Source organism: Exiguobacterium sp. s35 (genome assembly GCF_018617535.1).
GTDB classification, from domain to species: domain Bacteria; phylum Bacillota; class Bacilli; order Exiguobacteriales; family Exiguobacteriaceae; genus Exiguobacterium; species Exiguobacterium aestuarii.
The window spans coordinates 57672-115342 of record NZ_JACSKI010000002.1; the positions used below are offsets into that span (position 1 = coordinate 57672).

General features: G+C 47.4%; 52 protein-coding genes (2 of these 52 cut by a window edge). 26 read left to right on the plus strand and 26 right to left on the minus strand.

Annotated features, from left to right (window positions below; translation table 11 throughout):
- The 3 genes from KNO75_RS10725 to KNO75_RS10735 all read left to right on the plus strand — a co-directional run.
- Positions 1 to 303, plus strand: the 3' portion of a protein-coding gene (locus KNO75_RS10725) for an LURP-one-related/scramblase family protein (protein WP_214790009.1). 192 nt of this gene lie to the left of the window's left edge; only the last 303 of its 495 coding nucleotides appear in the window; its start codon lies off the left edge, out of view; its stop codon occupies positions 301 to 303.
- 13 nt (positions 304 to 316) lie between these two features.
- Entirely contained in the window at positions 317 to 859 is a 543-nt protein-coding gene (locus tag KNO75_RS10730) for an NUDIX hydrolase (RefSeq protein ID WP_214821909.1), read from the plus strand.
- A gap of 182 nt (positions 860 to 1041) precedes the next feature.
- Positions 1042 to 3432 (plus strand): carbohydrate binding domain-containing protein, encoded by a 2391-nt coding sequence (locus KNO75_RS10735; RefSeq protein WP_214821912.1) that lies wholly within the window; start codon positions 1042 to 1044, stop codon positions 3430 to 3432.
- Between the two features lie 47 nt (positions 3433 to 3479).
- On the opposite strand, the gene mprF is transcribed toward KNO75_RS10735, so the two are convergent.
- On the minus strand, positions 3480 to 5972 hold the full coding sequence (gene mprF / locus KNO75_RS10740; RefSeq protein WP_214821915.1) for a bifunctional lysylphosphatidylglycerol flippase/synthetase MprF: 2493 nt from the start codon (positions 5970 to 5972) through the stop codon (positions 3480 to 3482).
- A 171-nt stretch (positions 5973 to 6143) separates the two neighbouring features.
- On the opposite strand from mprF, the gene KNO75_RS10745 reads away from it, so the two are divergent.
- The 4 genes from KNO75_RS10745 to KNO75_RS10760 all read left to right on the plus strand — a co-directional run bounded on the left by KNO75_RS10745 (position 6144) and on the right by KNO75_RS10760 (position 9030).
- Positions 6144 to 6692, plus strand: a complete 549-nt coding sequence (locus KNO75_RS10745; RefSeq protein WP_214790016.1) for a bifunctional transcriptional activator/DNA repair enzyme AdaA — start codon at positions 6144 to 6146, stop codon at positions 6690 to 6692.
- Positions 6689 to 7582 (plus strand): DNA-3-methyladenine glycosylase family protein, encoded by an 894-nt coding sequence (locus KNO75_RS10750; protein WP_214821918.1) that lies wholly within the window; start codon positions 6689 to 6691, stop codon positions 7580 to 7582. Before KNO75_RS10745 ends, KNO75_RS10750 begins: the two co-directional genes overlap by 4 nt.
- The gene (locus KNO75_RS10755) at positions 7569 to 8051 is read left to right on the plus strand and encodes a methylated-DNA--[protein]-cysteine S-methyltransferase (protein WP_214821921.1); all 483 of its coding nucleotides are present in this window, start codon (positions 7569 to 7571) and stop codon (positions 8049 to 8051) included. Before KNO75_RS10750 ends, KNO75_RS10755 begins: the two co-directional genes overlap by 14 nt.
- A gap of 115 nt (positions 8052 to 8166) precedes the next feature.
- Positions 8167 to 9030, plus strand: coding sequence for a DegV family protein (locus tag KNO75_RS10760; protein WP_214818122.1), 864 nt, complete (start codon positions 8167 to 8169; stop codon positions 9028 to 9030).
- Between the two features lie 26 nt (positions 9031 to 9056).
- Here the strand turns inward: KNO75_RS10760 and KNO75_RS10765 are convergent, their stop codons facing one another.
- Complete coding sequence (locus tag KNO75_RS10765) at positions 9057 to 9599, minus strand: histidine phosphatase family protein (RefSeq protein WP_214821924.1); 543 nt, start codon at positions 9597 to 9599, stop codon at positions 9057 to 9059.
- Between the two features lie 112 nt (positions 9600 to 9711).
- Between KNO75_RS10765 and KNO75_RS10770 the strand changes: the two genes are divergently transcribed.
- A complete protein-coding gene (locus KNO75_RS10770) occupies positions 9712 to 12591 on the plus strand; it encodes a DEAD/DEAH box helicase (protein ID WP_214821927.1) in 2880 nt (959 codons plus the stop codon).
- Between the two features lie 18 nt (positions 12592 to 12609).
- Here KNO75_RS10770 and KNO75_RS10775 read toward each other — a convergent pair whose 3' ends face one another.
- Positions 12610 to 13023 carry a (deoxy)nucleoside triphosphate pyrophosphohydrolase gene (locus tag KNO75_RS10775; RefSeq protein WP_214821930.1) on the minus strand — a complete coding sequence of 138 codons (414 nt, stop codon included), beginning with the start codon at positions 13021 to 13023 and terminating at the stop codon, positions 12610 to 12612.
- A 218-nt stretch (positions 13024 to 13241) separates the two neighbouring features.
- Between KNO75_RS10775 and KNO75_RS10780 the strand changes: the two genes are divergently transcribed.
- From KNO75_RS10780 to KNO75_RS10790, 3 genes are all read left to right on the plus strand, one after another.
- The gene (locus KNO75_RS10780) at positions 13242 to 14741 is read left to right on the plus strand and encodes a malate:quinone oxidoreductase (RefSeq protein WP_214821932.1); all 1500 of its coding nucleotides are present in this window, start codon (positions 13242 to 13244) and stop codon (positions 14739 to 14741) included.
- 240 nt (positions 14742 to 14981) lie between these two features.
- Positions 14982 to 15344 carry a hypothetical protein gene (locus KNO75_RS10785; protein WP_214821947.1) on the plus strand — a complete coding sequence of 121 codons (363 nt, stop codon included), beginning with the start codon at positions 14982 to 14984 and terminating at the stop codon, positions 15342 to 15344.
- 13 nt (positions 15345 to 15357) lie between these two features.
- Positions 15358 to 16056, plus strand: coding sequence for a hypothetical protein (locus tag KNO75_RS10790; RefSeq protein WP_214821949.1), 699 nt, complete (start codon positions 15358 to 15360; stop codon positions 16054 to 16056).
- Positions 16057 to 16117: 61 nt separating this feature from the next.
- Here the strand turns inward: KNO75_RS10790 and KNO75_RS10795 are convergent, their stop codons facing one another.
- From KNO75_RS10795 to adhP, 4 genes are all read right to left on the minus strand, one after another.
- Entirely contained in the window at positions 16118 to 17032 is a 915-nt protein-coding gene (locus KNO75_RS10795) for a methyl-accepting chemotaxis protein (protein ID WP_214818115.1), read from the minus strand.
- A gap of 113 nt (positions 17033 to 17145) precedes the next feature.
- A complete protein-coding gene (locus tag KNO75_RS10800) occupies positions 17146 to 17673 on the minus strand; it encodes a CarD family transcriptional regulator (RefSeq protein WP_260569981.1) in 528 nt (175 codons plus the stop codon).
- 108 nt (positions 17674 to 17781) lie between these two features.
- Complete coding sequence (locus KNO75_RS10805; RefSeq protein WP_214821950.1) at positions 17782 to 18207, minus strand: MarR family winged helix-turn-helix transcriptional regulator; 426 nt, start codon at positions 18205 to 18207, stop codon at positions 17782 to 17784.
- 112 nt (positions 18208 to 18319) lie between these two features.
- Positions 18320 to 19351, minus strand: a complete 1032-nt coding sequence (gene adhP, locus KNO75_RS10810) for an alcohol dehydrogenase AdhP (protein ID WP_214818111.1) — start codon at positions 19349 to 19351, stop codon at positions 18320 to 18322.
- 194 nt (positions 19352 to 19545) lie between these two features.
- On the opposite strand from adhP, the gene KNO75_RS10815 reads away from it, so the two are divergent.
- The 4 genes from KNO75_RS10815 to KNO75_RS10830 all read left to right on the plus strand — a co-directional run bounded on the left by KNO75_RS10815 (position 19546) and on the right by KNO75_RS10830 (position 22633).
- Positions 19546 to 20286: a hypothetical protein gene (locus tag KNO75_RS10815; RefSeq protein ID WP_214821951.1), complete on the plus strand. Its 741-nt coding sequence runs from the start codon at positions 19546 to 19548 to the stop codon at positions 20284 to 20286.
- A gap of 109 nt (positions 20287 to 20395) precedes the next feature.
- Positions 20396 to 21142, plus strand: coding sequence for a methionine ABC transporter ATP-binding protein (locus KNO75_RS10820; RefSeq protein WP_214818105.1), 747 nt, complete (start codon positions 20396 to 20398; stop codon positions 21140 to 21142).
- Positions 21135 to 21797 (plus strand): methionine ABC transporter permease, encoded by a 663-nt coding sequence (locus KNO75_RS10825; RefSeq protein WP_214790040.1) that lies wholly within the window; start codon positions 21135 to 21137, stop codon positions 21795 to 21797. The genes KNO75_RS10820 and KNO75_RS10825 overlap by 8 nt, the downstream gene beginning before the upstream one ends.
- A gap of 20 nt (positions 21798 to 21817) precedes the next feature.
- Complete coding sequence (locus KNO75_RS10830) at positions 21818 to 22633, plus strand: MetQ/NlpA family ABC transporter substrate-binding protein (RefSeq protein ID WP_214795866.1); 816 nt, start codon at positions 21818 to 21820, stop codon at positions 22631 to 22633.
- Between the two features lie 31 nt (positions 22634 to 22664).
- On the opposite strand, the gene KNO75_RS10835 is transcribed toward KNO75_RS10830, so the two are convergent.
- The 3 genes from KNO75_RS10835 to KNO75_RS10845 form a co-directional block, all read right to left on the minus strand.
- Positions 22665 to 23501 carry an aldo/keto reductase gene (locus tag KNO75_RS10835; RefSeq protein ID WP_214821952.1) on the minus strand — a complete coding sequence of 279 codons (837 nt, stop codon included), beginning with the start codon at positions 23499 to 23501 and terminating at the stop codon, positions 22665 to 22667.
- 78 nt (positions 23502 to 23579) lie between these two features.
- Positions 23580 to 24542 (minus strand): HAAS signaling domain-containing protein, encoded by a 963-nt coding sequence (locus tag KNO75_RS10840; protein ID WP_214821953.1) that lies wholly within the window; start codon positions 24540 to 24542, stop codon positions 23580 to 23582.
- The gene (locus tag KNO75_RS10845; RefSeq protein ID WP_214790047.1) at positions 24529 to 24876 is read right to left on the minus strand and encodes a PadR family transcriptional regulator; all 348 of its coding nucleotides are present in this window, start codon (positions 24874 to 24876) and stop codon (positions 24529 to 24531) included. Before KNO75_RS10845 ends, KNO75_RS10840 begins: the two co-directional genes overlap by 14 nt.
- Positions 24877 to 25004: 128 nt before the next feature.
- On the opposite strand from KNO75_RS10845, the gene KNO75_RS10850 reads away from it, so the two are divergent.
- The gene (locus tag KNO75_RS10850) at positions 25005 to 25406 is read left to right on the plus strand and encodes a hypothetical protein (RefSeq protein WP_214795872.1); all 402 of its coding nucleotides are present in this window, start codon (positions 25005 to 25007) and stop codon (positions 25404 to 25406) included.
- A gap of 38 nt (positions 25407 to 25444) precedes the next feature.
- On the opposite strand, the gene ahpF is transcribed toward KNO75_RS10850, so the two are convergent.
- The 5 genes from ahpF to KNO75_RS10875 all read right to left on the minus strand — a co-directional run bounded on the left by ahpF (position 25445) and on the right by KNO75_RS10875 (position 31568).
- Positions 25445 to 26968: an alkyl hydroperoxide reductase subunit F gene (gene ahpF / locus KNO75_RS10855; protein WP_214795874.1), complete on the minus strand. Its 1524-nt coding sequence runs from the start codon at positions 26966 to 26968 to the stop codon at positions 25445 to 25447.
- A gap of 11 nt (positions 26969 to 26979) precedes the next feature.
- On the minus strand, positions 26980 to 27543 hold the full coding sequence (ahpC, locus tag KNO75_RS10860; RefSeq protein ID WP_015880295.1) for an alkyl hydroperoxide reductase subunit C: 564 nt from the start codon (positions 27541 to 27543) through the stop codon (positions 26980 to 26982).
- Positions 27544 to 27876: 333 nt separating this feature from the next.
- Entirely contained in the window at positions 27877 to 28674 is a 798-nt protein-coding gene (locus KNO75_RS10865; RefSeq protein WP_214821964.1) for an SRA domain-containing endonuclease, read from the minus strand.
- Between the two features lie 96 nt (positions 28675 to 28770).
- Positions 28771 to 30639, minus strand: coding sequence for a molecular chaperone HtpG (gene htpG / locus KNO75_RS10870; protein WP_214821966.1), 1869 nt, complete (start codon positions 30637 to 30639; stop codon positions 28771 to 28773).
- A gap of 302 nt (positions 30640 to 30941) precedes the next feature.
- A complete protein-coding gene (locus KNO75_RS10875; protein WP_214821968.1) occupies positions 30942 to 31568 on the minus strand; it encodes a TetR/AcrR family transcriptional regulator in 627 nt (208 codons plus the stop codon).
- Between the two features lie 123 nt (positions 31569 to 31691).
- On the opposite strand from KNO75_RS10875, the gene KNO75_RS10880 reads away from it, so the two are divergent.
- Together KNO75_RS10880 and KNO75_RS10885 are read left to right on the plus strand one after the other, a co-directional pair.
- Complete coding sequence (locus tag KNO75_RS10880) at positions 31692 to 32441, plus strand: SDR family NAD(P)-dependent oxidoreductase (RefSeq protein WP_214821971.1); 750 nt, start codon at positions 31692 to 31694, stop codon at positions 32439 to 32441.
- Positions 32442 to 32501: 60 nt separating this feature from the next.
- Entirely contained in the window at positions 32502 to 32939 is a 438-nt protein-coding gene (locus KNO75_RS10885; RefSeq protein WP_214821974.1) for a hypothetical protein, read from the plus strand.
- Positions 32940 to 32967: 28 nt separating this feature from the next.
- Here the strand turns inward: KNO75_RS10885 and rluF are convergent, their stop codons facing one another.
- Positions 32968 to 33678 carry a 23S rRNA pseudouridine(2604) synthase RluF gene (rluF, locus tag KNO75_RS10890; RefSeq protein WP_015880301.1) on the minus strand — a complete coding sequence of 237 codons (711 nt, stop codon included), beginning with the start codon at positions 33676 to 33678 and terminating at the stop codon, positions 32968 to 32970.
- 92 nt (positions 33679 to 33770) lie between these two features.
- Between rluF and KNO75_RS10895 the strand changes: the two genes are divergently transcribed.
- A complete protein-coding gene (locus tag KNO75_RS10895; RefSeq protein ID WP_214821977.1) occupies positions 33771 to 34595 on the plus strand; it encodes a hypothetical protein in 825 nt (274 codons plus the stop codon).
- Here the strand turns inward: KNO75_RS10895 and KNO75_RS10900 are convergent.
- Both KNO75_RS10900 and KNO75_RS10905 read right to left on the minus strand, forming a co-directional pair.
- On the minus strand, positions 34561 to 35211 hold the full coding sequence (locus KNO75_RS10900; RefSeq protein WP_214795890.1) for a C39 family peptidase: 651 nt from the start codon (positions 35209 to 35211) through the stop codon (positions 34561 to 34563). The two genes, KNO75_RS10895 and KNO75_RS10900, sit on opposite strands and share 35 nt — an antisense overlap.
- 72 nt (positions 35212 to 35283) lie before the next feature.
- Positions 35284 to 36657: a YjiH family protein gene (locus KNO75_RS10905; RefSeq protein ID WP_214821979.1), complete on the minus strand. Its 1374-nt coding sequence runs from the start codon at positions 36655 to 36657 to the stop codon at positions 35284 to 35286.
- Between the two features lie 260 nt (positions 36658 to 36917).
- Here KNO75_RS10905 and KNO75_RS10910 point away from each other — a divergent pair, with 260 nt between their 5' ends.
- The 5 genes from KNO75_RS10910 to KNO75_RS10930 all read left to right on the plus strand — a co-directional run bounded on the left by KNO75_RS10910 (position 36918) and on the right by KNO75_RS10930 (position 43254).
- Positions 36918 to 37910 carry an LLM class flavin-dependent oxidoreductase gene (locus KNO75_RS10910; RefSeq protein ID WP_214821982.1) on the plus strand — a complete coding sequence of 331 codons (993 nt, stop codon included), beginning with the start codon at positions 36918 to 36920 and terminating at the stop codon, positions 37908 to 37910.
- Between the two features lie 139 nt (positions 37911 to 38049).
- Complete coding sequence (locus KNO75_RS10915; RefSeq protein WP_214821985.1) at positions 38050 to 41220, plus strand: EAL domain-containing protein; 3171 nt, start codon at positions 38050 to 38052, stop codon at positions 41218 to 41220.
- Between the two features lie 2 nt (positions 41221 to 41222).
- Positions 41223 to 41978 (plus strand): P-loop NTPase family protein, encoded by a 756-nt coding sequence (locus KNO75_RS10920; RefSeq protein ID WP_214821987.1) that lies wholly within the window; start codon positions 41223 to 41225, stop codon positions 41976 to 41978.
- On the plus strand, positions 41966 to 42817 hold the full coding sequence (locus tag KNO75_RS10925) for an MBL fold metallo-hydrolase (protein WP_214821984.1): 852 nt from the start codon (positions 41966 to 41968) through the stop codon (positions 42815 to 42817). Before KNO75_RS10920 ends, KNO75_RS10925 begins: the two co-directional genes overlap by 13 nt.
- A gap of 5 nt (positions 42818 to 42822) precedes the next feature.
- Positions 42823 to 43254: a GNAT family N-acetyltransferase gene (locus KNO75_RS10930; protein WP_214790081.1), complete on the plus strand. Its 432-nt coding sequence runs from the start codon at positions 42823 to 42825 to the stop codon at positions 43252 to 43254.
- 25 nt (positions 43255 to 43279) lie between these two features.
- Here the strand turns inward: KNO75_RS10930 and guaC are convergent, their stop codons facing one another.
- From guaC to KNO75_RS10965, 8 genes are all read right to left on the minus strand, one after another.
- Positions 43280 to 44263, minus strand: coding sequence for a GMP reductase (gene guaC, locus KNO75_RS10935; RefSeq protein ID WP_214821981.1), 984 nt, complete (start codon positions 44261 to 44263; stop codon positions 43280 to 43282).
- A gap of 201 nt (positions 44264 to 44464) precedes the next feature.
- On the minus strand, positions 44465 to 46525 hold the full coding sequence (locus tag KNO75_RS10940; protein ID WP_214818060.1) for a PAS domain S-box protein: 2061 nt from the start codon (positions 46523 to 46525) through the stop codon (positions 44465 to 44467).
- 112 nt (positions 46526 to 46637) lie between these two features.
- Positions 46638 to 47822, minus strand: a complete 1185-nt coding sequence (locus tag KNO75_RS10945) for an MFS transporter (protein ID WP_214821978.1) — start codon at positions 47820 to 47822, stop codon at positions 46638 to 46640.
- Positions 47823 to 47976: 154 nt separating this feature from the next.
- Positions 47977 to 49986, minus strand: a complete 2010-nt coding sequence (locus tag KNO75_RS10950) for a catalase (protein ID WP_214790089.1) — start codon at positions 49984 to 49986, stop codon at positions 47977 to 47979.
- A gap of 132 nt (positions 49987 to 50118) precedes the next feature.
- Positions 50119 to 50772, minus strand: coding sequence for a hypothetical protein (locus KNO75_RS10955; RefSeq protein WP_214818058.1), 654 nt, complete (start codon positions 50770 to 50772; stop codon positions 50119 to 50121).
- Between the two features lie 45 nt (positions 50773 to 50817).
- Positions 50818 to 51564, minus strand: coding sequence for an NAD(P)/FAD-dependent oxidoreductase (locus KNO75_RS15055; RefSeq protein ID WP_353047570.1), 747 nt, complete (start codon positions 51562 to 51564; stop codon positions 50818 to 50820).
- On the minus strand, positions 51501 to 52007 hold the full coding sequence (locus tag KNO75_RS15060) for an NAD(P)/FAD-dependent oxidoreductase (RefSeq protein WP_251126169.1): 507 nt from the start codon (positions 52005 to 52007) through the stop codon (positions 51501 to 51503). Before KNO75_RS15060 ends, KNO75_RS15055 begins: the two co-directional genes overlap by 64 nt.
- Before the next feature lie 99 nt (positions 52008 to 52106).
- A complete protein-coding gene (locus KNO75_RS10965) occupies positions 52107 to 55613 on the minus strand; it encodes a lamin tail domain-containing protein (RefSeq protein WP_214821976.1) in 3507 nt (1168 codons plus the stop codon).
- Positions 55614 to 55987: 374 nt separating this feature from the next.
- Between KNO75_RS10965 and KNO75_RS10970 the strand changes: the two genes are divergently transcribed.
- Both KNO75_RS10970 and KNO75_RS10975 read left to right on the plus strand, forming a co-directional pair.
- Entirely contained in the window at positions 55988 to 56749 is a 762-nt protein-coding gene (locus KNO75_RS10970) for an alpha/beta hydrolase (RefSeq protein WP_214795924.1), read from the plus strand.
- Between the two features lie 130 nt (positions 56750 to 56879).
- Positions 56880 to 57671: the 5' end (the start) of a glycoside hydrolase family 13 protein gene (locus tag KNO75_RS10975; RefSeq protein ID WP_214822026.1), read on the plus strand. 864 nt of this gene lie beyond the right edge of the window; 792 of the gene's 1656 nt are visible here — the first part of the coding sequence; it begins with the start codon at positions 56880 to 56882; its stop codon lies off the right edge, out of view.

Below are 57671 nucleotides of genomic sequence, written 5' to 3' on the forward strand. Positions count from 1 at the left end.
TTTTTTGTGGAAGTGGACGGCACAGATATGATGACCATCTCGAAAGAATTTTCATTCTTCAAACCGAAATATTCCATCGATGCGGCTGGAATCGATGTCCAAGGGGATTGGTGGGACATGGATTTTGACGTGACGAAGAACGGACAATCCATCGGAAGTGTGCAGAAGAAATGGTTCTCATGGGGAGACAGTTACGAGATTCGTGTCGAAGAACCGGAGATGGAACATTTGCTCATCTCCATCGTCGTAGCCATCGATTGTGCGAAAGCCGATCAAGCAGCGGCATCAAGTGCAGCAACATAAGGGAGAGTATCTAATGGAATTTTGGGATGTTTATACGGTCGACCGTGAAAAGACGGGCTGCACATGGCAACGAGGAAGTCGATTGCCAGAAAACGAGTATCATCTTGTCATCCACGTATGTATCTTTAACCAGAAGGGCGAAATGCTGATTCAACAGCGCCAACCGTTCAAGGATGGTTGGGCCAACATGTGGGATATCACGGTCGGAGGAAGTGCAACTGTAGGGGATACAAGCCAGCAAGCCGCGATGCGTGAGCTCGAAGAAGAGATTGGGCTCAAGCTTGATCTATCTCAGACACGACCGCATCTGACGGTCAATTTTGACGAAGGGTTTGATGATATTTACCTCGTTGAAGCAGAAGTGGATTTGAACGAGTTGACGCTACAAGAATCTGAGGTGCAGGCTGTGAAATGGGCTGATGAAGCGACAATTCTGCAGATGATTCAACAGCATGAATTCATACCGTATCACACGCCGATGATACCGTTACTTTTTGCGATGCGAGGGCAATGGGGAGGAATCAATCACAAGGCCGCAGTAAAAGTGGATTCTTAAATGTAGGAAGCATCGACGTGAGTCGGTGCTTTTTTTTATGTCATTTTGATTTCACTTCCGAAAAGTGGTTGAAGTTGGAATGGATAAAATTTTATAATGATATTAACGAAAGCGCTTTCGGAAATCGCTTTCAAAAGAACGGCTGATATATAACCATCACTTATCCTGAAGGAGGACACATGATGAAGAAATGGGTTGCACTCGCACTCGGGACAGGTCTTGTCCTGTCATTGCCACAAGAGGTGCCGGCTGAAAAGAGCTCAAAAGCCGATGACGCCAAGTGGAAACTTGTCTGGTCAGATGAGTTTAGTAAGGCGGAAATCGATCATTCGAAATGGAACTTTGAAACGGGGAACTGGATTGTCGACAAAGACGGAAATCCAGTCGCTGCCGGTTGGGGTAACAATGAGAAGCAATTTTATACGGACAAAAACGAAAACGCTTTCGTAAAAGACGGGAAGCTTGTCATTCGTGCGAAAAAAGAGCAAGCATCGGATCAATTCGGCACATATGATTACACATCGGCGAAGTTGACGACAAAGGGGACGTTCAGTAAGACGTATGGTCGTTATGAGATGAGAGCCAAACTTCCGACAGGAAAAGGGCTTTGGCCTGCATTTTGGATGCTTCCAGAAGAAGACCGCTACGGTGGTTGGGCCGCATCTGGTGAAATCGACATCATGGAGTCATGGGGCAGTCAGCCAGATAAAGTCGCTGGCACGATTCACTACGGGGAAACATGGCCAAACAACAAATACACGGGGAAAGACTATCACTTCGCAGAGGGTGACGGCATCGACAAATGGCATACATATGCGGTCGAGTGGGAGCCTGGTGAGATTCGTTGGTATGTAGACGGACAATTGTATCAGACGCAAAACGATTGGTATGCGAAAGAAGCAAACAAGGCTTCAAAATATAGTTATCCTGCGCCATTCGACCAAGATTTCTATTTGATTATGAACTTGGCAGTCGGTGGATGGTTCGATGGGGACGTTGACGAGACGACACCATTCCCGGCAGAGATGGAAGTCGATTACGTCCGCGTCTTTGACTTGAAGAACGGAAAGTATCGCGATGCTGTCGAACCGACATACTCGGATGAGGAAGTCGTGTTACCAGAAGGTGCGAAACAACCTTTAGAAGACGGGAACCTTGTCTATGATGAAGACTATACAGAACCGATTACGACGGTGACAAACGGTGCACAGACGCTCAACCCGACGTATTGGAACTATGTGGCGCTTCCTGACTTTGGTGGGGTCGGCTCAGTCGATGTGATTGATTTGGCAGGGTCGCGCTTCGCCGACATTTCGATTGATCAGGCGGGAAGCCAGCCGTACTCGCATCAATTGATTCAAAACGTATCGCTCGGACAAGGCGGACACTATAAAGTGACGTTTGACGCCAAGGCGGACGCGGCGCGTTCGATCGCCGTTAAAGTTGGCGGTGGACCGGACCGAGGCTATGCAAAATATTCAGATGAAGGGTCATTCGATTTGACGACAGACGTTCAAACGTACTCGATGACATTTGATATGACCGAAGAGACTGACCTTGCGGCACGTCTTGAGTTCAACGTTGGACTCAGCACGTCTGGTGTCCAAATCGGGAACGTCCGTGTCGAGCAGACACCTCGTGAGGCGTTCGACCCGAATGCGACAAAACCGAAGCTTGGAGACGGGAACCATGTATATAACGGTACGTTCGACCAAGGTGCGATGGATCGCATGACGTATTGGACGTTCGACCCAGGTGTCACGAAAGGGACAGGAACAGTGGATCCAGTAGAGCGTCTCTTCCGTTTCGAAACGAACAAGAAAAAAGGAGCACCGGCAACATTGGTGCAACAAGGAATTCAATTGCAAGAAGGACATGAATACGTTCTTCGCTTCAAAGCACGTGCAGAGCGGGTAGACGGTCTTCAAGTCGGGTTGAACGGTGCGAATGGGGATGCCTACCTTCCGCTTCAGCGTGTCGCTCTATCAGAAGCGTTCGATACGTATGAAATTCCGTTCACGATGGAAGCCGGAACGGACCTCATGAGCCAGCTTCAGTTCATTCTCGGTTCTGAAAAAGGTGTGATTGAGATCGATGATGTCGAATTGCGCGATGTCACGCCGATTTATATCGACCCATCTCCACTTAAAAATGGATCATTCACAGAAGGTCTCACAAACTGGGGCTCCTATGTACACTTTGACGCACAGGCTGCTGTCGAAGCGGTGAATGAGGCGGCACGTATCTCGATTACGCAAGAAGGGAACGAAGCATGGAGTGTCCTTATGGAACAAGGTGGTCTTGAGTTACAACAAGACCAAACGTACGTCGTTCAATTCGATGCATCTTCTACAGTCGCTCGTTCGTTCGAAGTGACGTTAGAGAATGCCGGGTACTATCGCTACTTGAGCGAAGTCGTTTCGGTCATACCGGAAACGAACACGTACACGTTTGAAGTGACGATGCCCGTGACGGATATGACAGGATTGAAGTTCTTGATGGGACGCACAGAAGGGTCACCACTTGGTGCGCATGATATCACGATTGATAACGTGAGTGTGACGTTGAAATAAGATGATACGCAAAACAGGAATTTCTCATCGTGAGAAATTCCTGTTTTTTAGCGTTTCCGACTAATTAATCGCGCCGTTCGTAAAATCGACGGCAACAATTTACGTCGTTGTCGGAATGCGAGATAACGTCCTTCCCAGGACGGTTTGAACTTTTGTTTAAACTGTCTCAGGCCGCTGAACGGATAGATGTAACTGATGTTTTCAAAAATATCGGCGGCGACGCGCTCTGGCCAATGGGAGAATGTCTGCTCACCGACGGCGGCAAGTGGTGCCACACCGAGTCCGACATGTTCATAGCCTTCCGCACGTGCCCATTCGATGATGTGAAGAATCAGCACTTCGATTGCTCCGGACGGCGCATCATTTTTCGAACGCATCAAATCGATTGAAATGGCTCCATTCCCTCTGAGCAACGAAATGAAGGCGACGACGACACCATCCGCATCTCGTAACAGAGCGATTGGATAACGTGTCAACGTTTCGTAGTCGAAGAAACCGAGAGAGAATCCTTTCTCGTTCCGATTTCCAATCCACTCGTCTGAAATCTCTTTTAACTCCTCTAATAACAGGAGGCTCGGCTCACAGACGATCTCGAACGTGATTCCCTTCTTTTCGAATTGATTGTAAAGGGAGCGCATATTCGCACGCTTCTTACCCGACAACGAGAAGGTCGACACGTCAACCGTCGCCTCTTCCCCTAGCTTGAAGAACGTGAAGCCGGCATCATGAAGGCGTGGCATCCAATTCGGTGTGATTTGATAAAATAAAGGAATATATCCAATTCGGTCCGCATCCTCGATGAAACGTGTCAATAACGCAGTCGCGGCCTGTCGTTCCCCTTGAATATCACCAAGGACGATCGCATGGTTCCGCGCTGTCGCAAACAAGAGACATGCGTTTCCAGCTTCATTCATATAGAAACGTTTATCTGCCATGTGGGCCAAGTCAAAGCTGCTCGATGTGTGCTGTGTTGCTTGGAACTGTCTGATTCGATCTTCATCGTATGCCTCTCCGAGCGCCGGGCGTTTCCAACGGTCGAACAGAAGTAGGAGTGCACTGGCCACGAGCGACGTGAAGAGGAGAAGTAACACCGTCAACCAGCCAGCCTGATGCGATGTGAAGAATAAGTCATCGGTGCCGGCGAACGACTGTAGCAACAGGGCGTGAGAGCCGACATATAGCAGGACATAGAACAGATTTCGAATGAGACGACCAGTCGTTAAAATGGAGCGATATCGGACGTGTCGTTTACGCGTCAACCAGACGAACGTCGCAAAACCGATGACGACAAATGTTTCAAATAAGTTCAAACCACGAGCGATGACGCCGATTGAAGCCCAGATGAATGCCGTGTTGAGTAACCAGAGCGTTCGCTTCGTCCGCACATACATGCCATAAACGGAAAGGAACATGAAAAGTCCGGCGCTCAATAAGAACAGCGTCCCGATCCATTCGAACCAACGATTCACTTCATAGAGTGGTGTCACACTCGGGAGAAGTGTCTGGAACCAAATCAACAAACTGCTCATCAAGGCAATGAGGCTACCTGTTAAGCGCCCGATCTTTGCGAGCGTCCGTGAAACGATGCGCCAGACGACGGTCCCGATTTCATAAGAGGACCCAATGATTGGCCGATATTCGATTTGTTTGACGACCTGGTCTCCGAACGCGATGGCAGCCAAAAAGAGACCAATCAAAAAAGGAACGACGAAATAGACGAACCGATAGATGATTAAAGATGAGAGAACGATGTCTTGATGAATCCCGAGCTGTGTCATCCCGACAAGATACAGTAAATCAAACGTACCGGCACCCCCCGGGACGAGTGAGACGACACCGACGACCGTGGCGACGATAAAGACTCCAAAGAGTTGCGTGAACGAAGCTGACCCGTCGAGTAACGATAGCGCATAGACGGCGACGAGTCCTGCCGTGACCCATTCCGCAAGTGAAGTCATCGTGTAACCGATCAAGGTGGACCAACCCACGTTTGATCGTCGTGACGTGACGAATAGATAGAATGGGAGCATCGCACTCACCGCGAGTAATACCGGCCAAATCCACGGTTTTGTCCCGACGAGCCCGCCTGCTGGGAAGATACCGAAGAGCACACCGACGGAAAGGATGGAAAGACCACTGATGAGTGTCGGAGTCATCCAACCGATCGCACGGAGCAAGCGTTTTGTGTCCGTATAAGGACGGTACAGGGAAGTACGAAGGGCGATCCCAATCACCCCGCCGAATCCGAGCATCCCGTTCATCGAGTTCGTGATCCATGCCGTTTGGACGACTTTTCGCTTCGGTAATTGAATGTGTAACGAGCGGAGCAAGAAGTAATCGTATCCGGTCATCGTCAAGACGGCGAATCCACCGAGTAGGATGAGTGTGAACTGTTCCCAACCGGTCAATTGTTTCAATGTCGTGAAGGCGGTCGCGAGCGAGAGGTCTTTCAACTCTTGCCCGCTCTGGAATAAAATCAATCCGATTAACGCTATAGGGATGAGCCATTTTAATTGTTTCCATGAAAAACGAGTGCGCATGAGGTTTTCTCCTTATCTGTCATATGACTGACAGCGTCTTCTAACTAAATCGTACTATAGGATACGATTGAAATCTGTAAAACGTTTCAAATGAGGGGATTGTAAGCGCAAGAAAAAGGACGAAATATTGTTTTTATCTTTGCTACAGTGAAAGAAGAAAGGGGTGTGGAGATGCTGACATTTGAAGAAAAATGGACGAAAGTGCTCGCTTGTGACGCGACGTATGATGGACTATTTTATACAGCCGTGAAGACGACGGGAATTTATTGTCGACCATCGTGTCGTTCCCGCAAACCGAAAAAAGAGAATGTCGATTTTTATATGACAAGACAAGAGGTGGAAGCGAAAGGGTTTCGACCGTGCAAGCGATGCCAGCCAGAAGTCGAGCATGCCCCACACCGCGCGCTCGTCAAACAGGTGACGGTATATCTGATGGAACATTACAAGCAACCGATTCGTCTTGAACAGATTGCTGAGCATGTCCAGCTGAGTCCGTTCCATTTGGAGCGAACGTTCACCCAAGCGACAGGAGAAACACCAAGGCAGCTGTTGGAACGACTACGCATCGACAAGGCGGCTTATTTATTGCGAACGACTTCCATGAGCAATTTGACGGTCTGCTATGAGGTCGGGTTTCAAACGCCGTCGAACTTTTACCGAGTCTTTCGCCGAGTGAAAGGTTGTACACCGAATATGTATCGAAAAGGAGGGGACGTATGAACGATTTGTTACTAGACGTTCCGCAACCGTTTGATTTTAATGAATGTCTCGTCTTTTTAAGTCGGTCCGAGCAAGAGGTGCTACATGTCACGACGGACGAGGCGATTCAAAAGTTGATGTTGATTGGGGAGCGTCCCATCCTCGTCGAACTTTTAGAAGAGCAAGACCACATTCGTGTGGTGTTCCCGGTCGATGACGTTTCAGATACAGAAAAAGAATGCGTGGAACGTGAGGTACGTGACTGGTTAGACCTTGATCGTGATTTAACACCCTTTGAGGCGATGGGTGCAAAGGATGAATTGTTGGCACCATTGATCGAAGCGCATCGCGGGTTGCGGATGATTGGATTTCCAGATTTGTTCGAGGCACTCACATGGGCCATCATCGGGCAACAAATCACGTTATCCTTCGCTTATACAATCAAACGTCGATTCGTCGAACGATATGGAGATCAGCGAGTCGTCGGAGATCAGGTGTATTGGACATTCCCACGTGCAGAGCGAATCGCTTTGCTTGAGCCGGAAGAGTTGCGCGAGCTTCAGTTTAGTCGAAGAAAATCCGAGTATGTCATTGATATTGCACGGGAAATAACTAACGGAACGCTATCGAAAGCGTTGCTACAATCACAATCTTCAGCTGACATTCGTCAACGGTTACTTTCCATACGTGGCGTCGGAGCCTGGACGGCAGACTATGTATTGATGAAGTGTTTTCAGGACGCATCAGCCTTTCCCATCGCGGATGTCGGATTGCAACAAGCGATTCAACATCAATTAGGTACGCCTGAAAAGCCGACGATTGAAGACGTGAAAAGATACGGGGGGCGCTGGCAAGGTTGGGAAGGATACGCGACATTCTATCTGTGGAGGTCATTATATGGAGACGTATAAATTAGACATGAAGACACCGATTGGCGTGATCGAAATCGTTGGGACAGAAACGGTCATTCAATCGATTCTATTCGTCGAACGAGAAGAGGCGCAATCGCCTGAATCAGGTATCCCAAATGTATTGCGACAGTGTAAGGAGGAACTCGATTCTTATTTTCAAGGGGAGAGGATGACGTTCTCCTTTCCGACTGAACAAACCGGTACAACGTTTCAGCATGACGTATGGAAAGCGTTACAAACAATCCCTTATGCGGAGACGGCTTCCTATCGCGAACTCGCCGAACGCGTAGAACGACCTGCGGCTGTCCGGGCGGTCGGGGCGACGAACGGTCGCAACAAGCTGAGCATTGTTGTTCCATGTCATCGTGTCATCGGGTCGAACGGGAAATTAACGGGGTATGCCGGCGGATTATGGCGAAAAGAATGGCTTTTGCACCACGAGAAACAAGTCGTACATCAAACCCAGTAAAAAAACATTTCCCCCTCCAAATCTGCTACACTAAAGGAGGTCCTATCGTGACGTCGGAATCGACGAAGTTATAGGATGATTCCCGTCACTTATGGAGAAGGTTTTGGAGGAATGTATGATTAAATTACTAGCAGATTCAACGTGTGACTTATCGGATGCAGTGCTTGAACAGTACAACATCGGGGTCGCGCCGTTGATTATTACGATGAACAATATGTCTTATCAGGACCGGGTGGATATCCAGCCGGATGATTTTTACGGAATGTTGGAAGCGCTCCCGGAATTCCCGACGACGGCGATGCCGAGCCCGGCGACGTTCTTGAAGTTGATGGAAGATGCGGTCGCTTCTGGTCACGAAGAGATTTTATGCATCTGTATGTCGAGCGGCACGAGCGGCTCGTATCAGTCAGCCGTGATTGGAAAAGAGTACTTTGAAGAAGCGCATCCTGAATCGACTGTAAAGATTCATGTCGTCGATTCTCGTTCGATGAGTCACGGTAGTGGCTGGTTGTTGCTGAAGAGTGCGCAGATGCGTGAAACGGGTGCGACGTTCGAACAGCTCGTCGATTTCAATGAGACGTATAAGACGAAAGTGAAACACTTCTTGTCCGTGGATGACTTAGACCACTTGATCAAGAGCGGACGTATCTCGAACACGAGTGCTATCATCGGAAAGCTACTCATGGTGAAGCCGATTATGAGCATGAAGGACGGCAAAGGTGCGATTGTTGCGAAGGAACGCGGCACACGTAAAGTGTTGAAGCATTATACGGACGAGTTCGTGAAGCGCGTGAATCCAGACATCACGAATTTCGTGATCATCGGATACACATCAGATCAACGAATTGCCGAAAACTTAAAAGCGAAGATTGAAGCAGAAACAGATTTCACAGGCGAGATTTACCTCATGCAGATGGGGGTTTCGGTCGGGACGCACGTTGGTCTCGGTGCCATATCGATGTTCTTCGTGGAGAAATAACAAAAGCCGTCTCATTGTGAGACGGCTTATTTGTTGATCCAAATATGTTCGAGGAATGGATTTTCATCACTGAAATCCAAGCGATAAACGTCTGGGTTACGCATCTTGCGCCATGTATCAAAGTCATATTGTGGGTCGAGATGTTGTAAGAGGAGCGCAAGTAAGTTGCCGTGTGTCACGAGTAATGTCGAACCATGTGGAGATTGAGCACGCTCCACGACTTGTAGGATACGATTCGTCGCCTCCATACCAGATTCAGCATCAGATAATTTGAACGTCGGGTCGATGAACGACTGACGCAACGGCGTCAGCCAGTCTTCGAGTGGTTCGTGAGACAGAATGCGCTCTCTCAGTAATGGTTCACGTTCGATTGAGAGCTGATGCGCATCGGCGAGTGGCGTTACCGAAGCAAGCGCTCGGGTGTAATCACTGGAGATGATTCGGTCAATTGGAATCTTACGAAAGAAGTCACGGAGCAGGAGTGCTTGCTCGTGTCCCGCTTCCGTCAGAGGTGCATCGGGTTCTTGACCGGTTGCGGAGCAGTGGCGAATCAGATAGAGCGTAGGCATGGTGGATTCTCCTTGATCATTTTTTGTGAAAAGCCAATAATGAAATATATGTAAAACTATTTCACATCATAGAATATATTTCAATTTACTTAGTGATAAGTAGGAGGAACCAATGAGTCATTTTAAAAGACAATTAGAAAGCTCTCTTTATACTGGTTTTGTAGATAAAGATCACCATCACTCTAGTCCATTCAAACCAGAACTTTTAGTAAACGAACGAGTTAAAAGACAGGATGTATTGACTGTGTTACTCGATGAATTGAAAATTTGTAAAAAGTTTCAATTTGCCGTTGCGTTCATTACAGAATCGGGTTTGGCAACACTTAAATCAACATTATACGACTTGAATCAAAAAGATATCCGAGGCGAGATCATTACTTCTACATACCAATTGTTTAATCAGCCAAAAGTGTTTAAAGAACTTTTGAAAATTTCGAACGTTGACGTAAGAATTGCAGATGTGAATGCGTTTCACTCAAAAGGATATATTTTCCAACACGAAGAGTACTATTCATTGATAGTTGGTAGTTCAAACTTAACTGCAGGAGCATTAAAAACAAACTATGAATGGAATATTAAACTTACTTCTCATGAGAACGGTGAAATTGTTCAACACTTTTTCAATCGTTTTGAAACGATGTGGAATGAATCGATTCCGTTAACCTTAGAATGGATTAAGGCTTATGAAAATGTATATCGTCCAATGGTTAGAGATCGAGTTGCTGAGTTTCCAAGTATGCACGATTTTAATCAAGTCAAGCGGGACCTTGAAATTAAGCCGAATGCTATGCAGCGATCTGCTTTAGATGGTATTGAAACAGTCCGACAGCAAGGTCATCAACGCGCACTTGTTGTATCAGCTACGGGGACTGGGAAAACATATTTAGCTGCATTTGATGTTCGTCGATATGAACCGAAGCGAATGTTGTTTGTAGTCCATCGTGAACAAATTCTGAAGAAAGCTATAAGTGATTTTCATAAAGTGATTGGTGGGAACATTGAAGATTTTGGTATTTTGTCAGGAACAAGTCGAGCAATTGATTCTAAATATGTTTTTGCAACGATTCAAACCATTTCAAAAGATGAAACTTTATATCAATTTGCACGAGAAACTTTTGATTATATCTTGATTGATGAAAGTCATCGAGCCGGAGCAAATACATATCAAAAGTTATTAGAATATTTTACCCCGAAGTTCTTACTTGGAATGACTGCTACTCCTGAACGATCAGATGGATATGATTTATTCAGACTATTTGATTACAATATTGCATATGAAATTCGTTTACAAGAAGCACTTGAAGAAAATATGCTATGTCCGTTCCATTATTTTGGGGTAACAGATCTTGAAATTGATGGGGAACAAAAAGAAATTGAAGTGTTTCAAAAACTTGTATCAACTGAAAGAATTGACCGAATTATTGAAAAGATTAAATACTACGGTTATTCGGGGGAAACATTGCGAGGACTAATGTTCTGCAGCTCTAAAAAAGAAGCAATGTATTTATCTGAGCAACTTAATGCTCGAGGTTTTAGAACGTGTGCTTTAACCGGGGATGATACTCAAGCAAAACGAAAGCAAGAAGTAAATAATTTAGAACAAGGATTACTAGACTATATTCTCACTGTGGATATATTTAACGAAGGGATCGATATACCGAGCATTAATCAAGTTGTAATGCTTCGACAAACTGAATCAAGTATTATTTTTATTCAGCAATTAGGAAGAGGTTTGCGAAAGCATAAATCTAAGCGTTACGTAACAGTAATTGATTTTATCGCAAACTATAAAAATAATTACTTAATTCCAATTGCTCTCTCAGATGATCGCTCTCAAAATAAAGACTCTATTCGTCGTAAAGTAATCGATCGGAGCTATATTTCTGGTACATCAACTATTAATTTTGAAGCAGTTGCTAAAGAACGAATTTATGAATCAATCAACCAAGCAAGATTAACAGATTTAAAAACTCTAAAAGAAGCATATCAGAACTTAAAAAATAGATTAGGTAGACAACCAATGTTGACTGACTTTATAGAAAATCATTCAATGGATCCAGTTGTTATAGCAACTAAAAATGGACATTATGGTGCTTTTTTAAGAGTTGTTGAAAGTGAAGTTCCTTCTCTTTCGAAAGAGGAGGAGCAAATTTTACTTATGGCAACCCAAGAACTTTTATCAGGTAAACGAATACATGAGATTTATTTGTTAAAACTTTTGGCATCTGATCGCTCTATAAGCAAACTCAATTTTATGAACTACCTAAATGACCATCATGTTCGAGTAGATGAAACAACGCTTAAATCAGTAGAGAATGTATTATCATTAAGCTTTTTTAATGATGCAGATCGAAAGAAATATGGTAATAAGTCGTATGTTGAATTAGATCGTGACATGTATCGATTACCTTCACACATACAATCTATGTTACAAAACGAATGGTTTGCTAAGTTATTAAACGACTTACTAGAGGCATCAATTCTAAGAAGTAAACGATATGATCAAACACAACCTTTAACGAGATTGGAAAAATACACGAGAAAAGATGTATGTCGATTATTAAATTGGGAAAAAGAAGAGCAATCTACGATGTATGGCTATAAAGTTAAGCATCATACATGTCCTATATTTGTAACGTATCATAAAAGTGAAGATGTGGAAGCAAGTGTTAATTATGGTGATTCCTTTATTAGTCCAGAGGTATTTCATTGGTATACTCGAAGTCGAAGAACTACAAAATCTGAAGAAGTACGTAAAATTATTGATTCAGAGAAAGAAAACATTGATATTCACCTATTTGTGAAAAAAGATGACGATGAAGGCGGAGATTTTTACTATTTAGGTGAAGTGAAACCAGATCAACAATCTATAAAAGATACCACGATGCTAAATAAAGATGGTCAAGAACTTCCTGTAGTCACGATGAATTTAATAATGAGAGAGAGTGTCGATCAACAAATCTATGATTACTTACACGAGCAAACTCATTAATAAAAGCCGAGGCGTAATTTATACGTTCTCGGCTTTAGTTATTTGATTGATCACATCATTTACTGCAGGTATGTCGGCTGGAGCCCAAACAAGGGAACGTAAATTCTCACGCTTTAACCAGATTAATGCATCATGTTCCGTAGCTATAGGAGTTCCTGATTTTAATTCTGCACGTAATGAAACTAATTGAATAATGAAGGTTTCGTATTCGTGTATATGCTCATTAATAATTTCATGAGCAGTAATTTCACATTGCAGCTCTTCAAAAATTTCACGTTCGAGTGCTTCTTGTAAGTTTTCTCCATCCTCGACTTTTCCTCCGGGAAATTCCCACATGTTTGGAATGAGCATAGTTGTTGAACGAAGTGCACAAAGAATTTCCTGATTTTCGTTTTCGATAACTGCTGCTACTACTTTTATTGTTTTTTTCATTGGTACTCCCTCATTTTTGAAATTTGACTATATCTATCATAACATTCGTATTTCATTATGAATTCAAGCTTCACTTAAAGAATTTTTTCGCTCTAAACCCCTTATCATTCATCACAAAAGAGTTATAATCGGTATAACGATTATAAAATATACGATTGAAGAATGGGGATTCTCCGGTTGTATAACAAAAAAATTCAGGGGATAAGGATGGGGTTTTCATGAGCAGTACGCAAACGAGAACAGACGTCATTTTGATTGGGGCAGGCATCATGAGCGCGACGCTCGGTTCACTCTTTAAAGAGCTCGTACCAGAGTGGAACATCAAAGTGTTCGAAAAACTCGATGCAGCAGGGGAAGAAAGTTCAAACGAATGGAACAACGCAGGTACGGGTCATGCCGCACTGTGCGAATTAAACTATACAACGGAGAACGCGGATGGGACAATCGACATTTCCAAAGCGGTCAACGTCAACGAACAGTTCCAAATCTCGCGTCAATTTTGGGCGCATCTCGTTAAACAAGGATTGATTGAAAATCCAGGTGCCTTCATTCGCTCGATTCCACATATGAGTATGGTCCAAGGGGAGAAGAATGTCGACTTCTTGAAACGCCGTTTGGAAGCGCTCACAACGAATCCGCTGTTTGAAGGCATGATCTTGTCGGACGATCCGAGTCAGTTACGGGAATGGTTCCCGCTCATCATGGACGGACGGACATCGGACGAACCGATTGCCGCGACGAAGATTGATTCGGGGACGGATGTGAACTTTGGTGCGTTGACACGTATGTTGTTTGACCATCTCACATCGAACGGGGTCGAGGTCAACTACGGCCATAGCGTCGAGGACGTCAAGCGTCTCGACAACGGTCTTTGGGAAGTGAAAGTGAAAGACTTGTCTGCGAACAAAATTGAGACGCATACGGCACCATTCCTCTTCATCGGAGGAGGAGGAGGAAGTTTGCCACTCTTACAGAAAACAGGAATCCCGGAGTCGAAACAAATCGGTGGGTTCCCGGTCAGTGGGCTCTTCCTCGTCTGTAAAAATCGTGAGGTCATCGAGCAACATCATGCGAAAGTCTACGGGAAGGCGAAAGTTGGGGCACCACCGATGTCGGTACCGCACCTCGATACGCGCTTTATCGATGGACGAAAAGAGTTGTTGTTTGGACCGTTCGCCGGCTTTACACCGAAATTCTTGAAAACAGGTTCGAATTTAGATTTGATTCGTTCAGTCAAACCGAACAACGTCATCACGATGCTTGCGGCAGGGGCAAAAGAGATGCCACTCACGAAATACTTGATCGAGCAGGTACTCTTGTCACACGACAAGCGCATGGATGAACTTCGTGAATTCATTCCGAATGCTAAGAATGAAGATTGGGAGATTGTCGTGGCCGGACAACGGGTTCAGGTCATTAAAGATACACCGCAAGGCAAAGGGACGCTTCAATTCGGTACAGAAGTCGTCAGCGCGGAAGATGGATCGGTCGCGGCACTTCTCGGTGCTTCTCCAGGTGCATCGACTGCCGTTCACGTCATGTTGAAAGTACTCGAACAGTGCTTCCCGCAACAGTTACCGGAATGGGAAGAGAAAATCAAAGAGATGGTTCCGTCTTATGGCTTGAAGCTTTCGGAACATCCTGACCTATTCAAGACGATTCATGAATCGACAGCGGTCACGCTCGGTTTAGAAGAAAAGGATATGGTCCACAACTGAAGAGGATGAGGCGAGTATACAATCGTATGCTCGCTTTTTCTTTTGGGACTGTAAAAGGAGACGAAAAAAAATGGGTATTTACAAAAATAGGAATATGAAAAGGAGGGATACGTCATCGATCCGATTAAACTGAGTAAGTGGGAGCAGAAAAAATATGCACATTACTTAAAGCATCTGCGAACATACGATGATCACTTTGAGTATTGTATCATTCCAAACTATGAGGAGTATGCAACGGAATTGAAGACAGAGTCGATTCAACTCGCTGATTGTTTTGCTGTGCTGATGCGTCAGGACGATCACTATATCCTCGTCTCCATAGCGTTAGATGGAGAATGGGATCTCAAACGTGTGTTGAAATGGCTCGACCTTCACGAAGTGAGGTTGTTTCATCCTACACAGGATACATTGATTCTGTCGAAAGTTCAGGATGTAATAGATGCGGTCACATTTAAAGGGTATCCGCTCGTATTGGTCGAGAAGGGAACAAATGTGTTGTTCGTCGGTCCTGAATATCTAGAAGAAGTGACAGATGAATTTGAGCAGTATCATAAAATCACGAATACGGCGTCGGCAGAATCGCTACAGATTGAAGATAAATAAGGAGCGATGTCTCTTGAATCAAAACGAGTTGAAAGAGTTTGTGGAGGGCGTCACTACGAAAGAATATTTGCGACCGTTTGTCAGTAAATACAAATGGTCGAAACCGAATGTCTTTGTAGTTGGAATCAACCCAGCTACTTCGATTTTGAAAACAGATGTAAATTGTGATGTCAATCGATACATCGATTTAATAACGGACAGAAAATCGTTTTTAACGTTCATTCAGCAGAAAAACGTACAAAAAGGAAAGAAACCCTTTTCAAAAACGAGAATCGGACTAAATCATCTGGTGGAACATTTAGAAACGAAGTCGAATGGGAAGATTGAAGTGCTGGAGACGAATATCAATGCATATCCGACGAGCAATGCGAAACAACTAAAGACGATGCCGCCTCAAATTAGAGAAGCTGGTCAGGAATGGTTTCGCAAACTGATGCTTGAGCATACCCCGCCTGTCGTCGTCGTGCATAGTCTGGATGCGACACGTGATTTGATGAAATGGTTAGAATCTGAAGAGATCCTTTTTCCGTTCGAGTACAATCGCTCGTATCGCCTTCAAGATTGGATTGACCTTGGTCCCATTCCGATTACCTATCCTTGTGGTGCGACAGGTGTCGTATTTTGCACCAAACACTTGAAATACTATGGACGGAAGGGAAACGCGTTTCAAAAGTTAAGAGATGATGTATTGAACCAGTTTAAAGAAAGATGACAAAAACCGTTCAATTGAAGCAAGACGTGTTGTCTCTGCTTCAATTGAACGGTTTTTAGCGTTACACCATTTTAAGAAACGTCTTCGCCTGTTGCTCGAGCGTGGCGGCTGAATCGGCTAATTTTTCGAACTCCCGCACCGTCTGCTCGAGTTGTCCGGAGCTGTCTTGGACTTTATGAGAGATGCGCCCAATGCTCGTCGACACGTCATCGATGCGTTTGACAATCCCTTCGATGTTGGTATTCACTTCCGTAATGGAGAGGGATACTTTATTCGACAGGTTGCGTACTTCCGTTGCGACGACATTGAACCCCCGTCCATGTTCACCTGCGCGTGCCGCCTCGATGGCTGCATTGAGAGCGAGCAGGTTGGTTTGAGCAGCAATTTCGCGAATCGTCCGGACGATGTCTGTAATCGTCTTTGCCTCTTGTTGGAGTGCAAGCAAGTGCTCCCGATTTTGAATCGATTCGGCTTCGATTTGTTTAACGTTCTCTAGCACATGTTCCCCGTCCTGCTTTCCTAGCTTAGACTGAGCGGATAAATACTCCGATGTTTCTTGAAGGTCATTTGCCATGTGGAGAACATCCTGTTGACGAGACGTGATGTCGGCTGCAATCTTAGAGACACCGATAACACGCTGGTTCGTGTCATCGAAAATCGGCATATAAGTCGCCTCTAGCCAAATACTATGGCCATCGGCGGCACGTCGTTCGATTTTGTCGTGATAGCTTAACCCTTGCATCAGTTTCCGCCAAAACAGTTCGTACTGGGGACTGTTCGCAAACTCAGGCAAGCAAAGATCGCGATGGGGGCGTCCTATCAGTTCATTGACTTCGTAGCCCATCGTTCTTGCGAAAATCTCATTGACGTAGGCGACGCGGCGATTTTCATCAAAACGAATGATGGCTAAATTATTTTCGATGGCCCGGACAACATGCGTATCGGTGACATGGGTCGTACTAGAGTGCAGTTGCATCCTAACATCCTCCCTATATCATTTGAGTTATTTTTATTAGGATACCCCATAATTGTAAAAATAAGTATATTATTGTGACAGAACAAAAAAAGACCGCTTCCGCGGGGAAGGGGTCAAGGTGTGAGTGTCGCCATGCTTTCATGTAAGTATTCAGATATGTTGCGCTCAATGTCGCTTTCTGAACGATTGAGAGCAAGTGAGATTTCTTTCACCAAAATGGTTTTGGCGTTCTCTAGAATCTTACGATCTTGTTCGTATAGCTTCTTGTTGGCGTGGAGCGCTTCGATGTGTCGACGGCTCAGTGTATTGACGACTTGAGCGATGTCGTGACGATTTCCTGAATGGACGACATTTAAAAATTCCCGATTCCGGTTGTTCGAATGTGGATTCCATTCAACGCCAGGCGAACGGAACGACTCTAAAATTTCTAATGCTTCGTCTGCTTCGAGCAACGTCAACATCATCACATTGTCATTATCGACCGGAATACTGATCTGTAATTTCTGTGAGTTGTTGATCGGGTGAAGCGTATAGTACGATTTCGTTTCTCCTGCGACCGTTTTGTCCGAAATGTCGTCGATCCGACATACGCCATGGGTCGAGTAGATGATTAAGTCTCCAGCTTTAAACAAGTCGATCACCTCTTCCTTATCTATAAGCATAGTCATTCAGAAGGTGAAATGTCAACTAGGTTGACGTTTAGTGAAATGTATGCATATAAAAATCGCGGCGAGTTTAACCCGACGCGATTATAGTTTCCAGTCCATCCGTAGAATGGTTTTCAGTTGATCGAACGCCTCTTGTCCGATGCCTTCTTGAATCCGTTGCTCGAGTTGCGCTTTGAGCGTCTCGTTCTGTTCATAACAAGTATGACCGAGTGTTGTCAGCTCGATACATTTGTCCTTTCGATTTTGTGGATGGTCCGTCACGAGAACGAGTGCTTTTCCTTCCAAGTTCTTAATCAGTTTATGAATCGCTTGCCGAGAGATGTGGACACTTCGTGTGACCTCGGCGATGGTCGTTTTTGATTGATAAAGTGTAGCGAGAATGTACCATTCCGAGTTTGAGATGTGGATGTCACTCTGCTCATTCCAGGATTGTTCACTCATGCGTCGAACTTGATCGTTTCGTTCTGTGAGTAAATCAAGTAGACGGGTTGACGTTGATGGAGTCAAATCAAGTCACTCCTCTTTCGTTTCCAGGTTTTTAGACGTTCCTAACTATACAAAAGCAACTATACCCCGTCAACGTCAATCTAGAACAAAACGAGGCACGTGGCCTCGTTTTTTACTGACAGTCTTTATTTTTGAAATCGATGACCATCCGCCCTTGAATTTTCCCTTGCTCCATTTCTTCGAACACGTCTTGAACCTCGTGAAGGCAGCGTTTATGGACGACTGGGACGACGAGTCCCTCGGCCCCGAATTGGAAAGCCTCCTCTAAATCTTTTCGTGTCCCGACGAGCGAGCCGACGACTTCGATTCCATCAAGCACGAGACGAGGGATGTTCAAGTCCATCGTTTCGGAAGGAAGACCAACCGCGACCACTTTCCCGCAAGCACGTACCGCGTTGACGGCTGAGTTGAAGGCGACTTTTGAGACAGCAGTGACGACCGCGGCGTGTGCTCCACCAAACTTCTCTTGAACGATGTCGGACGCATCTCCCTCGGTCGATGGATTGATGGTTAGATCGGCACCACTCTCTTTGGCGAGTTCAAGCTTATCATCGTTCAAATCGACGGCGATGACGTGCGCGTTGAAGACATGTTTCGCATATTGGATGGCCAAGTTCCCGAGACCACCACATCCGTAGATGACGACTGTCTCTCCAGGCTTCACGTCTGCCACTTTGATCGCCTTATACGTCGTGACACCGGCACACGTGATGCTCGATGCTTGTGCAGGATCCAAGCCCTCCGGCACTTTGACGGCATAATCGGCTACGACGATACTTTGTTCGGCCATGCCTCCGTCCACACTATAGCCGGCATTTTGAACGTTTCGGCAGAACGTCTCGCGTCCCGTCGTGCAATATTCACAGCGACCACATGCATGATACATCCAGGCGATGCTGACACGGTCCCCGACTTTTAGGCTCGTGACATCGTCCGCGATTTGAGACACAATCCCGATCCCTTCATGACCGAGCACGCGTCCTTGCACATCGCCGAAGTCACCAGCCGCGACGTGAAGGTCCGTGTGACACACGCCACAGTACTCGACATCGACAAGCGCCTCACCCGCCTGTAATGGACGAATTTCTTTTTCGACGACTTCGATGTTGGCTTTGCTTGTTGAATTGACAACGACTGCTTTCATGTTTGAACACACTCCTTGTGAGAATTTAGCGACTCTGCCGAAACAGCACTCTGAATCACACCGTCAGAATATCACAAAAAATGGAATGAAAGCGATTTATTTTTGTATAGCATGTGTCTACGAGATGAACTTTTGTCACATGAAGATTTAGGGAAATAGAAATGGAAGAAGCAAATGAAAGGAGTCACATTTATATGACGCGAACAGAGTTATTCCACACATATAAATCGAAAATTTTGCAGTTATCGAATTTGGAGGAAGAGACGTTAAAAAGTGAACCGTTTTTGTTAGACCGTGATGAAAAGAAACAACTCGACATCTATTACGCGCCGTTCGAATACATCAACCCGGATGCGAAAGTCGTCATCGCGGGTATCACGCCAGGCTTGTATCAGATGCGTCAGTCGTTCGAGGCGATTCGCGACTTGAAGGATGCGACAGACGAAGAGGCGCTTCGAGCCGTCAAACAACGTGGCAGTTTTTCCGGTCCAATTCGAAAGAACTTGGTGACGATGCTGGATGATTTAGATTTGCATCGTCATTTAGGAATCGGGTCCTCCCTTGATTTGTTCGGATCAGCGAACCATCTCGTACAAAATACGGCGGTACTTCCTTATCCGGTCTTTTATAAAGGGAAGAACTATAACGGGTCGAGCCCGGATATGATTCGAACGGACCTGTTTCGACCGTATGTGGAAGGAACCTTCGCTGAAGAGATGGCACATCTTCAAGACGCACTTATTTTACCGATGGGCGTAAATGTGAGGCGAGCCGTGGAATTGTTGGTGGAGCGCGGTCTCTTGAATCAGGATCGCGTTGTGAGCGGGTTCCCACACCCCTCTGGTGGAAATGGTCATCGTCATCGCATCTTCGCCGAAAATCGAGATGCCATGAAACGACACATCGCCGAACATTTCAAGCGACATCCACTCTGAACCGCAGTGCGGTTCTTTTCATGTGAGCACATGACCTGACAGCGACTCTTTACTTCGCTAAAATGGTAAACGGTTGACTCACTCACGAGATGTAGAAAGGATGTCCGCCATGATCACATTGTCGTCCGTCCATAAGCGTTATGGACAAGAGATGGCCGTTCGCGATGTATCGCTTCACATTCGAAAAGGTGAGATTTATGGCATCATCGGCGCAAGTGGTGCCGGCAAGTCAACGCTTCTTCGATTGATGAATGTATTAGAACGACCCGATAGTGGAAGTGTCACAGTCGATGGCGACCAATTGACCGAACTCTCCAATCGGGAACTACGCAAGAAGCGACATCGGATCGGTATGATTTTTCAACAATTTAATCTTGTCGCCAACAAGACCGTTTTTGATAACGTCCTCGACTCATTGAAGCTCGCGAAACGACCGAAGGCGTCATGGGAGGCACGTGTGATGGAATGTCTCCGGTTTGTCGGACTTGAAGCGTATCGAGATAAATATCCTGCGCAATTAAGTGGGGGACAGAAGCAACGTGTCGCCATCGCTCGGGCACTCGCAAGTGAGCCGAATGTCCTTCTCTGCGATGAACCGACGTCCTCCCTCGACCCGAATACGACGGCAGAAGTACTTCGTGTCTTGCAATCGGTCAACGAACAACTCGGTGTCACCATCGTCCTAGTCACGCACGAGATGGATGTCATTCGTCAAATCTGTCATCGTGTCACCGTCATGGCAGACGGAGCCGTTCATGAGACGATTGAACAGGAACCGACAGGCGTAGTTGCCATCGATCAGAATCCAAGTTGGTTCGTCGAACAGCTACGGAAGGAGGGCGAACCGGATGCCTGAGATCTTGTTACGCTATCAGTCTGAAATTTGGCAGTCCATCGCTGAGACGTTCATTATGGTCGGGGTATCCATCCTCGCCGCCATCTTGGTCGGACTGCCATTAGGTACGTGGCTTTACCTCTCACGTAAAGGACAGCTGTTAGAGAACCAAATCGTCTTCTCCGTCCTCAACTTGGTCGTGAACATCGTCCGGTCATTCCCGTTCTTGTTACTCGTCGTGTTTTTGATTCCATTTACACGGCTGATCATCGGGACGGCCATCGGTACAGCGGCAGCGACCGTACCGCTCTCCATCATTGCCATCGCGCATTATGCGCGCCTCGTCGAACAGTCATTGATTGATGTTCCGCGCGGTGTCGTTGAAGCGGCGCTCTCGATGGGGGCATCGGTGAAAGACATCATCTTCAAGTTTCTTTACGTCGAAGCCAGATCCGGTCTCGTCCTCGGATTGACGACATCCATCATCAGCTTTATCTCGTACTCGACAATCATGGGGGTCGTCGGGGGCGGTGGCATCGGTGACTTTGCCATCCGTTACGGGTATCAGCAATTTCAGACAGAACTCATGCTCTATATGATTCTCATCATGCTCGTCTTCGTGCAGCTGATCCAATTCACGGGCACGACCGTGGCACGAATCATCGACAAACGCTAAACAGAAAGTAGGAAATGAACATGAAAAAATTGATGGCACTTTTTGCCTCACTCACACTCGTCCTCGCAGCATGCGGGAACGATACAGAAACACAAACGGAGCAATCGAACGAACCACAGACATTGAAAGTCGCATCACTCATCCCACCGATGACAGATATGCTTGAAATCGCAAAAGAACAGCTCGCAGAAGAAAACATCGAACTCGAAATCGTTGTCCTCGGAGACAATGTCCAACCGAACTCGGCACTTGCGGCGAAAGAAGTCGATGCGAACTTCTTCCAACACGTTCCGTACATGGAAGAGTTCAATCGTAGCAACGATGCGAATCTCGTTCCGATCGAACCAATTTACTTCGCGAACTACGGTGTATACGCGAAAAACTACGACAACATGGAAGACATCCCGGAAGGCGCGACAATCGCTATCGCTAACGACGTATCGAACATTGACCGTTCGCTCTCTCTTCTCGCACAGCATGACGTGATCGAGCTCGGGGAGAAAGAAGGCACGTACTACACACAAGCGGATATCACATCGAATCCGAAAAACTACAAGTTTGAAGAGGTCGACCTCTTGATGCTCGCTCGTGCGTACGATGATGTCGACGCTGTCTTGATGACACCGGCTTACGCGGCACCGCTCGGTTTGACGCCGAAGAGTGACGCACTCCTAACAGAAGGTGTCGAGAACGACTTCGCGATCACGCTCGTCGCACGTGAGGACAACCAGGATGACGAAGCCATCCAAAAACTCGGTGAGGCGCTCACGAGTGACGAAGTCCGTGCATTCTTAGAAGAAAACTATGCAGAAACAGCGATTCCAGCGTTTGAATAAAAAAGATTGAGCCTCGTCGGCTCAATCTTTTTTAGTATTCTTCGTATTCTCGCGGGTCTTGGTCATCGATGCGACCATCTGGCTTCGTCAACGCATTAAGCGTCTCCATCTCTTTATCTGTCAATTCGAAGTTGAAGATATCGAGATTCTCTTTTTGGTGCAACTCACTAGACGAGCGGGCGAGCGGGATGACACCAAGTTGCACGTGCCAACGCAAGATGACTTGAGACACGCTCTTTCCTTTTTGTTTGGCGAGCTCGGTGATCTTCTCGTCATGGATGACCGTGCGAGCGCGACTGAGCGGGCTCCACGCCTCTGTGATGATACCACGCTCCTTGTCGGCTTGACGTTGCTCGACTTGCGAGAAGTACGGGTGTAGCTCGATTTGGTTGATGACCGGTGTCTCTCCGGTCTCTTCAATCAAGCGGTCAAGGTGCTCCGGCATAAAGTTCGAGACCCCGATGGAGCGAATCCATCCGTTTTTCTTTGCCTGAATCAAGGCGCGCCATGCCTCGACGTACTTGTCTTGCTTCGGATTTGGCCAATGCAAGAGGAACAAATCCCAATAATCGAGGTTTGCCCGATACAGGGACTCCCGAATCATCTCGAGTGCCTGGTCATAGTCATAATATTGCGCGCGCAATTTTGATGTTAAGAAAAGCTGCTCGCGCGGGATGCCGGATTGGCGAACCGCTTCACCGACAGCACCTTCATTATCGTAACGAATCGCCGAATCGATGAGTCGATACCCGGTTCGGATCGCGCACGTCATTGCGTCGACGCCTGCCTCGCCTTTCAAATAAACCGTCCCGAGCCCAATCGCCGGAATCTCATAACCGTCATGTAACTTGATTGTTGGAATACCCATCAAATGCCTCCCAATTCAAAATCCGTTCTCTTCTCCGCTATTCCACTTTCCTCGGAAATGAAACGTTTGAATGTGAGGTCAACGACGAAACGCTTTAATCAAACCTTCGACCAAATCAAGGATACATACGATGATGATGGTGAGTAAGACACCCCATACACCCCAACGACTAATCGTTCCGATATCGATGTTGATTTGCTCAGCAATCAATGAGAGGGCATTAGAAGAAATCAAATCAGGTTGCAGTAAAATGAGCGCCGTGACGACAATCCACACGATATTGAAGAGCGCGTTCCATAAGGCGAGCGGCTTCGTCCAATGTCGTACGATCCATTTGTAAATGGCGATGGCGATACCGAAGGCGGCCAAAGCGATGACGAGTGGTAAGAATCGATCCAAGACCGACGAATTGAGTAGCGGGTAGGATTCGCCATCCGTGACGACGCGAATCAACTTTTCGGCGTTGACGTATAATACGACCATCAAAACGGTGGCGACAACATCAAACAGGATCGAACCAAAAGAGATTGAGGTCGAACGGGGTTTCACTTTCTTGAGTTGCTCAGGTTTCCAACTAGAGAAGGGGACTTCGCCCTCAGGTACGGCGCGTTCGATGATGAAGAATGTGAGGGTGATCCAAAATAGCGTCTGGACAACGACGTTGAAGATGGCGGCTACGATTTGAAGGAATGCTTGAATCAAGAATTGACTCCAAGACGTATCATCAATTGGGTTGGTCAAATAACCGATAATCGAGAGAATCGTGATGACCGTGACGGCAATCGGTAAGACGATCTTGATGATGTTCACATACTGTGTGAAGAGGGCGGGGCCGATGAGATAGAGCGGTCGGTTCGCATAGCGAGCAGCGAGAACATGAGGGTCGCCGAGCTGGCGCAACGCTTCAAATAAAGCCGTTTCAGACGGGTCATTTCCGGTCATGTCATCGATGGTCGACTCCAATTCCAGTGCGACGTCTTGACGCATCGACTCTGGTATTCGAGAGGTGACTTCATCGATATACACATCACGAAGATTCATGATCATTTCCTCCTTCGATTAAACGGGTTAACGTCTTCGACATGTTCATCCATTCCACATACAACTCATTCAAAATATCCATTCCGTCCCTACTGAGCACATAGTACTTGCGTGGTCGACTCTCCGTCGTATCCCAGGAACTCGTGACGAGTCCTTGCTTTTCAAGTCGACGCAAGAGCGGATAGAGCGTACTCTGATCGATGTTGATCTCGGCATCAAGTAACGCCTGGACGAGCGAGTAGCCATACTGTGGCGTCTTCAACTGACTGAGCACTGCAATCGTCAACGTGCCGCGCCGCAATTCTGTCACTAACGAGGCTTTTACATCGGACATTTCTTCGCCTCCTTCATTCGTTCTTCTTTATACTGTATATCATACACTATAAGTTATCATACATCAATGCGAATAAAAGATGTTGAGTCATTTCCTGATTTTGGGATAATGAAGAAGAGGTGATGTTCATGAAGTGGTGGTGGATGGTTGGAAGTATGGTGATGGTCAGTTTGTTGATCATCAATGCGCAGTGGTATGGGAATGCGGCGACATTTGGAGTGCCAATCGGATGGATGATCACAATCTTGGTCTTGGCCCAGTTTCGAAAGCCAACGTCGACTCGTTGGGTTGTGTTGTTTGGGGTGATCAGCGTAAGCATTGGAATCGTGTTATCCGTACCGGGTTATTCGGTAGCGGAAGCGAAAGAGACGTTGAATAAAACGTACGATGACGTGACGTACATGGAAAGCGTACCGACGACCGGGGCAGAATGGAACCCATTCACGCCTCGGGTAGGCTATCGGTTTGAGACGAGGAGAGGGGAATCGATCTTATTCATCCCGGATTCGGGGAAAACATTTGAACTGTAAAAAAGACTCGCCCTCTATGATGAGTGCGAGTCTTTTTGTTAGTTGCGAATCATATAGTCGAAGGCGCCGAGTGCGGCTGTCGCACCAGAACCCATCGAGATGATGATTTGTTTGTAGGCGCTGTTCGTGCAGTCTCCTGCAGCGAACACACCTGGGACGTTCGTCGCGCCATGACGGTCGACGACGATTTCCCCGAAGTTGTTGCGTTCGACCGAGTCGAGCCAGTCCGTGTTCGGGACGAGACCGATTTGGACGAAGACGCCTTCAAGTTCGACATGATGTGACTCGTTTGTCTCACGAGACACATACGAGATCCCGTTCACTTTGTCCGTACCCGTGATTTCTGTCGTCTGAGCGTTCGTGATGACAGTCACGTTCGGGAGGCTGTGAAGTCGGTCTTGAAGCACTTGGTCGGCCTTGAGCTCAGAAGCGAACTCGAGGACCGTCACGTGTTTGACGATACCAGCGAGGTCGATGGCCGCTTCAATCCCAGAGTTACCGCCACCGATGACCGCGACACGTTTCCCTTCGAAAAGAGGACCGTCACAGTGCGGGCAGTAAGCGACACCTTTGTTTTTGAACTCTGCCTCACCTGGGACGTTGACGTTACGCCAGCGTGCACCGGTTGAGAGGATGACACTCTTACTCTTCAAGACAGCGCCGTTCTCGAGTTCGATCTCGACGAGGTCATTTTTCTCAAGACGCTTCGCGCGTTGGAGGTTCATGACGTCGATGCCGTACTCTTTGACGTGCTCTTCTAGGCTAGCGACGAGTTTTGGACCTTCTGTATAAGCGGTACCGATAAAGTTCTCGATGCCCATCGTGTCCATCACTTGGCCACCGAAGCGCTCCGCGATGATTCCGGTACGGATTCCTTTACGAGCCGCGTATACGGCAGCACTCGCACCAGCCGGACCGCCACCGACGACGAGGACGTCGTACGGGTCTTTGTCCGAGAACGCAGAGGCGTCAGGACCTGTGCCGAGTTTCGATAAGATCTCTTCGAGTGACATCCGACCGTTCCCGAACGATTCTCCGTTTAAGAAGACTGTCGGGACAGCCATGATCTCTTTCGCTTCCACTTCATCCTTGAACGCGGCTCCGTCGATCATCGTGTGGGTGATGTTCGGGTTGAGGACGCTCATGACGTTTAGCGCTTGTACGACGTCAGGACAGTTGTGGCAGCTGAGGCTGATGTATGACTCAAAGTGATACGTGCCTTCGATGTTTTGAATTTGTTTGATCGTGTCCGCATCGACTTTCGGTGCGCGCCCACTCACTTGGAGGAGGGCGAGGACGAGTGATGTGAACTCATGTCCGAGTGGAATCCCCGCAAAGACGATTCCTGTCTCTTCAGATGGACGATTCACGCTGAAGCTCGGTGTACGCTCGAGTGTCGCGCGTTCGACCGAGATGCGTGATGACATGCTGGCGAGTTCGTTGACGAGCTCGAGCATCTCGTTTGAGACTTTGTCTTCCCCAGCGCTCACACGGAGGACGACATCGCCCTCCATGAGCTGGAGATATTGGTCGAGCTGTTGTTTAATCGCTGCTTCTAACATGCAATCGCTCCTTACAATTTACCGACGAGGTCAAGGCTTGGGCGGAGTGTTTCAGAACCCTCTTCCCATTTCGCTGGGCAGACTTCGCCTGGATTGTTGCGTACGTATTGTGCTGCTTTGACTTTGTTGACGAGCGTGCTCGCGTCACGGCCGATGCCGCCAGCGTTGATCTCGACAGTTTGGATGACACCGTCTGGGTCGATGATGAACGTACCACGGTCTGCAAGGCCATCTTCTTCGTTCAAGACGTCGAAGTTGCGCGAGATGACGTGTGATGGGTCACCGATCATGATGTACTCGATTTTTCCGATTTTCTCAGATGTTTCGTGCCAAGCTTTATGTGTGAAGTGTGTGTCTGTTGAGACAGAGTAAACTTCTACACCGAGGTTTTTGAGTGTAGCGTACTCGTTTTGAAGGTCTTCGAGTTCAGTTGGGCAGACGAATGTGAAGTCAGCTGGGTAGAAGCAGACAACGCTCCATTTGCCTTTGAGATCGTTCTCTGTAACTTCGAGGAATTCACCTGTTTGGAATGCTTGTGCTTTGAATGGTAGTACTTCTTTGCCGATTAATGACATGGGTTATGTCCTCCTTGTTTTTTTACTCTAGCGTTTCTATCTCGACTAGAATAATTATAATGTAATACTAACTTCATATAACGAGCTAGAATTGTCAAGGCGTTTGCATGCTGTTGAAGTATTAGGAATATCAATGGATTATCCGAATTTGGCTTAATAAAAGGAAAGAAAACGATTACATATTGAGTAGTATTTTTCTATCTATTTTCTTATTTTGAAAAATGAAACTTATAAGTAAAGTTACTAATATATTGAGTAGGGTCATTGATTTTCTCGTCGCGAATTATATGATTATCAATTACCTCAATAAAAAACCTTAATCACAAGTAGAGATTAAGGTAGAGGAATTTGCTGTATAATTTTTTCTCGATACAAAGCACGATCCTGACTTTTTCGTAATCGAGCATGACAGTTAGGACAAGTGGCAATCACTTGTTCAGGGAGAGCCAATCCCTCATCAGATTCTTTATATAGCGAGTAAAGTTCTAAATATGGACCATGTTCAGTATCGAATGGCGCGGCTTGACCGCATGCCTCACAGTGATTATTTGCTCTTGCAAGTACGTAATAATATAAAGCTGATGTCTGTTCCCGCACTTGACGCTTTCGAATCGACATACTTAATCCAGTCGCGCGCTTAGGGTCACGTGTAGCGATTTGTTCGAGCTCCTCGATCGATTTGTATCTCATGGTGGATGCAAATTCTTGAGATTCTTCTTGTACTATATGGAGTGGTTCGAAAGCAAAAACGATGACTTCTCGCTGATTTTGATGCTTGTCGATTCCAAATTGAATATCATAGCCAATCAAGATAAGTTGATCTACGAAACGATAATTTCCTTTGCCGAGAGACTCAAATAGATAAACGTCTTCACCATTTTCAATGTGGTGGAGAAGTGCCTTATTTCCGAAGGAGAAGGTTTGATTTCCTTCTTGTCCTTCGCCGCTATAATAGAACAAACCATCTTCTTCGCTCCAGCCATTCTTATAGCCAAACTCTTGGTCCATCCCACTATCAAAAATAAAAATAAGTTTATGTTTGTTAGGTGTACTGATTCCTCGTTGACGACTTCCTCCATATTGATCATGGATGGAGGAACGTCTATATACTTTATTTTTTTCGAACAGCATAAAGCACCTCATTCCCAAAATTTTCATTTAGTTAAAGTGTAGCATGCTTTTTTATTAAAAACGAAAAAGACAGAGGATATACCCCTGCCTTCATCGTTACTCTGCCATCAACGCACACACCGCATTCGAATACGCTACCGGATCTTCAATCGGTAACCCTTCAATGAGGAGGGCTTGTTGATACAAGAGGTCTGTATATTGTTTCGCTTTCGCTTCATCTTCTTTATATACACGTTGGAGTGTCTGGAAGATAGCGTGGTCAGCGTTCACTTCGAGGACTTTCTCCGCTTTCATGCTGCCGCCGTTTGGCATCGCGTTCAAAATCTTCTCCATCTCAATCGAGACGTCGCCTGCGACCGTCAAGCAGACAGGGTGCGACTTGAGGCGTGTCGAGGCACGCACTTCTTTGACCCGGTCCCCGAGTTCTTGTTTCATAAAGTCGAACAAGTCTTGGTTGTCTTCGTTGAGCGATTTCGCTTCCGCGTCATCGAGACCGAGGTCGCCGCTCGCGATCGACTTGAACTCTTTGTCGTCATACGACTGAAGCATCTTGATTGCAAACTCATCGATCTCTTCTGTGAAGTAGAGGATCTCATATCCTTCTTCTTTCAAGCGCTCCGCTTGTGGCAAGAGGTCGATGCGATGAATCGACTCGCCTGTCGCGTAATAGATGTACTTCTGGTCTTCTTTCATCCGCTCGACGTACTCTTTGAGCGAGACGAGTTTCTTTTCATGAGAAGAATGGAAGAGAATCAAGTCCTTCAATTCATCTTTTGCTGCGCCGAACTGGTCATACACACCGAACTTCAATTGACGACCGAACGACTCATAGAACTTCTCATAGTCCTCACGCTCGTTTTGGAGCATCTTCTCGAGCATGCCTTTGATTTTTGACTTCACATTTTTGGCGATCACGCGAAGCTGGCGGTCCTGCTGCAACATTTCACGGGAAATGTTGAGGGAGAGGTCTTCTGAGTCGACCATCCCTTTGACGAAGCCGAAGTAATCCGGCAAGAGGTCTGGTGACTTCTCCATGATCAACACGCCGTTCGAGTAAAGCTCGAGCCCTTTCTCGAATTCTTTCGTGTAATAGTCGAACGGAACCGTTGACGGAATATAGAGGATTGATTGATAGCGAATCGTCCCGTCGACGTTCAAGTGAAGATGTTTGAGCGGCTCATCAAAGCCGTAGCGCTTCTCGTGATAGAATGCTTTGTAATCTTCGTCTGTCAACTCGCTCTTACGCTTCCGCCAAATCGGCACCATGCTGTTGACGGTCTCTTCTTCTTTATAATCCTCGTACTCTTCCGAGTCTTCTTTTTGACGATGTTTCGTCACATCGAGTTTGATCGGGTAGCGGATGAAGTCCGAATGTTTCTTGATGAGCGAACGAATTTCATACTCTTCAAGGAATGACGAATACGCGTCATCTTCTGTGTCTGCTTTCAAGTGGAGCGTGATCTCCGTACCGATGTCCGCCTTGTCTGTCGGTTCGATTGAATAGCCGTCTGTGCCTTCTGACTCCCATACGTATCCTTGATCACTGTCAATCGAGCGAGTCCGTACCGTCACACGGTCAGCGACCATGAACGCAGAATAGAATCCGACCCCGAATTGACCAATGAGGCTATGGTCTTCTTCCATCTTCGTTGTCTGTTTCATGGCGAGTGAACCGCTCTTTGCAATGATTCCGAGGTTCGTTTCAAGTTCTTCTTCTGTCATCCCGATTCCTGTATCGCGAATCGTGATGGTCCGTGCCTCTTTGTCGAGTTCGATTTTGACGAAGTAATCGTCTTTGTTGAACTCGATGCTCTCGTCGGAGAGGGCGCGATAATACATCTTGTCGATCGCGTCACTTGCGTTCGAGATGAGCTCGCGCAAGAAGATGTCCTTATGTGTATAAATTGAGTGGACCATCAACTCTAAAATTCGTTTCGATTCCGTTTGAAACTGTTTCTTTGTCATGATCGTTCTCCCTTTTTCGTCTGTATTTTGGCACTCTTGTATAAAGAGTGCTAACACTATTGATTATCCTAAAAATTAGGAAGATGTCAACTGGATTTCAAGAAAAGATTGACGAGGACGCTTGATTCGCATATAGTTGAGTACATGCGATGAGCTGGTCTATGTAAGACGGCGGACATTCCCTTGAGGAGCACGTTGTGGAGCGTGGTCCGTCGCGGTAGACTTTCGAGAGCACCTCTAGTGAGAGGTGCTCATTTTTTATGTATACAACTAGCCTCCCTTCAAACGAAGGGAGGCTTTTCTTATGTCCGAATGGAGGCGAGCAACATCTCTTTCAACGCATTGATTTGCACAGCCGGTTCGATATCGTCCTCCAAATAACTGATATGCGACTTCAATAGGATGTTGTTGCCGAACGTCCCAAACGCATTGATGATTGTCACGACAGTCACTTTCACATCGATATCTGCTCGGAACGAGCCATCCCGTTTTCCCTCTTCAATCAATGGTTCGAGCGTCTGCATGATGTGTCGCTGCACATCAATGTACGTCTCAATCCCAGGGAGGGGCGTGGCGACGAAGGAGGCATAGCTCTCAAACGCCTCGCGGAAACGGGCGTGGTCCGTCCGTTCGAGTTGCATCTCGAAAAAGTGGTTCAAGATGACCTCGAGCCGTTCATAGGCGTTGCCTTCCTCATTCACAAATTGCTCCAATCGTTCGAGTGTTGGCTGTAAATTCTTAACGGCCGCTGCGACAATCAATTGATCTTTCTTCGGAAAATAGCGAAACAGTGTCGCTATCCCAATCCCTGCCGCATCCGCGATATCCTGCATTTGAACTTTCTCAAAGCCATTCTCTAAAAATAAGCGCTCGGCCTCTTGGATAATCAGTTGAATCCGTTCTTCTTTGTTTTGTTGTCGTTTACTCAATTCCATCACCTCATTGTCTGTCCTTAGTATATCGCCTTCGAGCAGTTTCGTTGAGATTAATGTCACAACTGATTATGATTATGATAGTTAGACTATCATAATTTAATGAATGGAGCTGGGACAATGCGTTTACAGGGGAAAGTAGCGGTCATCACAGGGGCAGGAAGCGGTATGGGAGAGTCGACGGCACGTCTATTCGCCAAAGAAGGGGCGACGGTTGTCGCGACAGACATCAATGAACAAGGGGTAAAAAATGTGGTCGAGTCGATTCGTGCACAAGGCGGGGAAGCCATCGCGGTCAAACATGACGTGACATCACGCGCAAGCTGGGAAGACGTATTTGCGGAAGTCGAAGCGACATGTGGCAAATTAGATATTCTCGTCAATAACGCTGGAATCGCACTCGCAAAACCGTTCTTGGAACAGACAGAAGAGGACTGGGCACGCACATATCGCATCAATATCGATGGGGTCATGTTAGGGACGCAGTATGCGATTCCGCTCATGACAGAGAATGGCGGTGGATCGATCGTCAACATCTCCTCTATCTCTGCATTGACCGGTATGGCAGGTGCAGGGGCATACACGGCATCAAAAGGTGCGGTCCGTTCACTTACAAAAGCAGCGGCCGTCGATTATGGGAAGCAAAACATTCGGGTCAACTCGGTGCATCCGGGGTATATCGTGACGCCGATGAGTGCGCCGCATATGGAACATCCGGACTATAAGCAGCACTTCTTGAATCAAATCGCCTTGCCGAATCTCGGACAAGCGGATGAGGTGGCGGCAGCCGTCCTCTTCCTCGCGTCAGATGAAGCGAATCATATTAGCGGGATCGAACTCCCGGTAGACGGCGGCGTGACGGCGAAATAATCGAGAGAGCATCCTGACGTGATGATACCTCGTGTTATATTAAGAAAAAGAGGTGAAGTCATGATTCAGTTTGAGATGGAACGAGTATGGATGGATGAAACGGAGCTGTTTTATCAAGTTCAGCTTCAACTTCGGTCTTCTGCCTGCACCAGTAATCAGTTGATTTATTTAGATGATGCGAGTCTTGAGGATCTTCATCAAAAGATCGATCAATTCAATCAAGCGTGGGGCAAAGAACCAATCACATGGAGACTGCTCGATGAAAAAGAGGATTCGGATGATTTGCAAGTCAATCTAACTTTCACGTTGATTGACCGGATTGGGACCATCCAAATCGATACTTTCATTCATGATGAATGGCAGTTTGACTCATTTGACCATGTTCATATGAAATGTAGAATGAGGACGACAATGGGACAGCTCGATGACTTGAGCGCTCAACTTAAACGTTTCATTCGTCGTGAGACCGACCATGTCTTATCACTTCGACCAGAATAAAGCAGCCTGAGACGACTCAGGCTGCTTTTTAGTACCATTCTTTCGGTTCGTAATTCAATTCGCGGAACAGCTGCTCCCGCTCTTTTTTCGAAAGGTCGCGCCACTGCCCAGGCGGGAGTTTCCCGAGCGTGATGTTCATGACACGCACGCGTTGGAGGCGGAACACTTCGTATCCGAGCGCCTCACACATGCGGCGGATTTGACGGTTGAGTCCTTGCGTTAGCGTGATGTTGAAGTCGAACTTCGAGAGCGGACGGACTTTACACGGTAGCGTCTTCTGTCCAAGGATTTTGACGCCAGCTTCCATCTGCTCGACGAACTCTGGTGTGATCGGCTTATCGACCGAGACGATGTATTCTTTCTCGTGCTCGCCTTCTGCACGGAGAATCTCGTTGACGATATCACCGTCGTTCGTCATCAAGATGAGACCTTCCGAGTCTTTATCGAGACGACCGATGTTGAAGATGCGAAGCGGATGGTTGACCATGTCGACCAAATTCCCTTTTACCTTCTTCTCTGTCGTACTCGTGATCCCGACCGGCTTATGGACGGCGATATACACGTTGTTTCGTGCGACACGTGCGACCGAACCGTTGACGAGGACTTCATCCCCTGGTTTGACCTGGTCGCCGATTTTTGCTTTTTTCCCGTTGATGGTGACGCGTCCCTCTTCGACGAGACGGTCGGCTTGGCGACGGGACGCCTTGCCTGATTCACTGATGAATTTATTGATGCGCATGTGTACACGTCCTTTATTTGGCTTCGTCCTCTCACTATAACGTATTTTACAAACCGCCGAAAGCGGGAAACGAACGGGAGAGGAGGGATGACATGGAGGCGATACGACTGTTACAGGACGCAATCCGATTTCAGGAGGCCATCCGCGACACGCCGTTTGGAAAGGAATTGATTCCGGAGGCGTCGCCTGTCCTTTGGTACGGGCGGCCAGGTCCGAATCAATGGCTGACCATCGGGACGAATCCGTCACGCGGCGAGTTTCTCCATCGAGACGGGACACCGAGAACGGGGAAACACCAAAAGTTCTATTGGCGGGAGACGCTCTCGTTGGAAGATTACCTCGGGAATGAAGAGGCGCTGCGACAAACGATTGAATGGGCATCAGCCTATTTCGAATCAGGTCGCGCGACGACGAGCTGGTTCGGAAAACAAAGTGGCGCCAAACTCGAGGCGCTGTTAAATGGGATGGGACGGTCGTTTTATGACGATTCGAACTCTGTCATTCACGTCGATTTTTTCAAGTTCGCCACGTATGAACAGATGGGGAAGATGAAGACCGGGCGGGACTGGATGGAGCATCCGACCTCGATTGAGTTATTGGAACGCACGATTACATATATTAAACCGACCCGATTGATTGTACTCGGACAGGATAACTGTCGTGCCTTCACTGGCTTCTCTACAACAGGACAACTCACGACATACCCTACCATCACCTATGAAATCGGGCGCCATGCATCAGGTATCCCGATGATCGGACTTCATATGAAACCATCTGAAGTATTCGTCGGGCTCGGGAGTGGCCGTGATTCAAACGGACTACATTACGGGTCATATGCCAAGCGCGAGCATCTGTTACGAATCGGGCAAGCGATTGAAGCGATTATGGACGAGTGGCTGGCGGATGGACGCGCGTGATGCTTCCCCAGAAATTGAATTCGTTGAAGTCGATATAGCGCACGTCTTTTGAACGATTATCGAGCACGGCCAACAAGACGACGTCGGGAAATCCCCGTTTTTCAAACTGCAAATAGCCGATTCCCGTGACGGAATGATTTTTATAGAAGCCGTTCGCCATGTTCAATACAAACGGGCGACCTGCTTTCAGCTCACGCTCGAACGTCGACCATTTCCATAGATAGCGGGAACTGCCTCGACCAACGTATCCGTATCGCTTCCACAGTTTCGTGATGATGGTGGCGATTTGAGTCGGAGGTGTCCCTTTCTCGTCTTTGAAATGATGCATGAAGGCAATCTCGCGCACATCCTCTTGAATCTGCGTCACGTCATCTGGAATATTCCTATACCCATGGTCTCGATAGAAACGGAAGATGGCGGTGATGGACGTCAACGTACAATTGTTCTTTCCGTTCTCGAACTGTCGTTGGAGCAAGACGGGCACGCCTTCAATCTGTACAGAGCGCGCTAATGTCCAGCGTCCGTGATAACGATCGTTCACGTAAAGTTCTGGGTCGATGATGCCGGCATAGCCATTGTTCGCGACCTCGAGTTGTCCTGCGAATGGGTGCTCCATGCGGTCCACCTCCTTTTCTTTTAGTATACAAAGAACGCCCCATCTCATAAAAGAGAAAGGGCGTCGTTTTCGTTAAAAGACCAGATGTGCGATTCCGACGATAATCGGAAGCGTGATGAATGTACGTAACAAGAAAATCAAGACGAGATCGAGGAATGAGATCGGCAGTTTTGAACCGAGCAACAAGCCCCCGACTTCTGACATATAGATGAGCTGGGTAACCGATAATGTAGCGATAACGAAACGCGTCAACTCGCTCTCGATGCCGCTACCGAGTACAGCTGGCAAGAACATATCGGCGAAACCGACGACCATCGTCTGAGCAGCTTCTGATGCCTCAGGTACTTGCAGGAGCATCAGAATCGGTTCGAACGGCTTTCCGATGATGGTGAAGAACGGCGTGTATTCTGCGATGACGACCGCGATCGTTCCGACCGCCATGACGACAGGAAGGACACCGATCCACATATCAAGGACGTTCTTGAAGCCGTCTTTCAGTGTTTCTAGGAAGCTCTTACTCGAACTTGATTTTTGTAGCGCTTGCGTCAATGCCCACTTGCTGAGTGACACGTTCGCCGGCACCTCTTCTTCCGGTTTAAGTTCTGTCTTCTCATAAGCCGTGTCTGCCTTTTTAGATAATGGATAAATCCGCGGCATGATGAGTGCTGCAACTAGTCCTGATAAAACAATTGCCCCGTAGTACGGTAAGAAGTATTGATCGAGCTCGACATACTGTAAGACGACGATGGTGAAGGTGATCGAGACGACGGAGAAGGTCGTCGCGATGATCGATGCTTCCCGTTTCGTGTAATAGCCTTCCTCATACTGTTTTGTTGTCAGTAGGATCCCGATCGTCGCATCTCCGACCCATGAAGCGAGCGAGTCGAGCGAGGCGCGCCCCGGTAAGCGGAAGAGCGGGCGCATGATTTTCATCAAGAATGTCCCGACGAACTCGAGAAGTCCGAAGTTCAGCAATAAAGGTAATAACATACCGGCAAAGAAGAACGTCGCGAACAAGATTGGAATCAAATCAAAGAGGAGCAAACCACCCGTAAATTCCGAGGTGATCATCTCTGGTCCGAGAGTGAGTAGCGTCATGACTCCTGCGATAAAACCGATGATGCGCATGATAAACCAAAACGGTGTCACGCTAAAGAGTGCGTTGACGGACGGTCGTTCTACCATAAAAGCAGGACGTGCCGTGAACAATAACGAAGATCCAGCGATTGAAATCCCCATCATGATGACGGCAAGTGTCGGAACGAACTCGCCAATCCATTCAATCAATAGATTGGATAAGAAGGCGACTGGAATCGTAAAGCCTTCCTCTGATGAGATTGGGACGATGAAAAACATGATCCCGATGAGCGATGGGACCAAAAACTTAAAAAAGTCCCGACTCGAAAAAGAAGTATTCTTTTTGTCTGGTGTTGATGAACCATTCATGATGCATTCCCCATTTCCCCGAAGTGTTTGTGCTGTCTATGTATCCCCATTACACATCCAGCCCATATTAAAACGTATTTCATTATCAGTATAAAAAATATGACCAGGTGCTATCAACCGATTGCGTAAATTTTCTGAAAAATATAGGTGATACACTAGGCAAATCATTCGTATTCCATAGAGGCATTTAGTATGATGACGGCGAGTCCAACAAATTCAAGATATTTAGAAACTTCATTATAGAGATAGGAGAATACATCATGAGATTGAGTGTGTTAGATCAGGCACCGGTCACGTCCGGTCATACAGGCGAGCATGCGCTAGAGAGTGCGGTCGAGCTCGCGCAAGTCGCAGAAGAGTTAGGATATTACCGCATGTGGATGGCCGAGCACCATGGTGGCATGTCGTTCGCGAGTTCGGCTCCAGAAGTCATCGCGGCCTATCTAGCAGCGATGACGAGCAAGATTCGTCTCGGTTCCGGCGGCATCATGATGATGCACTATTCGCCACTGAAGATGGCGGAAGTGTTCAAGACGCTTAGTGCCCTTGCGCCAGGACGCATCGATTTCGGTGTCGGACGTGCGCCAGGTGGTGACGCGAATGCCATCTATGCGATGTCACAAGGTCAAAAACCGATGATGGATGGACTTTATGAGAAGCTCGATACAACGCTTCAGCTGATTAAAGACGAGACGCCAGAAGAACGGTGGTACAAGAATACACCGGCTGCACCGACAGGCGTCACGTTGCCGGAAGCGTGGTTACTCGGATCGAGCGGGAACAGTGCGGTTCAAGCCGGGCGCATGGGTCTCGGTTATTCGTTTGCTCAATTTTTCAATGGCGAACTGAGTGCCGACACGCTCGACACGTATCGTCACCACTTTACACCGTCTGACTTTATGGAGAAGCCGGATATCAGTGTCACGTATTTAGTGACGACGGCAGAGACGGAAGAAGAGGCGGAATATTTGGCTCGACCATCTGACTTGTCGCGTCTCTTCTTGATGCGAGGACAGTTGAGACAGCTGTTGAGTCCGGAAGCGGCGCATGAGTATCCGCTCACAGAAGTCGACAAGATTCATATCGCCAACAATCGGGCCATTCACCTTGTGGGGACGCCGAAACAAATCGCGGAACAGTTACGCGATGAGTCGGAGCGATATGGCTTCGATGAGGCGATGATTTGTAGCATTCAGCATAAACAAGAGGATCGTTTGAACGTTTATCGCCTGTTGGCGAACGAATTGCTTTGATTCGATGAACACCTTCTCGGAATTGAGGAGGTGTTTTGTATTGGAACGAAAAACGTTTTCCCCTTTTTTCAAAGGTTTTCTCCATAGAAGCAGCGAAACCAACTACACTATAAGAAAAAGGATCAGGTGGAGGTATACGATGAAACGGATGAAAGGGGATCCGCATTATTTATTCGAACTGTTCACACGTTTATATCGGATGGTATTCCTCATGGAAGTGACAGATGTGGGATATCGATATGTGCAAGTGAGTGAACAGGGCAAACTGGCCTCCTCACTTCCGAATGATGTGGAAGGTCGTTATTTACATGAGATGTACCGCTCAGAAGTAGCCAATGAATTAATCGAACATTATGACGCGGTCGTCGAGACGGGGGACCCGGTCTATTTCATGTCAAAAATGAACATCGACTCCAATACAGCCCGGTTCGCTTCCTCCATGCTCGTACCAATCGAAGATGAATCGGGTGTCGTACGCTATGTGCTCAGTTTGACGACGGATTTATCAGAAGAAGCGGAAATCAAATTGTTACGAAGCATCGAGCATATGGACTATTTGACGGGTATGCCGAATTTGATGAAAGTCAAATTGGATCTCGATCAATTGTTCGAGCAACAGAGCACGGAAGAGACAAGTGTGATGCGTCTACACATCAATCGTTTCAAGATGATGATGTCTCTCCAAGGGGTGGAACGATCGAACGAATTGATAAAAGACATCACGCGTCAATTGGCGAATACGCTTCCTAAAGGCTCCATCATTGGTCGGGTGGACGGGGAAGATTTTGTAGCGGTCTTGCCACATGTTCCGATTAAGATGGCTTATATGTATGCCGAACATCTACTCGATGTGATTGCGGGTCATTCTTACCGAGTGGCTGATGCGGAGTTTCCGTTATCGAGTTGTATCGGTATCGGTTCGGGAACGTCTGACGCCGATCGCGTGATCATGAACGCTTCGACCGCTTTACTCGAGGCGCGTCAGACTGGCAATCAAACGATTCGTTTGTATGAGCACGATGAGTATGTGCAGCGTTACATCGATGAAATCATGATTGAGACGGAACTGGTGAAGGCGATCAAACAAGATGAACTATATATGGTGTATCAACCAAAAGTGTCGATGGACGGATCGATTCATTTTGAGGCGCTCATTCGTTGGAATAGTCCTGTACTCGGATTCGTTTCACCTGAAACGTTTATTCGCGTGGCGGAACAGTCACTCCTCATTGAGGACGTGACACAGTTTGTGATGAATCGAGTGTGCCAGGATGTATCAACTCATCCCGAACAGTTTGAAGGGCGTCGTGTCGCTGTGAATGTGTCTCCGAACTTGTTTCATGAGCATCATATGAATGAGTTAGTGACAATCGTTGCGTCTTACGACTTACAACCGGAGCAATTCGAATTTGAAGTGACGGAACACACGCTCATGCATGAACCGGTCGCTGCCATTAAAACGGTCGAATCGTTGAAGCAACAAGGATTCCGATTGGTGATTGATGATTTTGGGGTGAGTTATTCTTCTTTAAATTACTTGAAGCTATTCGAAATCGACGGGATTAAGATTGACCGGTCATTTGTTGCGCAACTCGACCAGGAAAATGGACTGAAAGAGTATGAAATCGTCAAACTGATTGTGTCACTCGCCAAAAAGTTAGACCTCGAAGTGACAGCTGAAGGTGTTGAGACGGAAGAACAGTATCGGATTTTGCGTCAACTCGGTTGTGATGAGATTCAAGGCTATTTTTTTAGCCGTCCGATGGCGCTCGAAGACCTAGGTGAGGCGCTTGAAATTTTATATTCTCACCAAACGGTCTTATCGAAAATTGAACAACCGTCACACTTACTGCATCCTGCACTCGACGAACGGGAAATGAAACGGCTAAAGGCCATCTTACGATTGGAGATTTTGAACACGCCCCAAGAAGAACGGTTTGATCGAATTTCTCGTTTGGTCGCCCGAACGTTGCAGATGCCGGTCGCCTTCATTTCCATCATGACAACTGACCAGCAATGGTTCAAATCTTGTGTCGGCATCGAACTCGGGTCTTCTCATCTCAAGCGGGAGTGGACGTTATGTAATCGGGTCGTGACATCGGAACGTTCGATGGTGATCGAGGATGTGGCGGCTGAAGAGTTTGAGAATGACAGTCCATGGCTCGAACAAGTCGGATTCTATGCCGGGGTGCCGCTCCGGACAAAGCAAGGTCATGTCATCGGTACACTTTGCGTGGTCGATACTCAGGCGAGAACGTTCACGGAAGAAAACCTACATGCACTCGAGTCGTTCACACACTGGGTCATGGCAGAGATTGAGCATACAGAAGTGTCACGGCGACAAATCAAACGCCAACAAGTCGTCGAGTCATTATATGAAGCGACCGCACTTCGAATGCCGTTCCAAGACCAACTGGCACGTGTCCAAGAAATCTTATTAGAATGGGTCGGCTATTCGCATGCGGTGATTTTCTCCATCGAATCCTCGCATCGTCTCTTAGTGGAGAACGGGGTGTCACGTCTGACATGGGGGGAAGAAGAACTTCGTTCGCTCCATCAACTGACAACTGTCGGTTCACAAACCCTTCAAGAAGGTGAATTGATCGTAGATGGCATCGAATTCACAACGCTCGTCAGTTTTCCACTGACACATAAACATCAAGTGTTCGGGTGGATCGTCTTATTGGCGGAGCAAGGGAATTTAAACGATCAACTCGACGAAGAAACTCTTAAAGAATTGACGGACACGATTCGGTTACTCGCGAGGTGGCTAGAGAACGGAATTCGAAAAGAATGGAAACAGCGTGAGATGATTCAGATTGCAACACAAGACCAACTGACGAAATTGTGCAATCGTTATACACTCATGACCGATTTATATAAACAGATGCAGCGCTCAAAAGTAGTCAGCTTGCTGTTCATCGACGTAGATGATTTCAAGCGGATCAATGATCAATTTGGCTATCTCATTGGGGATGAAATGTTAATCGAAATCGCGCAACGGTTAAATGAATTCGTTGAAACGTTCGGAGGTCAGGTGTATCGATTTTCAGCAGATGAATTCGTTGTCGTGCAAGAGGAGAGTCCGATCGGGTTAAACGAGATAAATGACACTATTTCCCGGGGAATAGTCGCTTCAAATGGTGAGGAAGTTCGTCTCACCGTGAGTGTGGGCGTGGCTACGGTACAACCTACATCCACCATCGACTCGATCCTCCAACAAGCCGATGCGGCTATGTACATTGCGAAGAACAATGGCGGAGACCAGTGGTTTCAATACGATGGATATTCAGATGATGAGGAGTTTTGATCATGGGGAGATTATGGTTGATCGAAGGGTTACCGGGAAGTGGAAAGTCCACATTTGCCGAAAAGTTATGCGCGATGAAACAAAGTGTTTTTTATTCGGAAGTGGACGCCGCTCACCCTGTTGACGTGCATGATGTGTATTGGGTGAATGAACGACCTTCACACGGTACGATTCTCGAGGAAATTGAAGGTGGATGGCTCGTCCGTTATGAGGAAGGGGAGGAGCACATCGGGACGGACGTCTATGAGTTGCCGTTCCCGCTCCATACTCGAATCATGTGCGAACGATGGCGTCGTTATGTGAAGAGTTTCGAGCAGGAAGAAGGAGACGTCGTCTTTGAATGCGCATTGCTTCAAAACCCGTTTACAATCGGGATGGTCGCACAGGACGTTTCTTTAGAGGCGATTGACGCGTACGTTCAAGAGATTGCATCTATTTTAAAACCTATTGAACCGACAGTCGTTTATCTAGAGTTGAACGACGTCGCACGCATATTTCCAATCATCTATGACGAACGGCCGATTGCATGGCAACATGGATTCGTCGAATATTATACGACTGGGGTCTATGCGTTGAAACGTAACCTTGCCGATGTATCGGGAACGGTTACGGTATTGGAAGAGAGACAGCGACACGAGCTCGATTTACTTGATCGGCTACCACTTCGCCACATCCGGATACAGAACGATGAGCGCTCTTCGTTTGAAGAATTATCAAAATTGATAGAAGAGGAGTCGAGTCGTTCATGCAAACCTTAATCAAATACTCGGAGCGCTTTTGGTATATGACGCCGGTCGCGCATACAGACCGTCCGATTCTTGGTGCCGTTGTGGGTGACACACATACGTTGCTCATTGATGCAGGTAACTCGGTAGCGCACACATCGCTCTTTTTAGATGAACTTCAAAAGCAAGGTCTTCGAGCACCGTCGATGGTCGCATTGACACATTGGCATTGGGACCACATCTTCGGTTTACCTGCCCTAGAAGGGGTTGTCTCGATTGCGAGTGAGGCAACGAAGCATGAGATGGAAAAACTCATTCCGTACGCTTGGGATGACGCATCGTTGAATGAACGAGTTGCTGAAGGGATTGAAATCGAATTTTGCGCGGAGGCAATCCGAGAAGAATACGGTGATTCGCGAGACATTCAAATCGTTTTGCCGACACTGACATTTCAAGAATCGCTGACGCTTGACCTCGGTGGGGTTCACGTCGTATTGAGGCATGTCGGTGGTGACCATTCGAAAGATTCAATCGTCCTCTATCTCGTAGAGGAACGTGTTTTATTTTTAGGAGATGCGCTCTATGCGAACTTGTATGCTCCGACATGGCGGATGACGCCTGACGCGACACTTCGATTGTTAGACATATTGGAAACGTTCGATGCACAGTTCATCGTCTGGTCACACGGTGAGATGGTGAGTCGTGAAGCGTTCGCCGAGGACTGTCTCGCCTTACGTCGAATCGCCACTGTTTCGAAGGATTTCCCAGGAAATAATGAACGAATCAGCCGTGTCTATGCCGAACTCATCAATCGTGAGATAAACGAGGAAGAGCAGGAATTGATTACATTTTTTGTGAATGGGACGGTGTGAAACCCATGCATACGATTGTTCGCATCCATGAAGAAGACGAGTCGTTTCAACAGTTTTTGACTGGGAAGTTGCGTGAATATAACAATGTACATTCGGTGCATCACCGTGAGATTCGCGAGGCGGTCGTACCGGTCGTTCAGTTGAAAATTGAGCAGGAAGGACACGTAATCGCCGGATTGTACGGGAGTGTATATTGGGGATGGTTCGATTTAGATCGCTTATGGGTGGATTCGAACGTACAGGGACAGCGGCTAGGTAGTCGATTACTTGAAGAAGGGGAGACGATTGCGAGGTCACTCGGTGCCAAGCGTGTGAAATTAACGACGTTCTCGTTTCAGGCTAAATCATTTTATGAGCGCTTCGGCTATACGGTCGCAGGCGTGCTTCCTGATTACCCACCTGGATCAGACTACTATATGATGATGAAGGTACTGTAAAAGGCGACACGATGGTCGCCTTTTTTTAATACACTTTATCCCCATTGAAGATTGAGTTTTTCACCATGACATAGTCTACCGTGCGCAACGCTTCTAGAGTGTCACCACCCGCATAAGAAATCGCCGACTGGAGGTCTTGCTCCATCTCGGTCAATGTATCTTGCAATGCCCCTTTGTGTTCGACAAACATCTTTTTCCCCTCGACGTTTTTTCGTTCCCCTTTTTGGAACTCAGAAGCCGAACCGAAATACTCTTTTAATTGTTTGCCGTCTTGCTCAAACGTTTCCCCTGGAGATTCGTCATGACCAGCGAACAAGGATCCAATCATGACCATCGAAGCGCCGAAACGAATCGATTTGGCGATGTCGCCATGTGTACGGATTCCCCCATCCGCAATGATCGGTTTTGTCGCCGCCTTGGCACACCAACGAAGTGCAGCCAATTGCCAGCCGCCCGTGCCGAACCCCGTTTTGATTTTCGTAATACATACTTTCCCTGGCCCGATTCCGACTTTCGTAGCATCCGCACCGGCATGTTCTAATTCGCGAACAGCCTCTGGCGTCCCGACGTTCCCCGCGATGACGAATGAACCCGGAAGGTGGTGCTTAATATGTTGAATCATTCGAATGACTGCATTCGAGTGTCCATGTGCGATATCGATTGTGATGAATTCTGGCGTATGGCCAGTCGATTGAAGCATCTCGATAAACGCATACTCCTCATCCTTCACCCCAACGCTGATGGAGGCATAAAGCCCCTTCTCATGCATGTCTTGGATAAACGCGAGACGCGTCTCAGGATTGAAGCGATGCATAATGTAAAAGTATCCTTTTTCGGCCAACATGAGTGCCACTTTTTCATCAATGATTGTTTGCATGTTAGCAGGAACGACCGGTAAGCGAAACGTGAAGCCCCCGAGCTCGATGGTCGGATCACATTCCGAACGACTATCGACAATACATTTTGCAGGAATTAATTGAATATCTTCATAATCAAACACTTTATCCATATGTCACACCCCTATTTACGAACATTAATGTCTTTAACAATTAAAAAACTTCGCCCATTCGGTAATATAACGCGAATAGCTCTCGAAGTCAAAGGTAAAATGGATAATAAACATCTAAAAATGAATAAATTTATCTTTTGATATGTTTAATGTTCGGTTTTAACTGTTATTTACTGATGTTTCACGTGAAAAAAGGATCACTCAAAGGTGATCCTTGGAAAGGGCATATTGATTTCTTCCGCCAGCTTTCGCCTCATATAGGGCGAGATCGGCGCGTTTTAACAATTGTTTAGTGGATAATCCTTTGACATATCGGGCACCCCCGACACTCGAAGTGGTGATGAACGTATGATGATCGATTTCCCAAGGGCGTTGTAGCGCCTTGATAATTTTTTCTGCGACGCGATGGAGAGCAGATGCGTCGTTGTAGCGAATAAGAACAGCAAACTCATCACCGCCGAGTCGCGCGATCATATCTTGTTTTCGAAGAACCGACGTCAAACGACGCGCTAATTGTCGCAAGAGTTCGTCACCGACATCATGTCCGAATGTATCATTAATTTGTTTAAAACGGTCGACATCGAGGGCGAGGACGGCCAATTTCTCCTGTTCCAGTTCGCTTTGTCCAATCGCTTCTTCGAGATAGGCGAGGAAGTAGCGTCGATTCGGCAAATCGGTCAACGTATCGTGATACGCCAAATGCTTCAATTGCTTCTCGAGCGCCTTACGTTGCATGATTTCACGACTGACCGTCAAGTAGTGAAGAAGTTGACCCGATTCGTTGTAGATCGGTTGAATTTTTGTTTCGAGCCATACCCAGCGTTGGTCGGCATGGAAGTGACGGAATTCAAGCGTCAATGAGACATCTTGCTCTTTCAATTCTTTTAATTGCTTACGCACGATATGGATGTCATCCGGGTGAATATAGTCAAGCGTATTCTTTCCTTCGTAGTAACCGGGCGCAAAACCGAGAATTGTCTGGTGAGATGGGGATGCATAACGAACAGCACCGTCCCGTTCTAACATGCAGACGAGATCGCTCATGTTTTCCGTAATCAGTCGATATTGTAATTCGCTTTGCCTCAAAGCTTGCTCCATTTCACGCTTTTCCGTGACATCACGCAAAATCGTCAACACGGCCATCTGTCCCTCATAGTCGATAAGGAGACTACTGATGTCCATCTGTAGTCTGTCTCCGCCTGACGTTACAATGACCATTTCCGTATCTTGTACAGGTCCCCCGAGTTCAAGGGAGGCGAGGCGTTTACGAGTGGACTGATGATACTCTTCCGCAATGAAAGAGAAGATGGACTCACTCTCGAGATATGTCTCCCCGATCGTGGCGAGCGCCATCTCGTTCGCATACAAAATCTTACCGTTTTGATGGACGATGATGCCTTCTGGAATCGTCTCAATGAGTTGACGATAGCGGCGCTCACTTTCAATTGTAGCGCGTTCGGCATTCTTCTCAGGCGTCAAATCGATGATGATCGCAAACAGTCCCGTAATATTACCGCCGACTTCGATCGGGATGTTCAACACGGACAAATCGAGCCGTTCCCCCGACTCATGAGTAGCGTAAATCGAATATTTATGAGGGATGCCGGACAAGGTGAACTGTAATCCTTTACGGACACGAGAACGTTCTTCTTCAGGGAGCCAATGAAGAAACGGTTGATGGAGCATCTCCTGTTCTGCATATCCAGTGATGGCTGTAACAGCTGGGTTGACCGATTTGATATTTAGATGATGATCGAGCACGAAAATCCCATGAGGCGAGTAACGTCTCAGTGATTCATGATGATCTTTTAAAATCGATAATTCAAGTTCGCGACGCTTTCGTTCTGTCACTTCGCGAACGACCGAGACGATATGGGTACAGATCCCCTCATCATTAAAAATAGGTGTTACTTCTGACTCGAAGTAATGAAGGGGAAGTGTTAACACGTCATCCGCTTCTACCGTATCTGTATAGAACGAGTCAGCGAGACGATAATCTTCATAGACGACACTTTTTTTCGTTCGAATCGCTTCATCGTAATGCTTTTTAATGAGCGCGGCCGTATCGGCAGGGACGAGTTCGTCAATCTGCTTTCCGACATCTGCGTCCGACCACTTGATTGCGCGCTTTGCAGGTTCATTCACGAAGACATACCGATAAGCTGAACCATCGACTTCCATAAAGAACACATAGTCTGAAATTTTATCGAACGTCCGTAATAAAATCGATGCGTTGTATTGAAGTGTTTGGTCAGCTTTCATCTCGTCTCCCTCATTTCGTTCATTCTATTTTTTACACGTCATTTTTATCTTAACGTATCCTTCGGTAAAATGTGTGAACTTTCAAAAAAAGACAGGATGTGTAGACATCCTGTCAGGCAGCTTCTTTCAATTGTTTTTGTTCGCTTCGGCCGTTCATGAGGTAATACAAGAAAATGGTGAAGAGAACGACACCAGAAAGCATCAAGTACAACGTCGAAAACCCGGTCAATGGAATGAGTAAACCGATGAAGTATGGACCAAACCCGAGACCTGCATCGAGGGCGATGAAGAACGTCGAGGTGGCCATTCCCATCCGATGCGGTGGTGAGGCCTTGACGGCGATCGCTTGAGTACCGGACTGGATATTCCCGAACCCGAGTCCAATCAGAGCACCTGCGAGTAATAGCATCCAGCCACTGTTTGCTTGACTGAGCACGAGAAGCCCGATGGCGAAGATGGCGATTGCCGGATACATGACGACGTTCGCGCCGCGCGCATCCATCAACTTCCCTGTGATCGGACGCGACAATAGGACGGCGACGGAATAGACGAGGAAGAAGATACTCGCTGCTTCGATCAAGTCGAGTTCACTCGCGTAAAAGTTGATGTAGGATAAGACACTCGAGTAGCTGAGTGCAGCCATCCCGATGATGAGCGCAATCGGTAACGCCTTCGGTTCGACGAATGACTTCAAAGTGAAGCTACGAACGACTTCAGGAGCGTCTACTTCAGGTACGTTCACGAAGAACGTACTCGCTAAACTGATCAGTCCAATCACGAAACAAAGTCCGAAAATGACCGTAAAGCTCGTATATTGGCTAAGGAGCAACCCGACGAATGGCCCGATGGCTGTCGCCAGGGTAGAGCTCATACTGTAATAACCGATTCCTTCACCTTTTCGAGTCGCAGGAATGACTTGCGCTACGATTGTTCCGGTTGCGGTACTCGATAATCCCATCCCGAGACCGTGTACGAAACGAGTGAGTAACAAGAAACCGACGCCCCAATGGACGAAGTACAGCAAAATCGTTGCGGTGAAAAAGACGAGGCCGATATAAAGCGTCTTTTTCCGACCAATCGAATCGATGAGTCGACCGATAAACAGTCGTCCGGTCAGTGTCCCGATGATAAAGATGCCGGTGACGAGTCCTGCCTGGCTCGTCGTCGCCCCGTACGACTCGACGGCATGTACCCCGATGGTGACCATCAATAAGAAAAAGATGAGCGTCAGGAAGAAGTTGATGAGCGAGATGATCAGAAAGTCTCTCGTCCATAGTTTTTGGATAGGTTGATGCATCGAACACGACGCCTCCTTTTCTTCAAAAACGAATAGTTAATAAACATAACTAAAAGAGTATACCAAATCAAAACAGGATTGTCTGAGATGATGCATCCGATGGAGCGGACGAGCACAAAAAAACTCGACTCATAAATCGAGTCGAGTGAAGTCGTTAAGCGCGGTCCCAGAAACGGGCGGTCGCGATCCCGTCGATGAATGTATCGAATCCATCGAGGTTATGCTCGTCAAACGTGAAGACACCAGGCTGGTCTGTTTTCACGCGGCACGTTGCGAGTGCTTCTTTATGATGCACGTGCAGGGCGAGCGGTTTATAGTGCTTGTACGTATTTTCGATAAACTCGAGAACGTCGTCTTCGACATGGGTTGCGGCGCTCACCAAGAAAGCGGCATCGAAGAGGCTCGAGTCGACCGTGTCGTACGTCTCTTTTACTTTCAGGTCACCCAGCATATGGGCCTTCTTGCCGACGAGACTGTAGTTGACGTTGTGGTCGGCAAGCTTCTTCACCCATTGTTTCACTTGATTCGCATCCACATCACCGGCGAGAAGAAGGGCGACGCTCTTCGTATCCGGTTTTTTGATTGTATTCGCCATGGAGAGGGCAGGGGACGTCTTGTCTGACTGGACCTCATTATTCTCTTCGGGCACTTGTACGCCTAAGTTATCGGCGACGACTTCGGCAAGATGACGATCGATTCGGTTCAATAAATCGACAGCATTCTCTTTCACCATGTCGGACTCACACTTCCCGAGCTCGAAGCTGCAGGCGTCTTGAATATGTTGCTTCTCGACATCGGTCATGCTGTTATAGAAGAGCTTCGCCTGTGAATAGAAATCAAGGAAGCTGTCGCTGCGTCCCCGAATCTTATGTCCATCGACTTTCTCTTGGTAGTGCTCGAATCCACCTTGGTCGGCTGGTACGGGTTCTGGCTGGTTGTTGTTGAGCGCATTTTTATGATAGCTCGTCTGTCCTTTATGGACGGCCATTTGATGCATGCCGTCACGCTGGTTGTTATGGAACGGACAAACCGGCTTGTTGATCGGGATTTGGTGGAAGTTTGGTCCACCGAGACGCGAAAGTTGCGTGTCCGTATAAGAGAATAGACGACCTTGTAAGAGCGGGTCGTTCGAGAAATCAATCCCTGGGACGAGGTGTCCCGGATGGAACGCGACTTGCTCGGTTTCGGCGAAGAAGTTATCGACGTTTCGATTGAGCGTCATCTTCCCGACAAGTTTCACAGGGATTTCTTCCTCTGGCCATAGTTTAGTCGGGTCTAGAATGTCGAAGTCATAGTTGAACTCATCTTCTTCAGGGATGAGCTGAAGTCCGAGTTCCCACTCTGGATAATCCCCTTTGTTAATGGCTTCATACAAGTCGACACGATGGAAATCGGCATTTTTCCCGACTGCTTTTTGGGCTTCGTCCCATACTTGTGAATGAACCCCGAGCTTCGGTTTCCAATGGAACTTGACGAAATGTGCTTTTCCTTCTGCGTTCACGAGACGGAACGTATGGACCCCGAACCCTTCCATCATGCGTAGACTGCGCGGAATCCCCCGATCACTCATCGCCCACATGACCATATGAGCAGTTTCGTGGTTTTGTCCGACGAAGTCCCAGAACGTATCGTGCGCGCTTCCCCCTTGCGGCACTTCCGTATGCGGTTCAGGTTTTACGGCATGGACAAGGTCAGGGAACTTGATCGCATCTTGAATGAAGAAGACAGGGATGTTGTTCCCGACTAGGTCGTAGTTTCCTTCGTCTGTATAAAACTTCGTTGCAAAGCCACGGACGTCACGCACCGTATCCGCAGAACCACGTGATCCTTGGACGGTCGAGAAACGGACGAATACCGGTGTCGTCTTCGAAGGGTCGTTCAAGAAATCAGCCTTCGTGATGTCGGCGAGCGGTTCATATACGTGGAACTCTCCGTGAGCACCGACGCCACGAGCGTGAACAATGCGTTCTGGAATCCGCTCGTGATCGAAGTGGGTCATTTTCTCCCGGAAATGAAAGTCTTCAATCAAGGTAGGACCACGACGCCCTGCTTTCAGTGAGAATTCATCTTCCGCCATCTTCAACCCTTGGTTCGTCGTCAAGCCTGCTTGTTGTTCGTTATCAATCGTATGTTGTTTTAATTGCTCTTCTTTCTTGTTCCCCATGTGATTGCCTCCCTTAAGTATGACTGACCGTCGTAAGTCGCGTTTTGACCTACTGTATCGATGTTCCCTAACGGAAATAAAAAAATCCCTCTTTTTCAAAAAAGAGAGATTTCACACAAATGGTCGATTAGCTTACAGTACGGCCCATACATGCTGTTTCAAGACGACTTGTTGCACGGCTTTTGGGTCGAGATCATATTCATTGGAAACGATTCGCGTCACTTTTGACTTCACATCAGGATCGTCGGGATCTTGTTTTGTATATTGTTCTTGCCATAACGCCCAGATTTGAATCTCTTTGTCAGTCAGTTTCGTCGACCACTCTTTCTCACGCAGTTGCCAGCCGAACGACATCTCGTCTGTTTGACCGGGCTCGACCCAATCGGCAAGCGCATAGTCGCCTTCAGGAGCGAATACGGCTTCACCAAGTGTGGGGTCTGTCCCGATATAGGCGGCATCATCATAAAATCGTAGCAAGGCGGCTTGAAACTGATCGGACTGTCGAACTTCATCGATGACGTCGTGACTGATTGATTGAAGTTCATCCGTACTTGGTTCGCCATGAACGACGACATCGTATTCATAGCGGGTGACACCGTCGTCTTGAACAGGTGAACGTTCTTCAATTGTATATATTTCCTCGGACATAGAGACGTGTTCAGACTTTAATTGTGTAGTGGGCGTGGACTCGTGCGGCCAAAACCAGAGGGCGCAGCCGAGAGGAACGAGAAACACGATAAGTCGGCGAAACGTGTACACCCAATTTGCTTTTCTTTTTTTCTTCAATCCAAAAACACTCCTTCAATATGTAACAACCCCAAAGAATAGGGGTTACGTTCGATCTAGACGAACGAGATCGGCATCCGGATGGACTTGACCACGAACGAGGGCGCTCAGGATGTGAGAGCCGAGCATGCTGTACACCGTCCCATTTCCCCCATATCCTAGTAAGTAAAACAAGTTCGGTCGATTCGGGTGTTCCCCGATGAACGGAAGCTGGTCCACCGATTCTCCAAATAAGGCGACCCAGGCGTAGTCGACTTCAAGGTCATACATCGGGAAGAGTTCAGCGATCTTCTCCTTCACTCGCTCAGCCCGATCATTCATGAGCGCCTCATTGTGAGGCGTCTCTGCTTTGTCTTCGTCGAGACCGCCAGCGATAATTCGACCATCCGGAGTCGTACGTAAATAGAGGTACGGTCGTTTCGTCTCCCAGATGAGTGCACGCCCTTCCCATTCGGTAAATTCAGCAATCGGATTTGTAGCGATGGCATACGAACGATTCAAATCGATACGATGAGAATCGAGTAGGGGAGCAGGGCCGTAGCCCGTCGCAAAGATGACTTTATTCGCTTTAAATGTTCCGTTTGAAGTGAAAACGAGCCAACCTTCACCGTCCGAAACGACTTCATCGACCGACGTCTCTTCAAAAATCGGTACGTGCTGTTTCGATAAGTGACGAATGATTTGACGGCTGAGCGTGAGTGGATTGACTTCAGCATCCCCTTTTGTGATCAATGCCGCGGGTTTCTCAAATGGGAAGCGTTCACGCAACGCTTCACGATCAAGCCATTCCACTTCAAAACCATGCTTCGATCAAGTTTCAATTTGGCAACATCGGCCTCTTCGCTGGCAAAGCAAAGGCTATCCCGTCGAATATAAATCTCGGATGCGCCCACATCTTCCGCTACTTGATCGAGCGATTCAACGGCATCGAGACAAAGGCGATAGAAGCGTACGGCTGCTTCTTCGCCAATTTTTTCTGCAAGTTCGTGTAGCATGATGTCATTCGAATATTGAATGAGTCCCGTGTTCGCCGACGTGCTACCCGTTCCAACTTTCCGTCCATCCAGTACCGCAAAATCCACACCATCCTGTTGTAACGTATAGGCGGTCAACGTCCCGGACATACCGGCACCGATGACGAGCACGTCATAATGCTCTTTTTTCTCAGGTTTTTTCAATACGACGTCATCTGATTCGGTCGTCGGCCAATATAAGTCTCCGTTATACAATTCCATCGTTTCATCCTCCATGATTCAGCATCTTTCTTTTTATCCCCGCTTCAAGAGAGGCGAAACCCAAAAAAACCGCAGACGATGTGTCTGCGGTTCAACATGTTATTTCTTGATGATGATGGATGAAGAGGAAGCACCTTTCGTATACGTGATGCGCTGGACATTTTTTGCCCCGCGAATCTCGGCAAGGTTTTTCCCGTCAACGATGACTTCCTTCACTGTTGCGCCTTTGAAGTCGATGATGGCACCGGCTTCTTTCGGTTTCACTTGAACGACGACGTTTTTCAAAGCGTCACCCGTCAATTCCGTAAATGCACCACGAACGAAGATGCCGTTTTTGAAGTTCGTGCCTTTTCCAATCGTCACGCCGATGAAATCCTCTTGAAGGACGAGGCGAGCGGCCGGATGATTTTCTACCGTGTAACGTGTCAACTCGACTTCAGGTTCCGGTGTGAAATCGATTTGTGCGAGAACCGGGTCATGGTCACTGGCGCGACCTGACATCTCCGTGAAGTCCGCATTGACGTGAATCATGTCAATCTTCGTAGAAGCGGCCAAGCTGTTCGACACGAGGATATGGTCGAGCACTTGCGAGTTCCCTTGATAGACATATGAGTAACGGTCGACAGCAGGGACTTTCTCGACCATGTTCGTCATCAAGTCACCTTTGAAGATTTGAAGTGCATCTGAGAATTCGAAATCGTTGAAGTCTCCAAGAGCGACAACGTTCGCTTCTGGGTTCTTCGTCTTCACGTCCGCCACGAAGTCGTGGACGACTTCTGCGATTTTCTTACGTTGTACCTCACTTCCGAGCACGACCGGCTGTTGTGAACCGAAGAAGCCAGTGTCTCCACCTTTTGAGTTCCAGTGGTTCGCGATGACGATGACGTTCTCACCTTGGAAGTCGAATTGAGCCGCTAACGGCTTACGTGAGCGATCGAACGCTTCATTCGTCGGGTCGATGCGTCCCGGGTTATGTGTCAACTTTCCGTCCTCGTATCCGACAGCCGTCGTCGCATCACCAACAGGCATCCCATCCGTCAATGACACGCGCTCAGGGTCATATAAGAAGCCGACGCGGATGTTGGCATCCGGTGCGCCACCGTCTTGGTTGTTCTCTGGGTCGATGTTGACGTACTTATATGTTTTTCCACCGACAGCGACAATGTTGTCAATCAAGCGCTGATAGCTTTGGTCGGCGGCAGAACCTGCACCTTTGTCCTGTCCATCGTTGTCTTGTACTTCTGTCACGCCGATGATGTCAGGGCTGTTCAATTCGTTGACGAACGCTTTCGCCAATTTGAGTGCTTTCTCATCCGATGTTTCTTTGATGTTGTTCGAGAAGTTCTCTAAGTTGTACGACGCAATCGTCAATTGATCTTCTTCTGCTTCGATGAACGTCTTCTCACGTTGCGCGTCCCCTTTGACGAAAGCAGCTTTCATGTCCTCGAGAGAGGCTTGGATCTTATAGTTACCGAACGAGTAGCCGACAACACCGACGATCGGTCCGTTGAAACGGTCACCTGTCGCGACATCGAAGTCACGCGCTTCTGCGTTCGGTTCAAGCCGGAACTGAATGCGTTCTGGGTTCGCGTCGTTCTTTTTCAATAAGACGCCACCATTGAACGTCTCCGTTGGTGTATCTTCGAGAACGGTCACGAGGTCACCGTATTCTTGAGGTCCGACCGATTTCAAGTTGTTCGTTTGAACGCGCATGCCTTCGAGGCTCTCCCAGAAGTCGATGGCGTCTTTTTCAGGGTTGAAGACGGCGAGGTTATCACTGTCGATAAACTCAGTCGGGAGGTTTGTCGCATCAATGGTAATCGGAGTCGGAAGTGTCACACCGCTCTCGAGCACTTCAACTTTTCCATTACGTGTATCGATTTGTGTCATCTTCATATCTGTCTGTTGACGATCGCTATATCCTTCAATCGCGTACTCACTTACTTTTCCGTTCACTTTGACGAGATCACCGACTTGAATGCCAGCAATTGAACGTCCACCGTAAAGGACAATCCCTTCAGATGTGCGTGCATCGTCATCGGTTTCCGTATCAGGAGTTTGAATGAAGTAATACGTCGTGCCGCTCGAGACGAAAGTAGATGTGACGATTCCTTCAACACCTTCAACCGTCTGACCGTTCATCGGAGCCGTGTGGTTCGCTCCTTGGATGTCGTGAATACGAATCTTGTCTGTGATCTTGTAAGAGAACGTGGAGACCGCGCTGAATGTATCTCCTGTTTTTACAACTGTCTTCAACGTCGTCGAGTTTTCGATACGAATCGGCTTCTCATATCGAGTTCCGTTTTCCTTCGGATCAGAACCGTCGAGTGTATAGAAAATCTCAGCGTCTGCCGTCGTTGTCGAGAGCGTGACGTCTTGCGATCCCACGAACGTACCAGCACCTGGTTTTGCGACGGCAGGACGAAGAACAGACGTATCGATGACCGTATCCGCTGGGTCACGCGGGATGATTTGATAAACGTCGTCAAACTGTTGAACGATTCCTGTGATAGATGAATAGTTCACGTCTGTCTGCAAATCGAGGATGCCACGCTCGTCACGAACGATGAACTCCTTCGTTCCGTCCGTTGCTATCAAGTTTTGGCCGCTACCTGTGAGCGTGACATTTTTGACAGTGACGAGTTCTGACTCAGCGTCCTCGTTGATTTGTTCGCCCGTCAACACTTGTGGGGCAGGGAGCGCCGCCGCTTGCTTCGATACGACGACCGCACTGTTCAATTGAAGAAGTTCACGATACGAACCGACGACACCCGTAACGACGACTTCATCCCCGACATTGACCGCAAGCGACGTTGGACGGATGGAAAGACCACCTGTCGCGTCTTGAATGGAGATCGTGTTCGCTAATTTTCCTGTGACGACTCCTTTTACCGTGACCGTCTCGTTTTCTGCTTTTGTCCGTGCATCAGCGATTGAAATCGGTGTGACCGGTGCAGGTGGTTCCGTCGTGCCGCCATCTCCGTACTCGACGCCTTGGAACGTGTGTGCTCCGAGGTTATCGAACGAGTCCTGTGGCGTCGATGTCCATTCAACCGAAGGATCGAAGGCATTGCTACCATCACTATCGCCACTCGTCACTGTATCTTTACGAATGAGCGATTGGTCGGCAGTCGCCACGGTCGTTCCCCATTTTGTACCTGGGTCGAAGCCGAGTTGGCCGAAGACGTCGAGAACCGTGTCTCCTTTTTTCAAGATGATTGTGTCATCACCGTTGAAGTTTGTGACAGCGCTCGTTGTATCCGATTTTGCTTTCAATGCTTCCGATGCACTACCGTTCACGATGACATATGTAGCCCCTGGTTCGAGTGTTCCCGTTAGGTTCAATGTGTTTCCGGCAGTCGTGCCGCCGTTTGAATACAATTCAATTGTGTAAGCAGAAAGATCGATTGTCGCGTTTGTTCCGTTGAACAACTCGATTGCTTTGTTGTTGCTCGAACCTTCTACATATTCTGAAATGAAAAGGTCTGAAGCGTTCAACGTCTCGGCGTACACGTTTGCCGCGATTGGCGTCATGCTGCTGACGATGAGTCCTGCTGACAAGGCGAGTCCAGTGACTGCCTTAAATGATTGTGTTGGTTTCCCCATGTGTAAGTCTCCCTTGGATGTAATTGTGTAATCCGATTTCCCCATCGTACGTTGTCATAAATTGATTATAAACAACCCTCCTTCACATCAAAAAAAACTATGATAACGCTTACATTACTTTCCTTTTAACGAATCACTTGAAAAATTATTCGTGTATTGTCAAAAATGACAAACACATTTCCCAAGTTTTAAACTACATGTTAAACATAACCAAGCAGACGTCAGAACTCAATCCACTAAATACGAAGTTATGATTACAGTTTGATGACAAAGTAAAGGATCATTGAAGAACTTGACGATTACTCGGATAACTTTTACACTCTTCTAATACGAATTAATTGTATCGGTTAAGTGGGTATTAAAAGGAGGCAGTAATGAGAGCAATCAACTATCCAGTCATTCCTGGGGCAGGCGCATTTTATTATGAAGGAAACGAAATCGGTATTTTGCTTTGTCATGGGTTCAATGGAACGCCTCAAAGTGTTCAAGACGTCGGAATCGAATTGATGAAACAAGGATTTACCGTGTATGCACCGCGTTTAAAAGGACACGGGACAGACCCGGAAGATTTTCGATGTTCGACTCATCGATGTTGGTATAAGAGTGTGGTTGAAGGCATCGACCGATTACGTGAATCATGTCGGACGGTCATCGTCGTAGGGCAGTCGATGGGTGGGACGCTAGCGCTCAAGGCCGCCCTTGACGAAAAAGCAGATGCAATCGTGACGATTAATGCTGCGTTATCCGTACCGGGATATGCGTGTCATGCATCAGATACCGAGTGTCGCTTTATCGATGAAGACGCTCCGGATATCGCAGCAGAGGATGTGTACGAGATTGTCTATGACCGTGTGCCGACAAGAGCGATTCGGGAGTTGCTTTCATTGATTGATGAGGTGAGACCACAAGTCGGTTCGGTAAACGTCCCGACATACGTCATCCATTCGGCTGTCGACAACGTCGTGCCGCCAACCGACTCGATTTGGTTATACGATCAACTTCAAGGTACAAAAGAATATGCGGTGCTTCCGAACTCGTATCATGTCGCGACGATGGATCATGATTGGAAACACTTATCGAAGCTCATCACGACTTTTTGTGAACAAGTGGGGGCGCTTCATTCAAATGCAGTGTAAACTGCATTTTTTTTGTGAGTTGATTCTTTGCAAACGCTTGCACTAATGCTATGGTAAATGTGAATCATACCTTATTGTAGGAGGCGCGTGCCGTATGGAGACGTTGTTCAGCCAAACGAAACAAACAGAAATCAGTCGCGTATGGTGGAAAGAGGCGATTGCCTATCAAATCTATCCACGAAGTTTCAAAGATTCAAACGGAGACGGAATTGGGGATCTCCGTGGCATTATCGAAAAACTCGATTACTTAGAAGACCTTGGCATTGATGTGATTTGGATTTGTCCGATGTATAAATCGCCAAATGATGACAATGGATATGATATTAGTGACTATCAAGACATTATGGAAGAGTTCGGGACGATGGAAGATTTCGATGCGCTGTTAGAGGCGGTGCATGCACGAGGCATGAAACTGTTGCTCGACCTCGTCGTCAACCATACGTCGGATGAGCATCCGTGGTTCCTTGAGTCGAAAAGCTCCAAAGATAACCCGAAACGGGATTGGTACATCTGGCGAGACGGAAAAGACGGTGCGCCACCGAGCAACTGGGCAAGTATCTTTGGCGGCTCTGCTTGGGAATACGATGCGCAGACCGACCAGTATTACTTACACGTCTTTTCGAAGAAACAGCCGGATTTGAACTGGGAGAACCGTGAAGTCCGAACGGCCGTCTATGACATGATCAACTGGTGGCTCGATAAAGGCGTCGACGGGTTCCGTGTCGATGCCATCAGTCATATTAAAAAGATGCCAACAGGGACGATGCTTCCATCTCCGGACGGCAAGCCGGTCGTCACGGCGTTCTCGATGTATTCAAACATTGAAGGAATCCATGACTACCTTCAAGAGATGAAGCGGGAGACGTTCTCGAAATACGATATAATGACCGTCGGTGAAACGAACGGGATTGAACCGGAAGCG

What these genes read in the sequence shown, in the direction of transcription:
- KNO75_RS10730 (WP_214821909.1), top strand. Translation starts at nt 317, where the DNA reads ATGGAATTTTGGGATGTTTATACGGTCGACCGTGAAAAGACGGGCTGC.
- KNO75_RS10735 (WP_214821912.1), top strand. Translation starts at nt 1,042, where the DNA reads ATGAAGAAATGGGTTGCACTCGCACTCGGGACAGGTCTTGTCCTGTCA.
- mprF (WP_214821915.1), bottom strand. Translation starts at nt 5,972, where the DNA reads ATGCGCACTCGTTTTTCATGGAAACAATTAAAATGGCTCATCCCTATA.
- KNO75_RS10745 (WP_214790016.1), top strand. Translation starts at nt 6,144, where the DNA reads ATGCTGACATTTGAAGAAAAATGGACGAAAGTGCTCGCTTGTGACGCG.
- KNO75_RS10750 (WP_214821918.1), top strand. Translation starts at nt 6,689, where the DNA reads ATGAACGATTTGTTACTAGACGTTCCGCAACCGTTTGATTTTAATGAA.
- KNO75_RS10755 (WP_214821921.1), top strand. Translation starts at nt 7,569, where the DNA reads ATGGAGACGTATAAATTAGACATGAAGACACCGATTGGCGTGATCGAA.
- KNO75_RS10760 (WP_214818122.1), top strand. Translation starts at nt 8,167, where the DNA reads ATGATTAAATTACTAGCAGATTCAACGTGTGACTTATCGGATGCAGTG.
- KNO75_RS10765 (WP_214821924.1), bottom strand. Translation starts at nt 9,599, where the DNA reads ATGCCTACGCTCTATCTGATTCGCCACTGCTCCGCAACCGGTCAAGAA.
- KNO75_RS10770 (WP_214821927.1), top strand. Translation starts at nt 9,712, where the DNA reads ATGAGTCATTTTAAAAGACAATTAGAAAGCTCTCTTTATACTGGTTTT.
- KNO75_RS10775 (WP_214821930.1), bottom strand. Translation starts at nt 13,023, where the DNA reads ATGAAAAAAACAATAAAAGTAGTAGCAGCAGTTATCGAAAACGAAAAT.
- KNO75_RS10780 (WP_214821932.1), top strand. Translation starts at nt 13,242, where the DNA reads ATGAGCAGTACGCAAACGAGAACAGACGTCATTTTGATTGGGGCAGGC.
- KNO75_RS10795 (WP_214818115.1), bottom strand. Translation starts at nt 17,032, where the DNA reads ATGCAACTGCACTCTAGTACGACCCATGTCACCGATACGCATGTTGTC.
- adhP (WP_214818111.1), bottom strand. Translation starts at nt 19,351, where the DNA reads ATGAAAGCAGTCGTTGTCAATTCAACAAGCAAAGCCAACATCGAAGTC.
- KNO75_RS10815 (WP_214821951.1), top strand. Translation starts at nt 19,546, where the DNA reads ATGACGCGAACAGAGTTATTCCACACATATAAATCGAAAATTTTGCAG.
- KNO75_RS10820 (WP_214818105.1), top strand. Translation starts at nt 20,396, where the DNA reads ATGATCACATTGTCGTCCGTCCATAAGCGTTATGGACAAGAGATGGCC.
- KNO75_RS10825 (WP_214790040.1), top strand. Translation starts at nt 21,135, where the DNA reads ATGCCTGAGATCTTGTTACGCTATCAGTCTGAAATTTGGCAGTCCATC.
- KNO75_RS10830 (WP_214795866.1), top strand. Translation starts at nt 21,818, where the DNA reads ATGAAAAAATTGATGGCACTTTTTGCCTCACTCACACTCGTCCTCGCA.
- KNO75_RS10835 (WP_214821952.1), bottom strand. Translation starts at nt 23,501, where the DNA reads ATGGGTATTCCAACAATCAAGTTACATGACGGTTATGAGATTCCGGCG.
- KNO75_RS10840 (WP_214821953.1), bottom strand. Translation starts at nt 24,542, where the DNA reads ATGAATCTTCGTGATGTGTATATCGATGAAGTCACCTCTCGAATACCA.
- KNO75_RS10845 (WP_214790047.1), bottom strand. Translation starts at nt 24,876, where the DNA reads ATGTCCGATGTAAAAGCCTCGTTAGTGACAGAATTGCGGCGCGGCACG.
- KNO75_RS10850 (WP_214795872.1), top strand. Translation starts at nt 25,005, where the DNA reads ATGAAGTGGTGGTGGATGGTTGGAAGTATGGTGATGGTCAGTTTGTTG.
- ahpF (WP_214795874.1), bottom strand. Translation starts at nt 26,968, where the DNA reads ATGTTAGAAGCAGCGATTAAACAACAGCTCGACCAATATCTCCAGCTC.
- ahpC (WP_015880295.1), bottom strand. Translation starts at nt 27,543, where the DNA reads ATGTCATTAATCGGCAAAGAAGTACTACCATTCAAAGCACAAGCATTC.
- KNO75_RS10865 (WP_214821964.1), bottom strand. Translation starts at nt 28,674, where the DNA reads ATGCTGTTCGAAAAAAATAAAGTATATAGACGTTCCTCCATCCATGAT.
- htpG (WP_214821966.1), bottom strand. Translation starts at nt 30,639, where the DNA reads ATGACAAAGAAACAGTTTCAAACGGAATCGAAACGAATTTTAGAGTTG.
- KNO75_RS10880 (WP_214821971.1), top strand. Translation starts at nt 31,692, where the DNA reads ATGCGTTTACAGGGGAAAGTAGCGGTCATCACAGGGGCAGGAAGCGGT.
- KNO75_RS10885 (WP_214821974.1), top strand. Translation starts at nt 32,502, where the DNA reads ATGATTCAGTTTGAGATGGAACGAGTATGGATGGATGAAACGGAGCTG.
- rluF (WP_015880301.1), bottom strand. Translation starts at nt 33,678, where the DNA reads ATGCGCATCAATAAATTCATCAGTGAATCAGGCAAGGCGTCCCGTCGC.
- KNO75_RS10895 (WP_214821977.1), top strand. Translation starts at nt 33,771, where the DNA reads ATGGAGGCGATACGACTGTTACAGGACGCAATCCGATTTCAGGAGGCC.
- KNO75_RS10900 (WP_214795890.1), bottom strand. Translation starts at nt 35,211, where the DNA reads ATGGAGCACCCATTCGCAGGACAACTCGAGGTCGCGAACAATGGCTAT.
- KNO75_RS10905 (WP_214821979.1), bottom strand. Translation starts at nt 36,657, where the DNA reads ATGAATGGTTCATCAACACCAGACAAAAAGAATACTTCTTTTTCGAGT.
- KNO75_RS10910 (WP_214821982.1), top strand. Translation starts at nt 36,918, where the DNA reads ATGAGATTGAGTGTGTTAGATCAGGCACCGGTCACGTCCGGTCATACA.
- KNO75_RS10915 (WP_214821985.1), top strand. Translation starts at nt 38,050, where the DNA reads ATGAAACGGATGAAAGGGGATCCGCATTATTTATTCGAACTGTTCACA.
- KNO75_RS10920 (WP_214821987.1), top strand. Translation starts at nt 41,223, where the DNA reads ATGGGGAGATTATGGTTGATCGAAGGGTTACCGGGAAGTGGAAAGTCC.
- KNO75_RS10925 (WP_214821984.1), top strand. Translation starts at nt 41,966, where the DNA reads ATGCAAACCTTAATCAAATACTCGGAGCGCTTTTGGTATATGACGCCG.
- KNO75_RS10930 (WP_214790081.1), top strand. Translation starts at nt 42,823, where the DNA reads ATGCATACGATTGTTCGCATCCATGAAGAAGACGAGTCGTTTCAACAG.
- guaC (WP_214821981.1), bottom strand. Translation starts at nt 44,263, where the DNA reads ATGGATAAAGTGTTTGATTATGAAGATATTCAATTAATTCCTGCAAAA.
- KNO75_RS10940 (WP_214818060.1), bottom strand. Translation starts at nt 46,525, where the DNA reads ATGAAAGCTGACCAAACACTTCAATACAACGCATCGATTTTATTACGG.
- KNO75_RS10945 (WP_214821978.1), bottom strand. Translation starts at nt 47,822, where the DNA reads ATGCATCAACCTATCCAAAAACTATGGACGAGAGACTTTCTGATCATC.
- KNO75_RS10950 (WP_214790089.1), bottom strand. Translation starts at nt 49,986, where the DNA reads ATGGGGAACAAGAAAGAAGAGCAATTAAAACAACATACGATTGATAAC.
- KNO75_RS15060 (WP_251126169.1), bottom strand. Translation starts at nt 52,007, where the DNA reads ATGGAATTGTATAACGGAGACTTATATTGGCCGACGACCGAATCAGAT.
- KNO75_RS10965 (WP_214821976.1), bottom strand. Translation starts at nt 55,613, where the DNA reads ATGGGGAAACCAACACAATCATTTAAGGCAGTCACTGGACTCGCCTTG.
- KNO75_RS10970 (WP_214795924.1), top strand. Translation starts at nt 55,988, where the DNA reads ATGAGAGCAATCAACTATCCAGTCATTCCTGGGGCAGGCGCATTTTAT.